Origin of the sequence: Cyanobium sp. Candia 9D4 (genome assembly GCF_024346155.1) — a bacterium.
GTDB classification, from domain to species: Bacteria; Cyanobacteriota; Cyanobacteriia; order PCC-6307; family Cyanobiaceae; genus Cyanobium; species Cyanobium minutissimum.
Window position 1 is genome coordinate 552,547 of sequence record NZ_JAGQCK010000002.1, and the last position, 55,970, is coordinate 608,516.

Below are 55,970 nucleotides of genomic sequence, written 5' to 3' on the forward strand. Positions count from 1 at the left end.
TGCTGCGGCGGCTGCGGGCGACCGCCGGCCCGGCCCTGCCGCTGATCGGAGTGGGGGGCATCGATTCGGCCGAGGCCGCCTGGGAGCGGATCAGCGCGGGAGCCTCCCTGATCCAGATCTACACCGGTTGGATTTATGAAGGCCCCGTACTTGTGCCGTCGATTCTGGAGGGATTGTCGCGGCAGCTGGACGCCCATGGATGCCGGACGCTTTCGGAAGTTGTAGGTTCGGGGATGCCTTGGCGTCCGTGATTCGGTAACTTTCGCAGGCACCGGATCGGAGCCTTGGTTTTTTCTGGCCTGATCGGCTTGAAGGATGATCTGGAAGATCGTCTGAGGCCCATCCGCGCTCAGCTCTTCCCGCGCCAGTTGCTGCTGGAGCTTCAGGACGACTCCCTGAAGGGGCAGGTGCTGAGGGGGTCGGGGCCGGAGGCCGTGAGCATCGATCTGCCCCTGCCGCCCCTCACCTGTCTGGATGGGCAGCCCCTGGAAAAGGAGCCCCTCGGTGATCTGATCGGCGATCTTCTGGTGCGTGACGGCCTGCTCGATGCCGTCGTCCTCGCCTCCCTTCCCGAGGGCGCAGCGCAATGGCGGGTTCTCGACTGGCCGTTCGAGGCCATCCCCGACGATCCCATCGCGGCCCTGCGCACCATTGATCCCCCCCTGAATCTGGCGGTTCCCCTGGCGGAGGCCACGATCGATCTGCGGCCCCTGGCCGGATCCACCCCCCGGCTGCTGATGGCGGTGGCCCCCAGAAAGCTGGTGGACGACTGGATCGATGTCTTCAACCTGGCCGGCGTGCAGCTGGAGCGGCTGGCCCCGGCCCAGTCATGCCGGCTGGCGGCGGTCACCTCCCTGCTGGAGGCGGCTCCCGAGGATGAACTGACCGTGCTGCTGCATCCGCTGCCGGCCGGCGGCCAGCTGCTGCTGCTGCGTGGAACGGAGCCGGTCTTCAACTGGTCCCTGCCCGAGGACGACGGGTCCCTCATCCAGGAGGTGAATCGCTGCGTGACCTTCTACCGTCGCCGGGACCCCTCCATCCGTCGGCTCCGGCTGTTGCTCAGCGCACCTCTCCCCAGCCAGGACCGCCTGCAGGACGCCCTGGGCGTGCGGGCCGAGATCCTCACCCCTGAGCCCTTCGGCTCCCTGGTGCTCCAGGGGCTGGCGATGGCGGAGTCGATCCGATGAGCCCACCGATCCTCGATCTGCTTCGGGAGAGGCGCAAGGAACTCGGCCAGGAGAGCATGGTCTCGGCCCTGCAGGACCGGCGCCCCCTGCTGCTGCGCGGTGCCCTGATCGGGGCGATCGTCCTGGGCGGGTCCGTCCTGGCCACCGCCCTGGTGTTCCTCCGCTTCCAGTACGTCCGGATGCAGACCGCCCAGCTGACCCGGTTCGAGGCCGAGTCCACCCAGATGCAGGCGGAGATGGCGGCCAGCCGGGCCAAGCTCGACCAGCTCGCGGCCACCAACCGCAGCCTGACCGAGGGCCTCACCACCCTGCGCACCTCCTCGGCCCTCCTGGCCGACCTGCAGCTGCGCACCCCCGAAGGCATCCAGATCCAGAGCGCCGAGGCGGAAGGCACGAACCTGGTGCTCAAGGGACAGGCCCTCGATCCCCTGGCCTTCGCCCGCATCAATGCCCTGCAGCTGGAGCTGTCCCGCTCCCCGCTGCTGAACCCCAAGGGAGTGGCGCTCGTCAAGCTGGAGCGGGTTCCGCCCGGCGATGCAACGCCCGGGCAGGCCGGGGCCCCCACCCCCGCGCCCACCCCCGCGACGGTCCGCTTCGAGCTGTCGGGGCCGTTCGCCACCCTGCCCCCCGCCCGACAGCTGAGCGTGATGCGCCAGCTGGGATCGGAGGGCATGGTGCGCCGGCTGCAACTTCTCCAGGCGGAGGGCCTCATCCCATGACCAACCTTCAGCAGGGTTCCAAGCGCCTTCCGGTCGCCAGCCTGCGCCTGATCTGGCTGCTGCTGCCGGCGGGCGTGCTGGGCGGGCTCGGGCTGCTCCTGATCCTGGTGGGCCTGGTGCCCCTCTGGGCCGGCCTGCAGCGCGACAACCAGCGCCTCCAGGAACTGGAGCAACTGCGGGACCAGGTGACGCTGATGCGGGGTCAGCTGGTGACCACCCAGGAGAGCACCGAGGCCGCCATGGCCAGCAAGGCCAAGATCGAGCGGCTGATCACGGGCAACGGCGACCTGTCCACGTTCCTGGCCATGCTCGACCGTGAGGCCGCCGCTTCGGGCGTCGAGCTGACCCTGTTCGAGCCCACCCAGGCCGCAGCTCCTGCCGCCACCACCGCCCCCAATGCCCCCCCTCCGCCCGCCCCTGCGCCGGGAGCGCCAGGCGCTGCACCTGCTGCACAGGGCAAGGCGGCCAATGACCCACTGGCTCTTCAGGGCCTCACCCTGCGCACCCTGCTGGTGTCGGCCAAGGGGTCGTTCCCGTCCCTGCTGTCCTTCCTCAGGCGGCTGGAGGCTCTCAACGTGCTGGTGGTCCAGAGCGATCTCAGCCTCACTCTCCCAGACGATGCCCCCTCCGACGGTGCAGCGGCCAGCCGCGGCGGCGTCCGGCCCGTGGTGATGAAGCTCACCCTGGGCCTCTACAGCCGCACCCCCGCCCAAGCCGCACCTCCGGCGGCGACGGCCACCCCCGCATCCCCTGGGAGTCCCGCTCCTCCAGCGACACCCGCTCCAGCACCTGCCCCTGCACCATCCAGCTGACCATGCCAATCCATCGCGACTCGGCAACTGGCCGTTTCGCACAATCGCCGATACCATTCAGCCGATTCGGAGATCAACAGAACGTGGCAAAACGTCAGTGGCGGCGCGTTCTTTCTGTTTCTCTCGGCGTAGTGATCCTGCAGGGCACGGGCGTGTCCACCGCGGACGCCGCTGTCGCCACGTCCCGGGCAGGGGGTGTCTCCAGCACCCGGCTGTCTGAGATCGCCCAGGCCAGCGGCAGCCTCGACATCAAGCTGCGTCGCCTGCCGGATTCCGTCGAGGTGGTGATCGAGGGCACCGGCCCATCGCCGATGCTTCAGCAGACCACCCAGGGAGCCGTCTGGCTGGGCCGGCTGCAGACCGCCCAGCCGATGACCCTGCGCCGCGGCCCTGTGAGGCTCTCCCTGCCCGAGGCGGGGCTGCAGAGCATCAGCTTCGAGGGTTCGGGCAACGTCTTCGATCTGAAGGTCTCCCCCACCCCGGGATTCCCGGTGGGCCGGCCCGTGGTGAGTGGGGATGGCCGCAGCCTGATCCTCACCTTCAACGCTCCGGCGCAGCCCACCCTCCAGACCCTCACCCCCAACGTCACCACGCCGGGACGGGTCCCCCAGCCCGGCTTCGTTCCGCCCCTGCAGCCCCGCGCGGTGGCCCCGCCGCTGGGGGACATGGCGGTGGGCACCATGACCATCAGCAATCCCAGCTACGTGAGCGTCAGTGGGCCGCCGGTCACCATGACCCTCCGCAACGCCCCTGCCAAGGATGTGCTGATGGCCCTCAGCCAGCTGGGGGGCTACGGCTTCGTCTATGTCGGCGATACCCCTGCGGCGGGCTCCACCCCGGCACCAACGGCCGCGGGCACGTCCCCTGACATGCGGCCCATCTCCATCTCCTTCCGACGGGAGAACTACGGGAGGGCAATCAACTCGGCGCTCCTGGCGGCGGGGCTGCAGGGCAAGCGCGACGGCAACACGATCTTCGCCGGCCCCAACGTTCTGGCCAAGAGCTTCGGAGCCCAGCTCTCCAAGGTGTACCGCCTGAACCAGGTGCCGGCGAACTCGGCCGCTGACTACCTGGCCAACCTCGGTGCCCAGGTCACCAAGACCAACACGATCACCACCGCGGTGTCCGAGGGGGTCGCCGCCACGGCCGCCCCCGCCGGCAGCCCCACGGCCTCCACCACCACGGCCAGCACCACCACCACGGTGGAATCCTTCGGGGCCACGAACGGCCCCCTGATCGGCCTGCGGGCCACCACCGACACCCGGCTGGGCACCATCACCCTGGTGGGCGCCCCGCGGCTTGTGGCCATCGCCGAGCAGTACCTCCGGCAGCTCGATCTGCGCCAGCGACAGGTGGCCCTGTCGGTGAAGATCCTGGATGTGAACCTCCAAAACGACACTGAGCTCTACAACAGCTTCGCCTTCCGCTGGGGCAACAACTTCATCGTCAACGACAACGGCACTCTGGCGGCGAACTTCGGCGGCGTTCTTGGTGGGGCTTCCGTTCAGCGAGGTCTCGATGCGCCGTTGCTTCCCGGACAGCCACTCGCAGGATTTGTCGGACAGACGAACCCTGGCGCGGCCGTTGGGGCCGCAGGTCAGCCGCTTTATCCCAACAACAATTTCTTCGATTTCTTCCAGGCTCGCATCCTCTCCGACAACTCCAAGGTGTTGGCTAGCCCCACCCTGATTCTTCAGGAAGATCCCTCGATCCTCCGAGATGACTCTTCCAGTGCTGGAGGAGCAGCAGGTGGGGGGGAAGGTTCCAGCATTTTCTCTTCGGCATTCGATGATATCGACGCTCCCATCGGTCGCCGGAGGGGTAATGAGGGCGTGGTTCGGGTCGGGATCAACGTTCCAACGGAAGTTTCCACCACCATCACGGGAACGGCGGGAGCCGTCACCTGTTCCATCGATCAGCTGTCCACCGCAGGTCTTGTGCTGGGGGCACGGGTTCAGAAGATCGACGACAATGGCTTCGTCACCTTCTCCCTCTCTCCCAGCATTTCGGCCGTGGAGAGAGAAATCACCGCCGGTGGCTGCCCTCCGATCAGCATCCTCCGTGTACGCCGCCTGGATACGGGTGTCGTCCGCGTCCGCGATGGTCAGACCCTGATCCTCACGGGTGTCATCTCCGATTTCGATCGGGCTCTGGTCTCGAAATGGCCGATTCTGGGGGACATTCCCATCATCGGCCAGTTCTTCCGGGCCTCGTCCAACAACCGCGAAAAGCGGGAGCTGGTGATCATGGTGACGCCGCGCATCATCAATGACACCGAGGGTGGCACCTACGGCTATGGCTACCAGCCCTCCACCCCGGCCTCCCGGGCCTTCCTGGGCGGCGAGCCCCAGCCCCCCATGACCCCCTGATCGGGGACACCCCCTGATTCAGAAGCCCTGATTCAGAACGCCAGGGGCAGCAGGAACTTCATTGCTAGCGGGGCCACGGCCGAAGCGAAGGAGGCGGCTCCGGAGAGCATCTGGCCGCCCATGCCGCTGCCCTGGTTGGCCTTCTTGCCGGGCTTCAGCAGGGCAGTGGCCACCTCGGTGAGTTGCTTGGCCTGGGCCTCCTCGCCGGCCTGGCCGTAGAGGACGGCGGCGTAATTCAGGTCTGCCGCGGCCAGGTCGGTCTTGCCCTGTTCGGTGCGGCTGAGGCCCCGGGCCACCCAGCTGATCGCCGCGTCCGGCTGCAGGCGGATCGCCTCGGAAAACAGCTGCTCCGCCTGGGGATGGCGCCCCTCCAGGGCGGCGGTGACCCCGGCGTTGTGGAGTTCCGGGTAGCTCAGCACCGTGGGCGCCACGCCCCGGGCGTCCTGCCAGTGGCTGCGGGCCAGTCCGCCGGGATCGATCTGGGCGCCGCTGAGGTCGCTCTGGCGCAGGTCGGTGCCCTCCAGATCGGCCCCGCGCAGATCCGCACCCCGCAGGGATGCCCCCTGCAGGCTGGTGAAGCGCAGGTCGGCCCCCTTGAGGTTGGCCCCATCCAGCCGGGCCTGGCCCAGGTTGGCGCGCTGGAGCTTGGCGCCGCGCAGGTCGGCGTCGCGCAGGTCGGCGTGCACCAGGTCGGCGTCCTGCAGCTTGCAGCGCGGGCAGTCGCGCTGGCCCAGCAGCCGCATCAGATCGGCGTCGCTGCCCGCCTGCACAGGACCGGCCAGCAGCAGCACCAGCAGCGCCGGCCCGGCAAGACGGCGGGCGGACCCTTGGCCTGACCCTTGGAGCGTGGTCATGGTCGCCGGTTCAGGGGTGGTCCCGTTGTACCGCTTCCGCCGGGCGGTTGCCGGTCCGCAGGGAACGGCGCAGCACCCGTCCCAGCCGATGGGCCGTTCGTCGTCCCGCCCGGCTGGGGCCGCTGGCGAAGCGTTGCTGCTGGTAGTTGGCCACAAAGGCCTCCAGGGGATCGGCCAGGGACGGCCAGCGCTGGCTCAGGCGCCGGGCGAAGCCGCCCAGGGTTTCCCCCGCCGCCGGTGCCATGCCCTGCCGGGCAAAGGCCCGCAGGGTGCGCTCCAGCTCCAGCCGCAGGGGATCACCACGGTGGCGCCGGCCCAGCCAGCCCAGGCCCCCCAGACCGGCGGCCAGGCTGACGGCCACCGCCAGCAGCACCACCACCCCCAGCAGGTGGCGCTGCTCGCCCAGCAGCCGGGCCACCAGGGCCTGCTGCTGTTCGCCGTCGTACCCCAGCCACCAGCGGGCCCAGGCGATGTCGAGGCCCCACCACTGCTGCTGGATCCAGTCCAGCGGGCCGTCGCCGGCACGCCTGCCGGCGACGGCGGCCGCGGAGCGTGTCAGGGGGTCCCCCGCCGCCCAGGCGGTGGGATCGACGCGCCGCCAGCCCTCCCCGTCCAGCCACACCTCACTCCAGGCGTGGGCGTCGGCCTGGCGCAGGTCCACGTAGCCGGTGCCGCCCACCGGCTGCACCCACTGGCCGCCGCGGTAGCCGCTCACCACCCGCGCCGGCACCCCCGCCGCCCGCATCAGGGTGGTGAAGGCGCTGGCGTAGTGGCCGCAGAAGCCCAGCCGGCTCTCGAACAGGAAGTGGTCGAGGGGGGCTTCTCGCGGCAGGGCCCCGGGCTCGAGGGTGTAGCGGAAGGGCTGGCGGCGGAACCAGCCGCTGGCGGCCTCCAGCCGCTCCCGGTCGCTGCGGAGGCGCCTCCAGCCGGCGGCCAGGGCCTCCAGCCGAGGGTTTTCGCCCAGCGGCAGCAGCAGATCGACGGGGCCGGGGGGGGCGGTGCGCCAGCCGGGCTGGTCCGCCGTCCGGGTCAGGGCGTAGACCCGCCGCTGGCTGCCCGGGGCCCGGTTCAGCAGTTCGCCGCTGCGCTGCAGGTTCAGGTCGGCGGACAGGGGCCGGCCGCTGCCGCTCCAGGGCACCGCCGCCAGGCCGCTGGGCTCGATCAGCCAGAGCTGGATCCCCTCCCCTGGCGCGGCGGGGGGCGGCGCGGGGTTGGGCTGGCCGGCCGCCGGCCTGGGGAACGGGGGGGCGGCGCTGCGCCAGCTGCGGCCGTCGAAGCGCTCATGCACCAGCACCCGCCAGTAGCGCTGCTCCAGGGGCGGGGGCTCGCCGCCGAGGGGGAAGGCGACGCGGGCGGCGGCCTGGCGGCTGACGGCGAGCCTGGCGATCGAGCCCGGCTCCATGCTGTCGCTGAGGCCGGTCATCGCCCCCATGCCCTGGCCCGCACCGAAGGTGGTGAAGGGCATCAGGCGGGGCAGCAGCAGGAACAGCACCAGGGCGATGGGCAGGGCCGCCAGCAGCACCTGCAGGCTGCGGCGCAGCAGCGCCTTCCAGTCGGGACCGGCCCCCAGTTCCAGGGCCAGCAGCCCGGCCAGGGCCATCAGGATGGCCAGGCCCTGCAGCAGGCTCGGGGCCAGTTCGGGGCGCAGGGCCGCCAGCAGGCCGGCGCAGACCAGCTGCAGCAGGGCCACCACCCGCCGTTCCTCGAGGCTGCGGGCCTCGCGCAGCTTCAGGGCCGTCAGCACGGCCAGGCCGAAGGCCAGCAGGCTCAGGGACAGGGCCGGCGACAGGCCCAGCAGACCCAGGGCCAGCAACCCCATGCTGAGCCACTGGAGGGGGGCGGCGGCGCGGCTCATCGGCAGCAGGCCAGGGCCGTCAGGCACTGGTCCCGGTGGACCACCCCCCGGCCGGGCGCGACGGTCTGGCCGTTCAGCTCCAGGCCGTAGCTGAGGCCCCGGCCGTGCCAGCTCCAGATGCGCTCACTGAGGTGTTCGAGGGCTGTCTCCAGGGGCACGCCGGGTTCCGGGGACAGCAGGGGGGCCGCTTCGGGGCGGTCCAGGAAGCGCTTGGCGTACTCGCCCCGCCCCTGGGCCAGCAGCTTCCAGGCCAGCCGGCTGGGGCTGTCCTGGGGGCGATGGGGGGCCAGGTCGCGCCAGTCGTCGGTGCCGTCCTGGCGGCTGGCCAGGGCCGGCTCGCCGTCCACCGGTGCCGTGCCGGCGGCCAGCAGCCGCACCGGTCCGGCCCGGCGGGCCGGGTAGATCAGCTGGGTCGTCGGCGGATGCCAGCGCGACCAGCAGCAGAACAGCCCCAGGGGCGCCGTCGTCTGGATCCGCAGCAGCCCGGGCTGCTGCCAGCCTCGGCCCGGCGGTGTCCAGGCCACGGTCAGTTCATGCTCCCCCGCCGCCAGGGAGAGGGCCGGACCCGGGGCCCCGCCCGTCAGCCGCAGGCGCACCCCCTCGCTGCGGCCCGGGCAGCGCAACCGGATCGGATAGGGGACCGGTTCGCCGGCGAAGCCCGGAGCCGGCGCGCCGCAGGCCAGCTCCACCCCCTGCAGGTTGAAGTGGGTGAGGTGCAGGGTGAGCAGGAACAGGCTGAGCATCAGGAAGCTGAGCAGCAGCGTGCCGTTGCTCTGCATCTGGACCCCCACCACCTGCAGCAGCACCGTGCCCGCCAGCCACAGCCAGCCGAAGCGTGTCGGCAGGATGTAGAGGTTGCGCATCCGCAGGCGCACCCGCTCCCCCTGCTGGGGCCTACCGAAGTCCATCGACGCCTTCCTGCAGCCGCTGGCTGAGCTCCCCCTCGCCGCCACCGCGCTGGCCGCCGTCCATGCGGTGCTCGCAGACGGCCGCCAGCACCGCCTGGACGTCGTCCGGAATCACATGGTCGCGGCCCTCCAGCAGCGACCAGGCGCGGGCGGCGGCCACCAGGGCCAGGCCGGCCCGGGGTGAGAGGGGATGGGCCTGGGGCGGCTGGCGGCGGCTGCGCTCCAGCAGGTCGAGCACGTAGTCGAGCAGGGCGGGGCTGCAGTGCTGCCGGTCGCAGCGGTCCTGCAGCGCCAGCAGGTCCACCGGGCCGAAGGCGCCGCTGAGCCCGTCGGGCCGCAGGCCCTCCCCCAGCAGCAGGGCCCGCTCCGCCTGCCGGGGGGGGTAGCCGAGGCTGAGGCGCATCAGGAACCGGTCGAGCTGGGATTCCGGCAGGGCCGAGGTGCCCCCCTGGTCGAGGCCGTTCTGGGTGGCGATCACCAGAAAGGGACGGGGCAGGGGATGGCTGGTGCCGTCCACGCTCACCCGACCGGCGGCCATCGCCTCCAGCAGGGCGCTCTGGGTGCGGGGGCTGGCCCGGTTGATCTCGTCGGCAAGCAGCACCTGGCTGAACAGGGGACCGGGCTGGAAGCGGAAGCTGGCGGCGGCGGGGTCGAACACGTTCAGGCCCGTGAGATCCGCCGGCAGCAGGTCACTGGTGAAGCTCACCCGCTTGAAGCCGAGCCCGAAGCTGCGGGCCAGGGCTTCGGCCAGGGTGGTCTTGCCCATGCCGGGCAGATCCTCGATCAGCAGGTGGCCGCGGGCCAGCAGGCAGGCCAGGGCCAGCCGCACCTGATGCTCCTTGCCCAGCAGCACCTCGCCGATCGCGCTGATGACCGGCTGGAGGGGGGAAGAGGGCACGGGGGACTGCGGTGCACCGGTGGCCCACCCATTGCAGCAGCCCGGCCATGCTTCCGTGTTACAACCGCCTTAATGTTCTCTGGAGCCGGTGCCAGCCCTCCACCCGGCGATGGGGACGCCTGAACCGCCGGATCCCCATGGCGGCAACCTGCAGGCGGCCGCCCGGCGGCTCGGCTGCCGCCCGGAGCAGTTGCTCGATGCCAGCGCCTCCCTGGTGCCCTTCGGGCCGCCGCCCCGGCTGCGGCGCCTCCTGATCCGGTCCCTCGGCAGCGATCTGCGGGACTACCCCGACCGGGACTACGCCGCCCTGTGCGAGGCCATCGCCGCCTGGCACGGCCTGGATCCTGCCCGGGTCCTGCCCGGCAATGGGGCCGCTGAGCTGTTCACCTGGGCGGCCCGGGACGCGGCGGCCGGCGGCCTGAGTCTGCTGCCGTCGCCGGGGTTCGCCGACTACCGCCGCGCCCTGGGCTGCTGGGGCGGTGCCTGGCGTTCCCTGCCGCTGCCGCTCGACTGGTCCGGGGCCGGGCCGGGCCCCTGGCCCCTGGCTGAGGCCGCCGTCGAGGCTGTCGGGTCCGGCGCCGCCGTGCTCTGGCTCACCAATCCCCACAACCCCACCGGCCAGCTCTGGAGCCGGCGCTCGCTGGAGCCCCTCCTGGAGCGGTTCGCCCTGGTGGTGGTGGACGAGGCGTTCCTGCCGCTGGTGCCCGGCGGGGAGGAGCAGTCGCTGGTGCCGCTGCTGGCGGACCACCCCCGGCTGGTGGTGATCCGCAGCCTCACCAAGCTCTTTTCGATCGCCGGGCTGCGGCTCGGCTACGCCCTGGGCGACCCGGGGCGGCTGGCCCGCTGGGCCGGCTGGCGTGATCCCTGGCCCGTCAACGGACTGGCGGCGGCGGCGGGCCGGTTCCTGCTGGCCGATCAGGCTGGCCTGCGGCGCTGGCAGGGGCGGGTGCAGCGCTGGGTGGCCGCCGAAGGGGCCTGGCTGGCGGCCCGCCTGGCGGCGCTGCCGGGCCTGGAGCCCCTGCCCTCGGCTGCCAACTACCTGCTGGTGCGCAGCCGCCCGCCGGCCGCGTCGCTGCAGCCGCTGCGGCTGGCGCTGGAGCGCCGCCACCGGATCCTGGTGCGCGACTGCCGCTCCTTCGAAGGCCTGGGGGAGGACTGGCTGCGGATCGCCGTCCAGGACAGGGCCGGCAACCGGCGCCTGCTGGCCGCCCTGGAGCGGATCAGGCGCGGCCGATGAGCTGCTCCAGCACCTGCACCAGCCGGCGGTCGGCGTCCCGCACCGCCAGGGTCCCCATGCCGTCGCCCATCGCCACCAGGGGGTCGGCGGCGGCGGTGCTGCCCCGCAGGCGGGGCCCCAGCAGCCGCCAGACGGCCCGCTCCAGGGCGGGCTGCCCGGGGTCGTGCTGCCAGACGATCACCGCGGCACCCACGGCGGCGGCGGCGGCGGCGTTGGCGTCCTGATGGCGGTCGGCGGCCTGCGGGAAGGGCACCAGGATCGCCGGGGTGCCGCAGACCGCCAGCTCGCTGAGGCTGCCGGCACCGGCGCGGCTGATGGCCAGGTCGCAGTGCTGCAGCAGGCCCGGCAGCTCATCACTGAAGGCCCGCTCGACCACCCCGTCGAGGTGCAGCTGGCCGGCGTCCGGATCCTGGCTGCCGGTGAGGTGGACGATGCGGCAGCCGCTGGCCGCCAGCAGCGGCAGCAGGGGCCGCACCATGCGGTTGAGGCGCAGGGCCCCCTGGCTGCCCCCCATCACCAGCAGCAGGGGGCCGGCGCCCCGGGGCACCCACCCCGGCAGGGCCGCGGGGGTGAGGAACGCGCGCCGCACCGGGGTGCCGCACACCAGCGGGCGGCAGCGGGGCAGCCGCTCGACCGCCTGGGGCAGGCCCACCGCCACGCGCGTGCACAGGGGCCCCAGCAGCCGCGTCACCCGGCCCGGGACGGCGTTGCTCTCGTGCAGCACCACCGGCACCCCGCACCAGCGGGCGGCGAGGATCGCCGGTGCGGCGATGTACCCGCCACTGCTGAACACCGCGCTCACCCCTTCCCGCCGGATCAGGCGCCGCACCGGCAGCACGGCCAGCAGCAGCTGGAGCAGGTTCCAGAGCCTGCGCAGGCCTTTCCCCTGCAGCCCCCCGGCCCGCACCGTGTGCAGGGGGTAGCGGCTGGGCACGAGCTCGGTCTCCAGCCGGTCCGGCACCCCCAGCCAGTGCACCTGCCAGTCGTCCGGCAGGGCCTCGGCCACCGCCAGGGCCGGGAACAGGTGGCCACCCGTGCCGCTGGCGGCGATCAGCAGGGTCGGCATGGGCGGGTGGGACGAGCGCGCCTAACTTAAAAGCCGACTCCGGTGCGCCCACCGCCGCCCCGGATCCCTCCCTCTCCATGGCTCCATCCCGCCCGCTGCCCGCCCCCCTGCCCCCGGTCCGGACGCCGCAGCGGCTCGCTGCCTGCCTGGTGGGCCTGGCGGTGGCGGCCGGCGCCGGTGGCCCCGCGGTGGCGGCACCCCCGTCGGCGGCCCAGCTGCAGGCCCTCGAGAGCGCCCTGAACAGCAGTTCCGACACGGCCCTGGCGGGCCTGCTGCAGGCCGGCCCCGGCCTGGATCCGGCCCAGCTGGAGAACCGTCGCCGCCTGCTGCGCCAGCAGTTCCCCGATGCCCGCTGGCAGCTGAGCTCCGGCAGCCAGCTGCGGGACGGCCAGCCCACGGTCACCCTGCGGGTGGAGGGCACCCGGCGCCAGGGCGGCACCACCTACCGGCTGGAGGCGGAACAGCTGCTTGCCCTGCAGAGCGACGGCACCCGCATCAACGGCCAGACGGTGCTGCGGGAGAAGTCCCTGCTGCGCACCGGCGAGAAGCCCCTGCCCGTGAGTCTGCTGATCCCTGATGCGGTGCTGACCGGCCAGCGCTACGACGTCGACGTGATCTTCGACGAACCGCTCGACGGAGCCCTCGCCGCTGGTGGCATCACCGCCATCACCCCCCAGCAGCAGGCGGCGATGGCCAGCCCCAGCCTGGAACTGGGGGCGCTGGGTGGCGGTGGCCTGTTCAAGATCGTCCAGGCCCCCCTGTCCCCCGGTTCCCAGACCTGGGCGGTGCTGCTGGTCCATCCCGACGGCATCGTCAGCGCCACCAAGCGGGTGCGGGTCGTCGCCGATCGCAAGTCGCTCGAGCCCTGAGCCATGGCTCGACCGCATCGGATCTGGGTGGTGGATGACGATCCGGAGCTGCGCCAGCTCCTGTCCACCTACCTCGGGGAGCAGGGCTACGAGGTCCGCTGCATGGGGGACGGCGCCCAGCTGATGGCCCGGCTTGAGGGCCAGCGTCCCGACCTGCTGGTGCTCGACCTGATGCTCCCCGGCGACGATGGCCTCAGCCTGCTGCGGCGGCTGCGGGACGGGGCCGACGACCTGCCGGTGCTGATGCTCACGGCCCGGGCCGATGCGGTGGATCGCATCATCGGCCTGGAGCAGGGGGCCGACGACTACCTGGCCAAGCCCTTCCTGCCCCGGGAGCTGACCGCCCGCATCGAGGCCGTGCTGCGCCGTCGCGGCACCCTGCCCGGCGGATTGCCCCAGCCCGACGGGGAGCGGATCGCCTTCGGCGACCTGGAGGTGGACCTGGCGGCCCGCACCCTGGAGCGCCACGGGGAGGCGCTCACCATCACCGGCGGTGAATTCGCCCTGCTGGCGGCGTTCGTGCAGCACCCCCACCGCCCCCTGTCCCGGGAGCGGCTGATCGAACTGGCCCGGGGCCCGGGCAGCGACACCGACAGCCGCAGCATGGACGTGCAGGTGTCACGGCTGCGGCGGCTGATCGAGCCGGAGCCGGCCCGGCCCCGCTACGTGCAGACGGTCTGGGGCTACGGCTACGTGTTCGTCCCCGATGGCAAGCCCCGTCAGTCCTGAGCGGGGCCGTCGGCCGTCGTTCCGGCGCACCCTGGGATACCTGCTGGCGGGCACCGGTGCCGCCGCCTTCTGCCTGCTGCTGCTGCAGCTGCTGCTGGGTCGCCGGCTGGCCCAGCAGCAGCTGGTCCAGACCGGCTCGGAGGTGGCCGCGAACGTGGTGCTGGGGGAGGTGGCCCTGGAACGCTTCAGCCCCGAGGTGCTCGGCCAGATCAGCGGCATGCAGCTGGTGGTGGGCCAGCGGCCGGAGCCGGCGGCCAGGGACGGCCGTGGGGGGGACCGGCGGCTGCGTTGGCAGACCCTGCGCCTGCAGGAGGTGCTCTGCCGCCGCCTGGGGCGCTGCCCGGCGGTGCTGCCGGCCTCGTCGCCGCGGCGGGGGGTGTGGGTGGAGATGGCGTCCCCCCTGGAGCGGGCGTGGCTGTTCGTCGCCCTGCCCTCCCCCCGCGGCTGGCCGCCCGACCCCCTGCTGCTGACCCTCTCGATCGGCCTGGGGGCCCTCGGGGCGCTGCTGCTCTTCCTCACCCTGGAGATCCAGCGGCCCCTGACCCGCCTGCAGGAGGCCCTGGCCGACGTGGGTCTCGAGGCCCTGCCCGGCGCCCTGCCGGACCAGGGGGCCCCGGCGGTGCGCCAGCTGATGGCCCGCTTCAACGCCATGCTGCTGCGGCTGGAGGAGGCCGGCCGGGAGCGCACGACGATGCTGGCCGGCATCGCCCACGACCTGCGCAGCCCCCTCACCCGGCTGCGGCTGCGCCTCACTCTCGCCGCCGAGGGGCCGATGGCGCCGCAGGAGCTGGAGCGGGCCCAGGCCGACATCCGCTCGATCGAGCGGATCACACGCCAGTTCATGATTTTCGCCGGCGCCGAAGCCGACGAGACGCCGGTGCTGGTGCCCCTCGATGCCCTGGTGGCCGAGGCGGCGGCGGCGGTGGGCGAGGTGCCCCTGGAGCTGGATCTGGAACCGCTGGTGCGGCGGGTCCGTCCCATCGCCGTGGCGCGGGCGGTGGGCAACCTGCTTGACAACGCCCTCACCTACGGCCGGCCGCCCCTGCGGCTGGTGCTGCGGCCCCTGGGTCCGGCGGACGGGGAGGGGCGGCCCCAGGGGGAGGGCGGAGCGGTGGAGAGCGGCTTCGAGATCCAGGTCTGGGACTGCGGCGAGGGCATCGACCCGCAGCAGTGGCGCAAGGCCATGACCCCCTTCCAGCGGCTCGACCGGGCCCGCGGCGGGGAGGGGCACTGCGGTCTGGGCCTGGCCATCGCCGCCAAGGTGGCCCGGGACCACGGCGGGGACCTGCGTCGGCTGGAGGCCACCGCCGCGCTCGAACCGCCGCCGGGACGCTTCGCCGTGGCGCTGCGCGCCTGGCCCCTGGCCGGGGGGTGAGCGACCTTCAGTTGCATCCGGTCATACCTGGCCGGTGGCCAGTCTGATCGCCGTCACACTTGCCGGTCACCATGAATGTGTTCAGTTCATCTCCTCCCATGCCCTCCTCCCTGCTCCAGCCCCTTCGCGTCGCCGTCCTGGCGATGGTCCTGGGCACCACCGGTGTCGCCATGGCCCAGAGCGGCCCCACCCCGGCCGGCCGTCCCACGCCCGCCCAGATGCAGAAGATCTTCCCCGAGCAGAAGCGCCTCGCCCTCAGCGACCAGCAGGCCCGCATCGCCATCCTTCAGCGCGGTGAGCGCTGCCTGTCCGCCGCCGGCAGCAGTGAGGCCCTGCGCACCTGCATGAAGGAGCAGCGCAGTGCCAGCCAGCGCCAGCGGGAGCAGCACCGGGCCGCCATGAAGGCGCTGTTCGAACGCAACGGCATCCCCCTGCCCCAGTGGGGCAAGGGGGAGCGCAAAGGGGGCTGGGGGGAGGGGCGCCGTCCAGGCCCCGGCAGCATCTGAGCTGTCTTCAGGGCCGGTCCGGACCGGCCCTGAAGGCAGGGCCTCAGGCTTCGTCGAGGGCGGCCACGCCGGGGAGCACCCGGCCCTCCAGCAGCTCCAGGCTGGCGCCGCCACCGGTGGAGATGTGGCTCATCTTCTCGGCCACGCCCACCTTCTCCACCGCGGCCACGGAGTCACCACCGCCGATGATCGTGCAGCAGCCCTTGGCGCTCAGGTCGGCCAGGGTGTGGGCGATGGCATTGGTGCCGGCGGCGAAGGCGTCGAACTCGAACACGCCCATGGGGCCGTTCCAGATCACGGTCTGGCAGTCGGCCAGGGCCGCCTGGAAGGTCTTGACCGAATCGGGGCCGATGTCGAGGCCCATCCAGCCGTCGGGGATGGCGTCGATCGCGGTGGTCTGGCTGTTGGCGTCGGGGGCGAAGTTGTCGGCCAGCACCACGTCGGTGGGCAGCAGCAGCTGGACGCCCTTGGCGGCCGCCTTGGCTTCGAGTTCCTTGGCCAGCTCCAGCTTGTCCTCCTCCACCAGGGACTTGCCCACCGCCAGGCCACGCGCCTTGTAGAAGGTGAAGATCATGCCGCCGCCGATCAGCACCTTGTCGCACTTGTCGATCAGCGACTCGAGTACGCCGATCTTGCTGCTCACCTTGGAGCCGCCCACGATCGCCGCCAGGGGACGCTTGGGCTCATCGATCGCGCCCTGCAGGTACTGGAGCTCCTTCTCCATCAGGAAACCGGCCACGCTGGGGCTCAGGTACTTCGTCACGCCCTCGGTGGAGGCGTGGGCCCGGTGGGCGGCGCCGAAGGCGTCATTGACATAGACGTCGGCCAGGGCGGCCAGCTTCTCGGCGAAGGCGGGGTCGTTCTTCTCCTCCTCGGCGAAGAAGCGCACGTTCTCCAGCAGCACCACGTCGCCATCGGCCATGGCGGCCACCTTGGCCTCGGCGTCGGGGCCGATGCAGCTGTCGGTCTTGGTCACGGGCTTGCCCAGCAGTTCGCTCAGGCGGGCCGCCACCGGGGTGAGCCGCATGGACTCGTTCACCTGACCCTTGGGCCGGCCGAAGTGGGCGGCCAGCAGCACCCGGGCGCCATGGTCGATCAGGTGGCGCACGGTGGGCAGGGCGGCCCGGATGCGGGTGTCGTCCGTGATCGCCCCGGCATCGTCCAGGGGCACGTTGAAGTCGACCCGAACCAGCACCCGCTTGCCGCGGAGATCGTCGGCGCTGAGGCTGGAGAGGGATCGCTTCGCCATGATTACGGATAAGGAAAGGCGGGGGGAGATTAGCCTCCGGCGTCTCCCGCTCCGCCGCCGCCGCGATTCGGTTCTTCCCACCCCCGCTCCCTGGCCCCCGCAACGGTCGGCGCTAGGACAAGAGGGCCGGGCCTTCCGCCATGTTCGACACCGTCCTGTTCCCCATCGACCAGAGCCGCCAGACGATGGAAACGGCGGCCGTCGCCCTGCAGCTCGCCCAGCGCCACGGCAGCCGTGTCGTGCTGCTGTCGGTGGTGGAGGCCGAGGAGGGGGTGATGCACGATCCCGCCGCCGTGGCTCAGCTGCTGGAGCAGGCCCGCGCCAGCTTCACCCAGGCCGGTGTGGCCTGCGAGGTGCTGGAGCGGGAGGGAAAGCCGGCCTTCGTGATCGGCGACGTGGCCGATGAGATCAATGCCGATGTGATCGTCATGGGCACCCGGGGCATCACCCTCGAGGGCGATCACCAGAGCACCGCCGCCCGGGTGCTGCAGCTGGCGCCCTGCCCGGTGCTGGTGGTGCCCTGATGCCGGACGTCGGCGACACGGTCCGCCTCAGCACCGCTGCCCCACCGATCCAGTGGTACCCGGGCCACATCGCCAAGGCGGAGAAGGCCCTCAGCGCCAACCTGGAGAAGGTGGACCTGGTGATCGAGGTGCGCGATGCCCGCATCCCCCTGGCCACCGGCCACCCGCGGCTGCAGCGCTGGATCCGGGGCAAGCAGCACCTGCTGGTCATCAACCGCCGTGACATGGTCAGCCCCGCGGCCCGTCTGGCCTGGGATGGCTGGTTCCGCCAGCGGGGGGAGGTGCCCTGGTGGTGTGACGCCAAGGTGGGCACCGGCGTCAAGCAGCTGCAGTCGGCGGCGATCCGGGCCGGCGAGGCGCTCAACGCCCGCCGTGCCGGCCGGGGCATGAAGCCGCGCCCCGTGCGGGCCCTGATGCTCGGCTTCCCCAATGTGGGCAAGTCGGCGCTGATCAACCGGCTGGTGCGCCAGAAGGTGGTGGAGAGCGCCCGCCGCGCCGGGGTCACCCGCAGCCTGCGCTGGGTGCGGCTGGGTCAGGACCTCGACCTGCTCGACGCCCCCGGCGTGCTGCCCCCCCGCCTCGATGACCAGCTGGCCGGGCTGCGGCTGGCCCTCTGCGACGACATCGGCCAGGCCTCCTACGACGGCGAGGCGGTGGCCCAGGCCTTCCTGCGCCTGCTGGCCCAGCTGGAGCCGGTGGCGGCGGCCGGCGTGGCGCCGGGACTGCTGGAGCGCCGCTACGGGGTGGCGGTGCCGCCGTTGCCCGGAGCGGATCCCGAGCGACCGATCCCCGATGCCGAAGCCTGGCTCGCGGCGGCGGCGGCCCGCCACACCAGCGGTGACACCCCCCGCATGGCCCAGCGGCTGCTGGATGATTTCCGCCGCTCCCTGCTGGGGCCGATCGCCCTGGAACTGCCGCCCCCGGGGCCGCCCCCCGAGCGGCCTGCCCAGGAGCCGCCCTCCAGCTGATGGGCGCCTTCGGGGAAGGCGAAGGGGAGCTGCTGAGGCTCCATTACCCGAAGCCGCTGCCGATGCGGCTGGATCGCTGGCTGGTGTCCCAGCGGCCCGAGCAGAGCCGGGCCCGGATCCAGAAGTTCATCGATGCGGGCTACGTGCGGGTCAACGGGGTCACGGGCCGGGCCAAGACGCCCCTGCGCACCGACGACACGGTGGAGCTGTGGATGCCGCCGCCGGAGCCCCTGCCCTACCTGGTCCCCCAGCCGATGGCGCTGGATGTGCTGTTCGAGGACGAGCATCTGATCGTGATCAACAAGCCCGCCGGACTCACGGTCCACCCGGCCCCCGGCAACAAGGACGGCACCCTGGTGAACGGCCTGCTGCACCACTGCCCCGACCTGCCGGGCATCGGCGGCGAGATGCGGCCGGGCATCGTGCACCGCCTCGACAAGGACACCACCGGCTGCATCGTGGTCGCCAAGAGCCAGGAGGCGCTGGTGAAGCTGCAGGTGCAGATCCAGAAGCGCATCGCCTCGCGGGAGTACCTGGCGGTGGTGCACGGCCGGCCGGCGGCCGAGAGCGGCACGATCGTGGCGGCCATCGGCCGCCATCCGGTGGACCGCAAGAAGTACGCCGTGGTGACCGACACCACCGGACGCCATGCCTGCACCCACTGGCGCCTGATCGAGCCCCTGGGCGACTACGCCCTGCTGCGCTTCAAGCTCGACACGGGGCGCACCCACCAGATCCGGGTGCACTGCGCCCACACGGGCCACCCGATCGTGGGGGATGCCACCTACGGCCGCTGCCGCAAGCTGCCGGTGGCGCTTGCCGGCCAGGCCCTGCACGCGGTGCGGCTTGCCCTCGACCACCCGATCAGCGGCGAGCGGCTGGTGTGCGAGGCGCCCCTGCCGGAGGTGTTCGAGACGCTGCTGCGGGCCCTGCGGCGACGGTCGTCCTGAGGGCGTTGCTGCGGCAGACTTGAAACCCTGGATCCCGGTCCCATGGCCCCGCCGCCGCGACGGCTGTTCGTCGACCAGTTCTTCGTCGGCTGGGTGTATGGCCCCTGGGTGGTGGCCGGCCTGCTGGTGATCCTGGCCTTGCGGCTCCTGCTGGCGGAGGATTTCAACCTCCACAGCCACGCCTGGGGGCTGTTCGGCAACGCGGCGATCTGCTTCTCGATCGGCTGCGTCTGCCAGCTCTCCTGGGCCATGGCGCGCGTCGGCGCCGTGCGCCAGCTGGAGCAGCATCTGCGCCGGGAGCTGGGCCTGCGCTGATGGCGATGACCCGCTCCCAGCTCGGCCTGGTTGTCACCCTGCCCTGGCTGGCCGCCGGGGTGGTGCTGCTGGCGATGACGCGCCTTCAGGGCGAGACCCGCGAGGCGCAGCTGGGCCTGTTCGGCAGTGCGGCGATCTGTTTCTCGATCGGCTGTCTGGCCCGCACCAGCCTGGGTCTGCACGATCTGATGCAGGCCCGCACCGCCACCGCCACGTCACCCGCCACCCCGACGCCACCCCTCCCGCCAGCCGCCGCGCCATCGGCCCCGTCCCTGGGTCCGCCCCCCGGGACACGCCGGCCGTGATCCGGCGTCAGCTCCGACACTGCCTGGCCCCGGCCCCGGCCCTGGGCCTGGCGCTGGCGGCGCTGCTGGCCCAGGCCTGGGGCCAGGAGCTGATCGCCGCCCCCCGGCCCCGGCGCCTGCCGCCCCCCTCGCCGGCGCTGCTGCGCAGCCTCCAGGGGTTCCAGGAGGACCTCGAACGGCTCGACCGCACCCTGCTGCCCGCCGCGCCCGAGGCCGGCGAAGCCGGGGAGCCGGATGGTTCCATGCCCGGCCCGCCCGATCCGGCCCTGCTGGCCCCACTGCTGCCAGCCCCGGCGGCGAACGCCCTGCCCGAGGTGCCCGAGGCGGTGCGGATCGCGCGGCGCCAGCGGCTCAGCCTGGCCGAGGCCCTGGCGGTGGCGGTGCGCAACGATCCCGATCTGGCCGCCGCCGGGCTCGGCGTGCGCGAGCAGCAGGACCTGGCCGGTTCGGCCCGGGGGCGCCGCTGGCCAGAGCTGGGCCTGAACCTGGCGGGTGGTTTCAGTCAGCAGCGTTCCTACAACCAGGTCTGGACCGACAACGCCGGCATCTATCCGTCGGGCTCCCCGTTTCTGGTCCGCAACCAGGGCTGGAATGTGGTGCAGTCCAATGTTGGTGCGGCCGCCGCCCGGGTGGAGCTGGCCTGGGAGCTGCTCAGCCCCTATCGCGCCGCCGCCATCGCCGAGGCCGACGACAGCCTCAGGGCCTCCCGCCAGCGCTACGCCGACCGGTTGCGCCAGCTGCAGCTGGATGTGAGCATCGCCTACTACGGCCTGCAGCTTGCCGACCAGCTGCTGCGGATCCGCCGGGCCGTCGTCGAGAGCGACACGGTGGTGCGCGACCAGGTGGCGGCCCTCCAGCAGGCGGGCCTGGTGCCGCGGCTGGACCGGCTCCGGGCCGAGGCCGCCCTGCAGCAGAGCCGCTACCGCTTCGAGCAGGCGGAGGCCCTGCAGCTGAGTCGCCAGCGCCAGCTCAGCAACCTGATCAACGTGCCCTTCGACGTCAGCCTGCGGGCCAGCGATGCGGTGCGGCTGCAGCCCCCCTGGCCCCTCGATCTGGAGCAGACGATCGTGCGCGGCTGGCAGGACAACCCCCAGCTGCGGGCCCTGCAGGCCGCCCGCGACGCCCTGCTGCGCCAGGCCGACCGCCGCGCCGCCGAGCTGCTGCCCAGCCTGCGGCTGGTGGCCACCGGCGGCTACGGCCAGGGGCTGATCACCCAGCCCGTGATCCGGCTGGAGGGCTGCTGCAGCTCCGCCCTCATCCCCCAGCTGCTCAACCAGCGCTCCGACTGGGCGGCGGGCCTGCAGCTGCACTGGCGCTTCTTCGACGGCGGCGTCACCGCCGGCGCCGTGGCCGCCAGCCGCAGCGCCGCCGCCCGCACCGACCAGCAGCTGGCCCGGGAGCGCAACGCCATCCGCCAGCGCCTCGAGGCCGCCTTCTACGACCATCGGGCCGCCCTGCGCCAGATCGTGGCGGCCCGCGCCTCCTACAGCGCCTCCCGCGAGGCCTTCCGCGACGTGCGGGCCCGCTACCAGCTGGGGCTGGCCGACTACAGCGATGTGGCCGACACCGTCGCCACCCTCACCGGGGCGATGGAGGGGGTGGCCGAATCCACCACCCTGGCCAATGTCAGCTACGCCCAGCTGCTGCGCGAACTGCTCCCGGTGCCGGACCGGCCCGATCAGCCGGTGGCGCTGCCGCTGGTGCTGGGCGGTTCCTGAGCGTCGCTCTGGCGTTGCTGCAGCCGCTGCCAGCGGCGCTGGCGCCAGGCGAACGAGCGCCACAGCAGCACCACCAGCAGGGCGGCGAACCAGAACCACACCTCCGGGGCATTGGCGTGCAGCAGCACCACCAGCAGGGCCGCCTCCACCACCAGCCAGGGAAGTTCGCGGGTCATGGCAGGGCGTCCCGCTGGCGCAGGGGCGGCTGGTCCTGGCGCTCCTGCTGGCGCAGGGTGCGGTAGCTGCCGGTGAGGTCGCGCAGCAGCGGCAGCAGGTAGCTGACCGGCGGGCGCCATTCCACGTAGCCGTGGGCCTTGAGCGTCAGCCCCTCGCGGATCGGAAAGACGCTGCTGCCGCGGCTGAGGGTCCAGCGATAGCCGTCGACGCCGGAGCCGCCACCCCCGGGCAGCAGGGCGATCTCGGTGCGCATCACCGGCCCGTTGCGCACCAGGGCCTCCGCCAGCTGGGGGTTGCCCAGGGTGGTGTTGACGTCCTCGCGGGTGGCGGGCAGCAGGTTGATGCGGCGGACGCGGCCGCGGATGCCGCCGAAGCGGCCCCGCTCGTTCCAGTCCGGTACCACCTCCATGGCCAGGCCGGGTTGCAGGCGGCGGGCATCGGCCGGGGCGAAGTAGGCCACCGCCTGCAGGGCCTGGCCGCCGCCGTCGGCGTTGCCGCGGTCGGCCCGGGGACTCCCCAGGGTGCCGAGGCGCTGCCCGGGCTTCACCGTCTGGCCCCGCACCACCTGCAGATCCAGAAGCCGCCCGTCCCGGGTGGCGGTGAGGGTGCCGTCGTAGGTCAGGCGGGTCTGGGTGACCCGGACGGCGCGGCGGGCGTCCTCGATGGCGAAGCGCCGCCGTTGGGCTTCGGTGTCGATGGCGAGCCGGACCTTCTCCCAGGCGTCGATGGCCTCCCGCTGCCGGATGCCCAGCTCGGCGACGCTGTTGTCGAGCTGGATGGCCCGGTCCTCACTGGCCACCACCTCCGCGGCCAGGGGGGCCACCACCTCGCGGCGGGCCAGATGGCGGAAATCGGCCACCTTCTGGTCATAGACGCGACGCAGGGCGTCCAGGCGCTCGCGGTTGCCCTCCAGCTTGGCCAGGGCGGTGTCCCGCAGCCGCCGGGCCGAGGCCAGCCGCGCCCGGTCGCGCCGGTCGAGATCGGCGTTGATGCGGATCAGCTCGGCCAGGTCCTTCTCCTGGCGGCGCAACTGTTGCTCCAGGGTGGGCAGGTAGAGGCGCACCAGGGTCTGGCCCCGGCGCACCCGCTGGCCCTCCTGTACCGGCAGGCTGAGGATCTGACCTTCAGCCCGGGAATCGATCACGGTGGCGCCGCCGGGCACGATCACCACCCCCCGGCCGACCACTTCGGTGGGCACCGGCCAGAACAGGAACCACCCGGCCGTCAGGGCCCAGGCGGTGCCCAGGGCCACCAGCACCCGCCGCTCCGACGTTTCCTCCGGCGTGTCCATCGCCACCCTCAGCCCCGCAGCCGTTCCACCAGGTGGGTGCCCACCCGCAGGGCATTGGCGATGGCGGTGAGGGAGGGGTTCACGGCGCCGATCGTCGGCATGAAGCTGGTGTCGACGACGTAGAGGTTGTCGAGCTCGTGGGCCTTGCAGTCGAGGTCGAGCACCGAGGTGGCCGGATCGCTGCCGAAGCGGCAGGTGCCGGCCTGGTGGCCCACGGCGGCGATGCCCATGCTGTTGGCGATGTAGAACTGGCGCTCCACCAGGTGCTTGCGCAGGTAGAGGCGATCCAGCAGCCCCTCGAGGCGGCTCACCAGGCGCGCCGAGGCGGTGAGGTTGTTGGGGGTGTAGCTCAGCTGGATCTGGCCGCTGCCGGTCACGGTCACGCGGTTGTTCGGATCGGGGAGATCCTCGCTGGAGATCCAGAAGTCGAGCGCATGTTCGGCGATCTTGTCCATGCTCCAGCCGGGCATCATGAACGTTTCCAGGGGCGCGTAGCCCTTCATGATCGTGCCGTTGGTCTTGCCCGTCATCTGGATGTTGCCCATGGGGTAGTCGAAGTCGGCATCCCCGAGATACCAGTCGTTGATCGACACCGTTTTCTGGAAGATGGTGCGGTTCGGCTCATGGGCCAGGGCCACCATCGCCTTGCTGTTGTGGAACATGTAGTGGCGCCCCACCTGGTCGGAGCCGTTGGCCAGGCCCCGGGGGTGGCGGTCGTTGGCCGACAGCAGCAGCAGCCGGGCGCTGTTGGCGGCGCCGCAGCTCACCACCACCACATCACCGCTCACCGTGAGCGGCTCGCCATCCCGCTCCAGCTCCACCCCGGTCACCGTGCGACCGGTGGCATCGGTGCACAGCCGTTTCACCTGGGCCCGCGTCAGCAGGGACACGTTCGGCTGCGCCAGGGCCGGCCGCATGCCCAGCACCTCCGCGTCCGACTTGGCGTGTACCAGGCACGGGAAGCCATCGCAGCAGTTGCACTTGCGGCAACGGCTGAAGGCCATGTGGGCCTCATCGAGCTGGACGCCGCTGGGGGCGTGGAAGGGGTGGAGCCCGGCGGCGCGCAGGTCGTCGACCAGCTGCTGCATGCGCGGCTCGTGGGCCACCGGCGGATGGGGGTAGGGGCCACTGCAGGGCGGCTCGGTGGGATCCTCACCGCGCTGGCCGTGCACGTGGTACATCTCCTCGGCTTTCTGGTACCAGGGCTCGAAGTCGGCGTAGCGCAGGGGCCAGGCCGGCGAGGTGCCATCGAAGTGGGCCAGCTCCTCGAAGTCCTGCTGGCGCAGGCGGAAATGGGCGGCGCCGTACATCTTGGTGGCCCCGCCGACGAAGTAATGGCTGCCGGGCTGGAAGGGTTTGCCGTGCTTGTCGAGCCAGGGATCCTTCGACACGTAGCGGTTCTGCTGGAACACCGCTTCGGCGTCCCAGTTCTGGGGCTCCTGGGGCAGCCAGTCGCCCCGCTCCAGCACCAGCACCTTCAGGCCCGTGGGGGCCAGGTGGCGGGCCAGGGTGCCGCCGCCGGCGCCGCTGCCGATGATCACCACGTCGAAGTGGGCGCCGTGGCTCACCTGCAGCTGCTCGGCCTGGGGCAGGGGCGAGGTGTACGGGCTCGGACCGGCGACCGGTGCGCTGGAGGACGGGGTGCGCATGGTGGGGGATCAGCCTTCGGGATAGCGGTGGAGCTGGTTGAGCATCTTGCAGACCATGGCGCTCCATCCGGTCTGGTGGGAGGCACCCACTCCGCTGCCATTGTCGCCGTGGAAGTATTCGTTGAACAGGATCAGATCGCGCCAGTGGGGATCGGTCTGGAACAGCTCCACATCTCCCAGGAAGGGACGACGGCCACGGCCGTCGCGGCGGAACAGACCCACCAGCCGCTTCTCCAGCTCCAGGGAGGCCTCCCAGAGGGTGATCCAGTGCCCTGAACGGGTGGGGAACTCCACCTTGAAGCTGTCGTCGTAGAAATGGGCGAACTTCTGCAGCGATTCGATCAGGAGGAAGTTCATCGGCATCCACACCGGCCCGCGCCAGTTGGAATTGCCCCCGAACATCGCCACCGGGCTGTCGGCCGGGCTGTAGGCGAGGGTCTGGCTCTCGCTGCCTTCGGTGTAGGTGTAGGGGTGCTGTTCGTACACCTTGGAAAGGGAACGGATGCCATGGGGGGAGAGGAACTCCTCCTCATCGAAGAGCCGCTCGCAGATGCGCTGCAGCCGCTCCCTGGGCACCAGGGTGAACAGCACCCGTTCGTTGTTCCAGATCGCCAGGTTTTCCACCACCCAGGAGGGCGTGGTGCGCTCGTGGGTGAACCAGGCCAGGGCGTTGGTGACATCGAGCATCGGCAACCGTGCCACCGTGTCAATGTCGAAGCTCTGCACCGCCAGCAGGGGAACCAGGCCCGAGATGGAGCGGGTGCGCAGGTAGTCGACGCTGCCGTCGGGACGCTTGATGACGTCGTAGTAGAAGCCGTCCTCCTCATCCCAGTTGAGGTAATTGCGGCCGGCGGGATTGTTGAGGGCGATCGCCAGCTGCACGAAATCCACCACGAACCGCTCGCAGATGTCGGCGTACTCCGGCTCCTCGCGGCTCAGCTCCACGGCGATCTGCAGCAGGTTGAGGCTGAGCGAGGCCATCCAGGCCGTGCCGTCGCACTGCTCGATGATGCTGCCGTCGGCGAGGGGGAAGCGCCGATCGAACACGGCGATGTTGTCGAGCCCCAGGAATCCCCCCTCGAACACGTTGTCGCCGGAGCGGTCATTGCGGTTGGCCCACCAGCCGTACTCCAGGATCAGCTTGCGCAGGGCGGCGCGCAGGAAGGCCAGATCGGCGGCATCGCTGTTCTTGCGATCGATCTGATAGATGCGCATCGCCGCCCAGGCCCCGATCGGGGGATTGGGGTCCGAAAGGGCCCACTCATAGGCGGGGGTCTGGGCGTTGGGGGCGGTGTACTGGGGCTTGCGCAGCAGCATGCACTGCTCCTTGGCCGTCGCCGGATCGAAGACGGCGAAGGCCACGGCGTGGAACATCAGATCCCACTGGCAGAAGTAGGGGTACTCCCAGCAGTCCGGCATCGAGATCACGTCGTGGGCGTGCAGCCGCTGCCAGTAGGCGTTCGGGCCGCGGCGGCGCTCCGGCGGCGGCGGCGTGCCGGTGGGGTCGCCTTCGAGCCAGCGCATCACGCTCCAGCCGTAGTACTTCTTGCACCACAGCAGTCCGGCGGTGCCCGCCAGGTGGATGCGGCGGTCGTCCTCGGACAGCCCCGGCACCCGATGGTCGAAGTACTCCAGCCATTCCCGCTCCCGTTCGCTGAAGATCGCCTCGAACGTCTCCCCGAGCTCGGCCGGGCCCGGCGCGGGGCCGTCGAGCCGATGCAGGCGCAGCTCCACCAGCCACTCCTCGCCGGCGGCCAGGGTGCGCTGCAGCACACGCCCCGCCTTGCTGCCCACCAGGGCCGGGTTCACCGCGCCGGTCTCCCCGTCGACCACATGGCGATGGAAGCCGTCCTTCTGGAAGGGTGTGGCGTTGGGCTGGCCCCAGAGTCGCTCGCTGTTGGTCTCGTTGTCGGTGAAGATCCAGGTGCCGGGTTCCCGGCAGTCGAGCTGGTACACCCCCAGGTGGGGGAGCGCCTCGGTGACGATCGAAGGACCGCCGGCGTCACCGAGGGGGCGGATCCGGCGCTCGACCTCATCGGGATAGCCCCAGCGCCAGGTGTTGCGCAGCCACAGGCTGGGCAGCAGGGTGAGCGGGGCGGGATCGGGGCCGCGGTTGGTGGCGCGGATGCGGATCAGCAGGTCTTCCGGGCCGGCCTTGGCGTACTCGATGAGGACATCGAAGTAGCGGCTCTCGTCGAAGAGGCCCGTGTCGACCAGTTCGTACTCGGGCTGGTCGCGGCCGCGCCGGCCGTTCTCCGCCAGCAGATCGGCGTAGGGGAACTCCCGCTGCGGGTACTTGTACAGGCCCCGCATGAAGCTGTGGGTGGGGGTGTTGGCGAGATGGAAGAAGTAGTCCTTGAGGTCCTCGCCGTGGTTGCCTTCGGGATTGCCGAGGCCGAAGGGCCGTTCCTTGAGGATCGGATCCACACCGTTCCAGAGGGCCAGCGAGAAGCACAGGCGGCACTGGTCGTCGCAGAGGCCCAGCAGGCCGTCCTCGCCCCAGCGGTAGACGCGGGAACGGGCGTGGTCGTGGGGGAAGGAGCGCCAGGCGTCCCCGTCGGCGGAGTAGTCCTCGCGCACGGTGCCCCACTGGCGCTCGCTGAGGTAGCTGCCCCACAGGCTCCAGGGGGCGAGGCCGTGGTCGCGCTCGGCCATGCGCCGGGTCTCCGACGGGGTGATGGCGTCGATCGCGGCGGGGCTGGGGACGCTGGCCGTCACAGGCAGGCCTTCAGGGCGGCGCCGATGCGCAGGGCATTGGCGATCACGGTGAGCCCCACCCCCACCGACGGACAGGAGGGCAGCACGCTGGCATCGACGATCCAGAGGTTGGCCAGCTCGTGGCTGCGGCCGTCGAGGTTCACCACCGAGGTGGCCGGATCCGAGCCCATGCGGCAGGTGCCGCAGGCGCCGCCGATCACCGGCAGGGGGGCTTCGCCGCGGGGATGGGTGGGGGCGGCCTTGGCCACCAGGGTCAGGGGGTCGGCCTCCACGGCCTTGAGGCAGTCGATCCAGCGGTAGACGAGCCGGTCGTGGGCCTCCCGGTTGTTGGCCGTGTAATGCACCTGCAGGTTCTGACCCCGCAGGGCGACCCGGTTGTGGGGATCGGGCCGCACGGCGCTCATCGCCCACCAGGTGATCGAGCGGGCGGCCAGCTGCTCGAGGCCGAAGTCCGGCAGCAGGCGGGTCACCAGGGAGAGCACCGGCGGTGACTCGGCGAACAGGGCGTCCTGGAGCACCCCGCCGCCGCTCTGGATCGAACCGAGCGGGAAGTCGACGTTCTTGTCACCCCAGTAGAAGTCGGTGATGCCATGGCCGCGGGCGTAGCGGCCCGAGGTGGGGGCGGCCGCCAGCTGCAGGATCGAGGTGAGCTGGGGCTTCATCAGGTTGCGGCCCACCTGGTCGGAGCCGTTGGCCAGGCCGCGGGGGTGGTGGTCGGTGGCGGAACGCAGCAGGATCTCCGGTGTGCCGATGGCCCCGGCGGCCAGCACCACCTGGTGGCTGCGGAACAGCCAGCGCTGGTGGTCGATCTCCACCTCGACGCCCCGCACCTCCTGGCCCGAGGGGTTGACGTGCAGCTGCAGCACCCGGGCGTTCTCCCTCACCGTCACGGTGCTGGAGCCGCGCGCCGGATCCACGCCGAACAGCTCGGCATCCCCGGTGGGATCGACCGCCGACTCGGACCAGCTCAGGGGCAGGTCGTAGGGATGGAGCCCCTGGCGCTCGAAGGCGGCGCGCAGTTCCACCAGGAACGGCTCCACCGGCCGCGGCTCGGCCGGATAGGGACCCTCCCGCCCGGGGGCGGTGGGGTCGGCACCGGCCACGCCATGGACCCGATAGAGGGCTTCGGCCCGCTCGTACCAGGGGGCCAGGTCGGCATAGCGCAGCTGCCAGTCCGGGGACGGACCCTCCTGGAGCGCCACGCCGGTGAACTCCGGCTCCCGCATGCGCTCGAGCACGCCCCCCCAGATCTTGGTGTTGCCGCCGATGGCATGCACCATCTGGGGGGAGAACGGGTCACCGTCGGTGCCGAACCACTTCTCGTCGGGGTGGTAGCGCGGCTTGCGGAACAGCCCCACCTCGGCGACGTTCTGATCCGCCTGGGGCATCACCCCACCACGCTCCAGCAGCAGCACCGTGTGACCCCCGTCGGCGAGGGCGGCGGCCAGGGTGCCACCACCGGCGCCACTGCCGATCAGGATCACGTCGTAGTGGGTGTCGTCGATGATCATGGTTCAGGCTCTCCAGACGTAGAGCAGCACGAACAGGATGATCCAGATCACATCCACGAAGTGCCAGAACAGGGACGTGGCGATGACGCCTTCTTCGCCCCGGTCGTAATTGCCGGGGACGAAGGATTTGGCCAGCATCAGGCCCATCAGCAGGATGCCGGTGAGCACATGCAGGCCATGGAAGCCGGTGAGCAGATAGAAGGTGCCGCCGAAGGTGCCGGAGGTGAAGCCGAAGCTGAGCCCGCGCCACTCCACCGCCTGGCCGTAGAGGAAATAGGCCCCCATGGCCATGGTTAGCAGCCAGAAGCCCCGGAACAGCCAGATCTTCCCCTTGCCCTTGAAATGCTCGGCCACCACCATCGTGAAGGAGCTGCTGACCAGTACCACCGTGTTGATCAGCGGCAGGCGCCATTCCAGGCCCTCCACACCGGCGGGCAGCCAGTCGATGGCGGAGAGCCGCAGCAGGGCGTAGCCGCTGAAGAACGCCAGGAAGATGACGCTCTCCGAGCACAGGAAGATGATGAAGCCGGTGAGGTTGTGGTTGGCGTGCTGGCCTGCGCCGTGGCCGTGGGTCTCGGCGTGGGGCGCTGCCGTGTCGCCGGAGGTGACGGGGGTGCTGCTCATCGGTTGGCGTCCTGAAGGGTGAGGGTGCGCTCGATCTCGGTCTGGTGCTCCACCAGCGGTTCGCCGGTCCCGTAGCCGTAGGGGCGGCTGATCACGGTGGGCACGTGCTCACCGAAGTTGTCCTCCGCCGGCGGTGAGGGCAGCAGCCACTCCAGGCCGATGGCGTTCCAGGGGTTGTGCGGCGCCCTGGGGCCCCGGGCCCAGGAGCTGATCATGTTGAGCAGGAAGGGGATGATCGACACCCCCAGCAGGAAGGCCCCCAGGCTGGCCAGCACGTTCCAGAAGGCGAACTCCGGGTCGTAGGAGGAGACCCGCCGGGGCATGCCCATCAGGCCGAGCGGGTGCATGGGCAGGAAGTTGAGGTTGGCGCCGATGAAGGTGAGCACGAAATGCAGCTTGCCGAGGCCCTCGTAGGGCATGCGGCCGGTGAACTTGGGGAACCAGTGGTAGATGGCGGCGAACACACCCATCACGGCGGCGCCATAGATCACGTAGTGGAAGTGACCCACCACGAAGTAGGTGTTGCTGACGTGAATGTCGATCGGCACGGTGGCCAGCATGATGCCGGTGATGCCGGCGAACACGAAGTTGAACAGGCCGCCCAGGCAGAACAGCATCGGGGTGGTGAGCCGGATCTTGCCTCGCCACAGCGTTCCCAGCCAGGCGAACACCTTCACACCGGTGGGCACGGCGATCAGCATCGTGGTGACCATGAACAGGTTGCGCATCCACTGGGTGACGCCGCTGGGGAACATGTGGTGCACCCAGACGATCAGCCCCAGGCCGACGATGATGAAGGAGGCCAGGCACACATAGACGTAGCCGAACAGGGGTTTGCGGGAATAGACAGGGAACAGCTCCGAGAAGATGCCGAACACCGGCAGGATGATCACGTACACCGCCGGGTGGGAATAGAACCAGAAGAAGTGCTGATACAGCACCGGGTCGCCGCCCCCTTCCGGCCGGTAGAACGAGGTGCCGACGCTCAGATCCATCAGCAGCATCACGGCGCCGCCGGTGAGGGCGGGCAGGCCGATCAGCTGCAGGGTCTGGGCGGCGAGGGCCGTCCAGCAGAACACCGGCATGCGGAAGAAGCCCATGCCCGGCGCCCGCATCCGCAGGATCGTGGTGACGAAGTTCACCGCCCCCATGATCGAGGAGACGCCGGAGAGGGCCACGGCCAGCACCCAGAGGAACTCGCCGTTGATCAGGTGGCCGAGGGGGTTCTGGAGACTCACCGGCGGATAGGACCACCAGCCGGAGGTGGCGGGACCGCTGGGCACGAAGAAGCTGGCGATCAGCAGGATGCCGAACACCGGCACCAGCCAGAAGGCGGCGGTGTTGAGCCGCGGGAAAGCCATGTCGGGGGCGCCGATCATGGTGGGAATCAACAGGTTGTTGAGCCCGTTGAGCACCGGAAAGATGAACAGGAACAGCATGATCGTTCCGTGCATCGTGTAGAGGCCGTTGTACACGGTGCGATCCACCAGGTCGGCCTCGGGCGTGATCAGCTCCCCCCGCATGATCATGGCCAGCAGGCCACCCACGAGGAAGAAGAAGAAGGCCACCACGATGTACTGGATGCCGATCACCTTGGCATCGGTGCTGAAGCCGAAGTAACGCCGCCAGGAGGCGGGCGGTTCGGGGGAGAGGGCGGTGCTGGTCATGGCCTCAGGCGTCGTGGGGAAGGGAACGGGAACCGGGGGTGTTCACCTGGGGCGGCGGGGCCGGCACCACCGTGGGCCAGCCGCTGCGGGGCTGGCCCTGGCGTGCGGCGTACTCGTCGGCGGCGACGCTGAGGCCGGCCTGCAGGGGGGCCGCGGCGGCCTGCTTCAGCCAGGCGGTGTGGTCGTCGGCCGTCTCGACCACCACATCGGCCTGGTTGGCGGCGAACCAGGTGCCGCTGAACTGGGAATCCCGCAGGCGGTAGCGCCCGATGCGGGTGGGGGTGAGGCTGAAATCGATCGCCCGGCCCGGGATCACGTCCTGCTTGAGCCGGAAGGCCGGGATGAAGAAGCCGTGCAGCACGTCCTCCGAGACCAGCCGGAAGGTGACCGGCCGATCCAGCTGCAGGTGCAGCTCGGTGCTGGAGACGTTCTCGGCGGGGTAGCGGAACTCCCAGGACCATTGCCGGGCGATCACCTCCACCTCCTCCGCCGGTCCCTGGCCTTTCGGGGCGCCCATCGCCATGGGCAGGGGTTCGCTCAGATGGACGTGCTCCATCGGGCCCAGCACCCCGAGCTCGGTGTTGACCCGGATGGCATACCAGGCGATGGCCATCACCAGCACCAGCGGGATGGCGGTCCAGATCACCTCGAGGCGGGTGTTGCCCTCGATCGGCTCGGCATCGCTCTCGTCGTACTTCTCGGCCCGGTGCACGAGCATCACCCAGGCCATCACCGAGATCACCCCCAGGAACACGAAGGTGCCGACGCCGGTCTCGAAGCTGAACAGACCGTCCACCAGCGGGGCGGCATTGGAGGCCTGCACCGGCAGCCAGCGCAGGGACTGCCCCGCCACCCAGAGGCTGATCAGCAGCAGCAGGCCGACCCAGAGGGCCAGGGCGATGAGGGCGATGGGGCCGGGGCGACGCGGGGGGGCGGAGGTCATGGGAAGGGGGCCCTCAAGGAAGGGCGTCGCGGAGGTCGGCGCCGTTGGCCAGGAGCTGGTCGGCGGTGATGTGGACGCCGAACTCGGCCGCCAGTTCGGCCCCGAGGGTGCCGTGCAGGCCGATCACCAGGAACAGGGCCAGGCCCACCAGCAGGTAGAGCCACTGCACCTGCCGGCCCATGTCCCGGCGCCAGAGGAAGCGCTGATAGCCGCGCCAGACGGTCATGGCGATGATCGCCAGCAGGATCGCCACCCCGCCGACGCCGTGCCAGAGCATGGTTTCCATGCTCTGGAGGCCGATGCTGCTGGTGACGCCCGGCAGGGGCACCGCCAGCAGCATCTCGAAGAAGCCCGCCGCCACGGTGAAGAAGCTGACGATGGCGCAGGCCAGCAGGTTGTACCAGCCCACGTCGTGGAAGCCGGCCCGGGTGATCGGCAGGGCCAGGAAGCGGAACACCCGCTTCTCGATCGGGTAGAGGGCGCCGACGATGTCGAAGGCGATGGCGATCACGAACAGGCCGATCGTGAAGTGGACCAGATTCGGATGGATCGGCAGGCTGTAGGGCAGGTCGTTGGGCCCCAGCCAGTCGCCCAGCTGCTGGATCGGCGCCTCGGCCGGGAGCACGGAGAGGGCCATCAGATCAGCCCGGCCCGTCCGGCGGCCACCACCGGCACGGTGTGGAGGCCGTACACCCAGATCAGCTGGTTGCCCAGGGTGACCTGCACCACCACCAGGGCGGCCAGCACCCCGCCGGCGGCCAGGAAGGGCAGCGGCAGGGTCTCAGGGTCGCGGTTGCGCAGAACGTAACGCCAGCCGGTGAGCACCGAGAGGATGCCGGCCAACGACCATCCCAGGGTGCTGTGCAGGTTGAGGATCGCCCGGGAGGCGCCATAGGGATCGGCCAGCCCCGCCTCCACCTGGCCGAAGATGATCGCCACGAAGATCGCCCCGGTGGCGAACAGCAGATTCCAGAAGCTGACTTCAAACAGATTCGGCCGTCGCAGCACGACACCGATCAGATCGAAGACCACGCTGATCACCGCCATGGCGATGACGAAGTGGACCACGATCGGATGGAGGGTGTCCATCCAGGGCAGGTTGTGGTCATTGAGGGCTGGCAGCAGTTGCTGCATGGGCACCGGCCACGCTGTGCCCCTTCACCATGGCCAGGCTCCGGCGGCTGGCCTGGGTCTGTGAGCTTTTATTGCAGGATTGTGGCGATATGCCGACGTGGCCGGGAGCTCGCCGTTTCCGGGATCCTCCCTAGCTTTCAGGCATCCCGCGGACCGCATCGATGGCGAAGGAACGCTTCTTCCTCGAGCTGGAGCCCAGCGAGGCCGTGATGAAGGGCTGGCCCCATGTGGTGATCGTGGGTGGTGGTTTCGCCGGGCTGAAGGCGGCCCACCGGCTGGCCGGCCAGCCGGTGCGGGTGACGCTGGTGGACAAGCGCAACTTCAATCTTTTCCAGCCCCTGCTGTATCAGGTGGCCTCCGGTCTGGTGTCGGAGGCGGATGTGGCGACGCCCCTGCGGTTGCTGCTGGCCAGGGCGGCCAACGTGCAGGTGCTGCTCGGTGAGGTGGTCGATCTCGATGCCGCCGCCCGGGAGGTGGTCTTCAACGATCGCCGCCTGCGCTACGACAGCCTGATCCTGGCCACCGGCTCCGGCAGCAGCTATTTCGGCCATGAGGAGTGGCGGGAACTGGCGCCACCGATGAAGATCCTCGAGCACGCCGATGAGATCCGGCGCCGGGTGCTCACGGCCCTGGAGGAGGCTGAGCAGACCCCGGATCCGGAACGCTGCCGTTTTCTGCAGTCGGTGGTGGTGGTCGGCGGCGGCCCCTCCGGCTGCGAGCTGGCCGGATCGATCAACGAGCTGCTGCGCCACGCGGCACGGCGCGACTTCCGCCAGCTGGATCCGGGCCTCTGCCGCGTGGTGCTCGTCGACCCCGGCGACCGGGTGCTGCGGGCCATGGATCCATCGCTGTCCCAGGCGGCCGGCGACTATCTCGTCTCCCGCGGTGTGGAGCTGGTGCTGGGGGGGCGGGTGCAGAGCATCGAGGCCGGACGCCTCACGGTGGCCTTCAAGTCGCCGGCACCGGGAACCCCCGGCGAGCGGGTGCTGGAGGCGGCCACCATCTGCTGGAGTGCGGGGGTGCGCGCCTCCCATCTCGGCAAGCTGCTGGCGGAGCGCACCGGCTGTGCGGTCGACCGCGGTGGGCGGGTGGTCGTGGAGCCGGACTTCTCGATCGCCGGCCATCCGGAGATCCGGGTGGTGGGCGATCTCTGCTCCTATTCCCACACGGTCGATGGCAAGCCCCTGCCGGGCATGGCCGGCCCGGCGGTGCAGATGGGGGGCTGGGTCGCCCTCGACCTGCTGGCCCAGCTGGGGGGCCGGCGCCAGGCCCCCTTCCGCTGGTTCGACTTCGGCAGCATGGCGGTGATCGGCCCCCTCTGCGCCGTCGCCGACCTGCGGGGCCTCAGGTTCACCGGTCCCCTCGGCTGGCTGCTGTGGGGCCTGGCCCACCTGGCCTTCATGCCCGCCAACGAGAACCGCCTCACCCTGCTGACAAAGTGGCTGTGGATGATCGCCACCCAGCAGCGGGCCAGCCTGCTGATCACCGGCCGGCCCGACCAGCACCTGGGGGTGGAGGTGGGGCTGGAGCGGGCCGAACGGGCGGGGGACCCCGCTGCGCCCCCGGCGGTGACACCCGCGGCGGCCTCCACGGAGCAGCCGGCGGCGGCCTGAAGGCTCAGAGGCCGGGGCTGCTGTGCATCAGGCCCCCATCGGCGAAGATCGTGGTGGCGGTGATGTAGCTGGCGGCGTCGCTGGCCAGGAAGCCCACCACCTTGGCGATCTCCTCCGGCTGGGCCATGCGGCCCATCGGGATGGCGGCGTTGAGCTTGGCCAGCAGCTCGGGATTGTTCATGGTGGAGTCGTTGATCGGTGTGGCCACGGCGCCGGGCCCCACATTGACGATGGTGATGCCGTGGGGCGCCAGTTCCAGGGCCGCGGTGCGGGTGAGCATGCGCACACCCCCCTTGGCGCAGCAGTAGGGGGTGTTGTCGGGCATCGGCCAGTCCTCGTGCACCGAGGAGATGTTGATGATGCGGCCGCCGCCGCCCTGGGCGATCATCTGCTTGGCGGCGAACTGGGTGGCGAAGAACACACCGCGCAGGTTGACGTCCAGCACCTTGTCGAAATTGTCCGGGGTGGTGGTGAGGATCGAGGTGCGGGTTTCGATGCCAGCGTTGTTGATCATCACATCGAGCCGACCATATTTCTGCACGGTGGTGTCCACCAGGCGCTGCAGGTCATCGAGCTTGCCCACATCGGCCTGAACCCCGAAGCTGCAGCCGCCGTAGGCGCCGATTTCACGCTCCAGTTCCTCGGTGGCTTCGGGATGGGAGCGGTAATCGATCACCACCTTGGCGCCGAGTTCGGCCAGATATTCCACGATCGATTTGCCGATGCCGCTGTTGCCGCCGGTGACGATGGCGACCTTGCCCTGCAGCAGGGTGGACAGGGCCTTGCCGGCCAGGGGGTTGGAGCTCGTCATCGGGTACGGCCAGGAAAGGAATGGGGAGGGATGTCCACGGTTTCATCCTAGGGACGCCCACAGGAGCGACACTTGATTGGGAACGTTGCGGCGACGGACAACGCACCACCGGGATGCGGTGACCGTGGCATCACACCGGATGGCCCCTACGCTGAGGCCCAAGCGAGTGGAACCAGCCCGATGGACGGCGAAGCGTTGCAGGAGCCGGACAGCAACGGGACCCGCAATGGGCCGGTGAAACCTTCGGTGGCCAGGGGGGCGGCCCTGCTAGTGGCGGCCTTCCTGGCCAATACCTTGCAGAGCGCGTTTGCGCGGGCGGTGGGCAGTGCCATGGATGCGCTGATGTTCACCTGGCTGACATTTGTGCTGGCGCTGCTGCTGCTGATTCCCTTGCTGGTGATGCGTGGGGGGCGCGATCTTCCCACGCGGGTGTTTCCCCTTCACCTTCTTCGTGGCGGCATGGGCATGGCAGGGTTTCTGTTGTTCATGTCGGCGGCCAAGCTGGTGAATCTTGTCAACGCCAATGTGCTGCTGAACACGACGCCCATGTTCATCCCGTTGCTGGCCTGGCTGGTGCTCAGGCAGCGCATACCCCCCAGCCTGTGGAAGGCCCTCGCGGTGGGATTTGCCGGGATGGTGATTGTCGTTCAGCCCAACGCCAGTCTCCTTGACAAGCCCGGTGATCTTCTGGGGTTGGCGGCCGGATTCGTCTGCGCCATCGAATTTCTGGCGGTGAAGGCCCTGGGCAGGAGTGAATCTGCCCTGACGCAGCTGGTCTATTTCCTGGCCATCGGCGGCCTGGTCTCCAGCCTGATGATGGTGGGACAGTTCCACGCCATCAGCCCCGATCAGTTCCTGTGGGTGCTGGCCTCGGCCCTCTGTCTGCTCAGCTTCCAGTTTCTGCTGATCCGCGCCTACAGCTATGCCGATCCCAGTGCGATCGGAGCCTTTCAGTATTCCTCCGTGGTCTTCGCCGGCCTGATCGGCTGGATCTGGTTCGGCCAGATCCCCAATGCCGGCGTGATCGTGGGAACGGTGCTGATCTGCGTCGGCGGGGTGCTCAGCCTGGTGGGGCAGAACCCTGTGGCCGCCCCCCAGCCATGACCCTTCCCCACATCGACAGCATCGGCTTCACCACGGCCGATGCCGAGGCCAGCGCCGCCTTCTTCGAGACCTGCCTGGGCTTCCAGCGTCTGGGGGAGGCCGTGGTGCTGGAGGGCGGCCCCTACGCCCGGTTGGTGGGCCTGCCGGACGCCCGCCTCCGGGTGCTGCGGCTGGCGATCGGGGCGGAGGTGCTGGAGCTCACCGAGGTGCTCACACCGGGTCCGGGCGTCCGTCCGGGGCGGCCGATCCCGGCCGGTTCCCGCAGCAACGACCGCTGGTTCCAGCACGCCTGCCTTGTGGTCAATCGCCTGGAGGCGGCCCTGGCGGCGCTGCAGCCGGCCTTCGCTGCCGGCCGGATCACGGCGATCTCCTCCGCGCCCCAGCGCCTGCCGGACTGGAATGCGGCCGCCGCCGGCATCCTTGCCTTCAAGTTCCGCGACCCGGACGGCCATCCCCTGGAGCTGCTGCAGTTCCCGCCGGACAAGGGGGAGGCCCGCTGGCATGGGGCGTCCCCCGGCCCGGTGCTCGGCATCGACCACAGCGCCATCGGCATCGCCGACACGGCCGCCAGCGGCCGGTTCTACCGCGAGCTCCTGGGTCTGGCCGCCGGCGGCGACGGCGTCAACAGCGGCCCGGAGCAGGACGGCCTCGACGGTCTGGCGGGCACCCGGGTGCGTATCACCGGCCACCGCTGCCCCAGCGGCGCCGGTGTCGAGTGCCTCGACTACCGCGAACCCACCGGTGGCCGGCCCATGCCCGCCGACCAGGGCCTCCAGGACCTGGCCCACTGGCAGCTGCGCCTGCGGATGGCCGACCTGGAGGCCATCGCCGACCGGGCCGGGGCCCTGGGGGGGCGGGTGATGTCGCCGGGGATCGTCGCGCTGGGGGATCAGGCGGAATGGCTCGGGGCTAGCCGGGCCCTGCAGCTGGCGGATCCGGATGGCCATCGCCTGCAGCTGCTGCAGAACTGAGGCCCACCACCAGCACCACGATCGAGCGGGGGCCCAGGGTGTAAGTGTCCGCCTCCAGGGCCGGCGCGCTGATCCAGGGCACGATGTCCTCCGGGCTGGGCCGGGAGGTGTCGATCCAGCGGCGCCAGTTCGGCTGGTCGCCCTCGGCGCCGGGCAGCCGGAAGCGCAGCGGCTCCCACCAGGCGTTGACCATGGCGTGCCAGCGGAACCGGTGGTCGACGCTGGTGATCGTGGCGGCGAAGGCGTGGGAGCTCTCGCTCCAGTCGGGCTGATCGGGTTCGACCCCATGCCAGCGCACGTGGTGGCGCCGCACCAGTTCGCCGAGGCTGAGGTTGCGGGCGTTGACCACCACATCGCGGCGCTGGCGGTAGGCGAGCAGCTCCCGCACGAAGCGATGCAGGTCGGCGTTGCGCTCCAGCAGCGACCAGTCCAGCCAGCTGATCGGGTTGTCCTGGGCGTAGGCGTTGTTGTTGCCCTGCTGGCTGCGGCCGAGCTCATCGCCCATGGCCAGCATCGGCGTGCCCACCGCCAGCAGCAGCATGGTCAGCAGGTTGCGGCTCTGGCGGGCGCGCAGGGCCAGGACCTCGACGTCGGTGGTGGGCCCTTCGACGCCGCCGTTCCAGCTGGCGTTGTCGTCGCTGCCGTCGCGGTTGCCCTCGCCGTTGGCCTCGTTGTGCTTGCCGTTGTAGCTGACCAGATCGGCCAGGGTGAAGCCGTCGTGGCAGGTGATGAAGTTGACGCTGGCCTCCGCCTCCCGCTGCTTGTGGCCGTAGATGTCGGGGCTGCCCATCAGCCGCTGGCCGACGCTGGCCGCCAGGCCCCTGTCCCCCTTGATGAAGCGGCGCACGTCATCGCGGAAGCGGCCGTTCCACTCCTGCCAGTTGTCGCCTACGAAGCTGCCCACCTGATAGAGGCCGCCGGCATCCCAGGCCTCGGCGATCAGCTTGGTGCCCGCCAGCACCGGATCGGTGTCGATGTCCCAGAGGACCGGCGAGAGGGGGGTGGGTCGGCCGGTCTGGTCCCGGTCCAGCACCGAGGCCAGATCGAAACGGAAGCCATCGACATGCAGATGCTGCACCCAGTGGCGCAGGCTCTCGCGGATCAGGCGCCGCACCACCGGGTGGTTGGCGTTGAACGTGTTGCCGCAGCCGGTGACGTCGATATAGGTGCCGTCTTCGTTCTGCAGGTAGTAGTCGCCGTCCGCCAGCCCGCGGAAGCAGAAGGCCGGCCCCTCGGCGTCCCCTTCGGCGGTGTGGTTAAACACCACATCGAGGATCACCTCGATGCCGGCGCGGTGCAGCGCCTTGACCAGGTCGCGGAACTCGTCGATCACCGCCAGGGGGTCGGCGCTGCAGGCGTAGCCCGGGTGGGGGGCGAAGAAGGAGACCGGCTGGTAACCCCAGTAGTTGCGCAGGCCGGCGGGGGCCGCCAGGGGATCGAAGGCGAACACCGGCAGCAGTTCCACCGCCGTGATGCCCAGGTCCTGGAGGTAGGGGATCCGGCTGATCAGGCCCCGGTAGGTGCCCGCCTGCTCCGGCGGCAGGCCGGCGCTGGGGTGGGCGGTGAAGCCGCGCACGTGCAGCTCGTAGATCACCGTCTCGCGGGAGGGCCGGTGCAGGGGCCGATCCCCTTCCCAGTCGTAGGCGAGCGGGTCGGCCACCACGCTCTTCATGGCGGTGCCCCAGTCGCCGGCGCTGCTGCGGCCGGGGGCGCGGCCGTAGCCCGACGGCATCGCCAGGGCCAGCCCGTGGGGATCGAGCAGCAGGTTGGCCGGATTGAAACGCAGCCCCAGCTGGGGCTGCTGGGGCCCTTCGACACGCCAGCCGTAGGGCTGCCCCGGCCCGATCCCCTCCAGCCGGCAGTGCCAGTAGTCGCCGGTGTGGTGCCGGTCGGGGTCGAGGGCGACACGCCGGCACGGCACGGCATCGTCGAGCCGCGCGAACAGGCACAGCTCCACCGCCGTGGCCCGCCGGGCATAGAGGCTGAAGTTGACTCCCCCATCGCTGAGCGAGGCGCCCAGGGGGGCACTGCTGCCCGGGGACGGCGGGGCCGCCGTGCATGAGGTCATGGCGTCGGCTGGGGTGGAGGGGACAGGGGGCCCGCCCACCGCATGATGGCCAGGACCCCCGGTTTCGCCCGGCCCCGCCGCGGCGCCGTCCGCCGACCCTGCTTACGTTGAGCCGGCACGCCGTCCCGCCGTTCCGCCCGCCGATGGATCTCGAGATCGTCACCCTGCTCGTGCCCACCGGCCCGTCCCTGGCGGCCGGGGCCGGGCTGCTGGTGCTGCGGCTGTTCGTGGGGGTGGCCTTCATCCGCCACGGCTGGCCGAAGCTGCGCAACCTCCGCACCTGGTCCACGGCGATGAAGACGCCGGAGTGGCTCTGCTTCCTCTCGGCGGCCTCGATGTGGGGCGCGGGCATCGCCCTGATTCCCGGTCTGCTCACCCCCCTGGCGGCCCTGGCGATCCTGGTGTCGATGGCCTACGCCATGGTGCTGGAGCTGGTTTCCGGGTCCCCCTTCATCGCACCGGATCCCTATCAGATTCCCGAGGGGGACTACGCCGGACCGATGGGCGTCGGTGAGCCGCCCAGCTGGGAGAAGGCGGCCATGTACGTGGTGATGTGCCTGGTGCTGATCACCTCCGGCGGCGGCCTGCTGTCCCTCGACAACCTGCTGATCGCCGACCTGCTGGGCGCCCTTCTCTGAAGGGCCGCCCGGGGCCGCCGACCGGATCAGTCGCGCTCCGGCGATGCCGCGGAGGGTTGGTCCTCCCGCTCACCGCCCCAGTACTTGAAGGCCAGCAGGGCCAGGGTCACCACGGCCATGCCGGCGCCGGGGAAGAAGATGTCGGCGCCGGCGACGGAGTGGGCGGGGTCGTCGGGGTCGAAGCTGTTGAGCAGCTCGAGAAAGGAGATCGCCATCGCCAGGATGATGAAGTTGGCGAACATGCCCTTCACTTCGTGGAAGTTCCGGAAGCTGAGGGTCTTCGGCAGCTTCAGCTCGCTGATGAACAGGGAGAACATGCCGATCGCCAGGGCCAGGCAGCCCGTTCCCACCAGCAGCAGGTCGATCCCCTCGAGAATGTCCATCTCGAAGCGGTTGAGATCCACCAGGTCGGTGATGCTCACCAGGGCCAGTCGCAGCTGCTCCAGGATCAGCCGGCTGCCGCGCAGAAACAGGGCCAGGCAGCTGGCCAGCAGCGCCAGGATCGGCACCAGGGTGAGGTAGCGGGCGCGCAGGAGCAGGCGGTGCAGCATGGGGGTGCGGCGTGGATGGGATTTCAGGGCAGGGGGGGCAGGCGCGGACAGGCCTCCACCAGGGTGCGGGTGATCGCCGCCTGGGGGTGGGCCAGCAGCTCGGCACCGGCCCCCTGCTCGACGACGCGACCGCCGTCGAGCACGAGGACCCGATGGCAGAAGCCGCCGGCCACCGAGAGGTCGTGGGTGATGAACAGCATGCCCAGGCCGAGCTGGCCCTGCAGGCGTCGCAGCAGGGCCAGCACGTCGGCCTGGACCTCGGCGTCGAGCATGCTGACGCTCTCGTCGCAGAGCAGCACCTGGGGGCCCAGGATCAGGGCGCGGGCGATCGCCACCCGCTGCTGCTGGCCGCCCGAGAGCTGGCGGGGCAGGCGGTCTTCGAAGGATTCGGGCGGATCGAGCCCCACCAGGGCCAGCTGCTCCCTGGCGCGCCGGCGGGCCTCCGGGCGGCGCGCCAGTCCATGGATCAGCAGGGGGTCGGCCACCGCTTCCCCCACGGTCATCTGGGGGTTGAGGCAGGCCAGGGGATCCTGAAAGACCATCTGCAGGCGGCGCCGGGCCCGCCGCAGCGACCGCCCCCCCAGGCGCCGCAGGTCGACCCCCTGGAGCCGCACCGCCCCGCCCCGAACCGGCGCCAGCCCCATCAGGGCGCGGCAGAGGCTGCTCTTGCCACAGCCCGACGCCCCCACCACGCCGATGGTTTCCCCTTCGTGCAGGGTCAGGCTCACCCCGTCGACCGCCTTGATCCAGCGCGGCTGCCAGGGCAGGGAGGGCAGGGGGTGCCAGCTGCGCAGTTCCTCCACCTCCAGCAGCACCGGCGCGGCGGCGGGGGCCTCGCTGCGCCCGCCCTCCCGCTCCCGGGCGGCGCCCACCAGCCGTCGGGCCAGGGGCGAGGCCGGGGCGGTGAGCAGCTGGAGGCTCGGGGCCTCCTCCACCAGCCGCCCCTGATCGAGCACGGCGATGCGGTCGCACCAGCGGCCGGCCATGGCCAGGTCGTGGCTGATCAGCAGCAGGGCGCTGCCGGTTTCGGTGCAGAGCTCGCTCAGCTGGGCCATCACCTGGCCGGCCACGGCCACATCCAGGCTGGTGGTGGGTTCGTCGGCGATCACCAGGGGCGGGTGCAGGGCCAGGGCCAGGGCGATGGCCAAGCGCTGGCGCATGCCGCCGCTGAATTCGTGGGGGAAGCTGCCGTAGCGCTCCGGGGCGATCCCCACCCGGGCCAGCAGCTCCCGGGCCCGCTCGCGGCCCCCACCGCGGTGGGCGGCCAGGGTGTCCCGCAGGTGCTCGCCGATGGTGAGCAGGGGATTGAGCCGGGTCATCGGGTCCTGGAACACCAGGCCCACCGCCTCGCCCCGCAGCCGGCGCAGGGCGGCGCGCCGCAGGCGGCGGGGGTCCTGTCCCGCCAGCAGCAGCTCGCCGTCGCAGACGCTGCCCGGCGGCAGCAGCTGCAACACGGCCCGGGCCACGGTGCTCTTGCCACAGCCCGAGGGACCCACCAGGGCCAGCCGTTCGCCGGGGCTGAGGGTCAGATCAAGCCCATCGAGGGTGGGCCGTTCACTGCGGGGGTAACGCACCTGCAGACCACCGATCCGCAGCACCGGGGCCGCGGGCAGGGACGGGGCGGGCAGGGCCATGGACGACACCGGCGGCGCCCAGTCTGGATGGCCGAATGCGCAAATCCCCTGGTTCGTGACGATTGCCCCATACCATGGGTGCACCCTGAAGGGTGTGATGCTGAGGGTGGCGCCGGATCCAGGTTCCTCTCCGCTGGCTTACGCCTCGGCCGCAACTTCCGCTGCTCCGGAAGGGCCGCGGGAAATGGCGCAGGAGCCGCCCTCTGGCCTGGAGGCTCCGGCACCCCAGGCTGCCCCCGAGCGTGACTACGGCGTCCCCCTGCCGGCCTGGCTGCGCCAGAGCCTCCAGCAACGGCAGCCCGCCGATGCGGAGGCGCGCCCGGTCGATCCGGAGGCCCTGGTGGCCACGGCCTTCGACTTCGCCTACCAGCTCCACGACGGCCAGTTCCGGGCCAGCGGCGAGCCCTACATCGTCCATCCGATCGCCGTTGCCGGTCTGCTGCGCGACATCGGCGCCAGCGCGGCGGTGATCGCCGCCGGCTTCCTCCACGACGTGGTGGAAGACACCCAGGTCACCCCCGAGGAGATCGAAGCGCGTTTCGGCGAGGAGGTACGCGCCCTGGTGGAGGGGGTCACCAAGCTGGGCGGCATCCATTTCACCAACCGCACCGAGGCCCAGGCGGAGAACCTGCGGCGCATGTTCCTGGCCATGGCCAGTGACATCCGGGTGGTGCTGGTCAAGCTGGCCGACCGGCTGCACAACATGCGCACCCTCGGCGCCCTCAAGCCTGAGAAGCAGCAGCGCATCGCCCGGGAGACCCGCGACATCTACGCCCCCCTGGCCAACCGCCTGGGCATCGGTCGCTTCAAGTGGGAGCTGGAGGACCTGGCCTTCAAGGTGCTGGAGCCCGAGTCCTACCGCGACGTGCAGCAGCAGGTCGCCACCAAGCGCAGCGAACGGGAGGAGCGGCTCGGGGCCACGGTGCAGCTGCTGCGCGACCGGCTGGTGGCGGCGGGCCTGCAGGACTGCGAGGTGAGCGGCCGACCGAAGCACCTCTACGGCATCTGGAGCAAGATGCAGCGCCAGCAGAAGGCCTTCCACGAGATCTACGACGTGGCGGCCCTGCGGATCCTGTGCCCGAGCGTGGAGAGCTGCTACCGGGCCCTGGCCGTGGTGCACGACATCTTCCGGCCGATCCCCGGCCGCTTCAAGGACTACATCGGCCTGCCCAAGCCCAACGGCTACCAGTCGCTGCACACGGCGGTGATCGGCCGCCACCGGCCGATCGAGGTCCAGATCCGCACCACGGAGATGCACCAGGTGGCGGAGTACGGCATCGCCGCCCACTGGAAGTACAAGGAGGGGGGCTCGCCGGCCGCCGGCGACACCGAGCGCTTCAACTGGCTGCGGCAGCTGGTCGACTGGCAGAAGGACGACGGCGGCGAGGACAGCAGCGACTTCCTGGCCTCGATCAAGGAGGACCTCTTCGATGAGGAGGTGTTCGTGTTCACTCCCAAGGGGGATGTGGTGGGGCTGCGCAAGGGCTCCACCGCCGTCGACTTCGCCTTCCGCATCCACTCGGAGGTGGGCAACCACTGCCAGGGCGTACGCATCAACGACCGCCTCTGTCCCCTGGCCACACCGCTGCAGAACGGCGATTTCGTGCAGGTGATCACCGCCAAGAACGCCCACCCGAGCCTCGACTGGCTCAACTTCGTGGCCACCCCCACGGCCCGCAATCGCATCCGGGGCTGGTACAAACGCAGCCACCGCGACGACAACATCCAGCGGGGCACCGAGATGCTCGAGCGGGAGCTGGGCCGCGACGGCTTCGACGCCCTGCTCAACGGCGAGGCGATCGCCCGGGTGGCCAAGCGCTGCAACCTGGTGGGCACCGAGGATCTGCTGGCCGCCCTGGGCTTCGGCGGCGTCACCCTGCAGCAGGTGCTGAACCGCCTGCGGGAGGAGGTGCGCCTCAGCACCGCCGCCGCCGCCCCGGTCCCCACCAACGAGGAGGTGGCCGCCGGGGTGGCCGCGGCCCAGCCGCGCCAGGCCCCCCACGGGCACCCCTCGAACAGCCCGATCCTGGGGCTGGAAGGGCTGGAATACCGCCTGGGGGGCTGCTGCAGCCCCCTGCCTGGGGAAGCGATCGTGGGCACCGTGGCCCTGGGCAACCACGGCATCACCATTCACCGCCAGGACTGCGCCAACGTGCCCCAGGTGCCGGTGGAGCGGCGGTTGCCGGTGCGCTGGAACCCGCTCGGCGAGGCCCAGCAACGGCGCTACCCGGTGCGGCTGCGCATCGAGGTGCTTGACCGGGTGGGGGTGCTCAAGGACATCCTGATGCGCCTTTCCGACCACCGCATCAACGTCAGCGATGCCCGGGTGCGCACGAGCGCCGGCAAGCCGGCCCGCATCGATCTGCGGGTCGAGCTGCTCAGCGCCGCCCAGCTGGGCACCACCATGGACCAGATCCGCTCCATGGCCGACGTGCTCGACCTCTGCCGCACCGGCATCGGCTGAACCTGCCGGCGGACCGGTCCCGTCAGGCGGCGGCCCGGCGGGCCCCCAGCAGCACCTGTTTCATGCTGCCGTTGGCCTGGAAGGACAGCACCAGCAGATAGGCCGCCAGAAACAGTATCCCGCCTACCGCGGCCAGCAGGCCCAGGCCGAGTCCCTTGGCGGAGAAGTCATGTCTCCACGCCACCCAGAGGCCCGTGAGCAGCAGCATGGCGAGGAAATCCAGATCGAACTGCCCGGGCCAGCCCATCCCCCGGAAGTCCGACAGGAAGACACTCACCAGGTCGATGCCATGGTGCGCCACCACCACCGCTGTGTAGCCGGCCACGGCGAGCCACAGCAGCACGAGAGCGGCACGAAAGGCGGCCATGGTGGGAGGTTCCTGAGGTGACGGTCCAATCTGGGACGGCGCGCCGGAGGGCGCTGCTTCCGCGATCACATACCGGGGCGAGCGGGGCGCCGGGCCCGACCGTCACTTCATGATCAGCACGTCCACCCCGGGCGTCCGGCTGCGCACCTGAACCCCCACATCGTGCTCGCTGCGGTGGAACTGGAGGTTGATCTCCTCGTCGCCCAGCCGCAGGCCGTTGATGTCCAGCAGGTTCAGGCCCCTCGGCAGGCAGGGATTGTGGAGGCGCACCTGCACCCGGCTGCTGCCGTGCTCCCGCTCGATCGCCATGCCGGTGATCGCCTCCAGCAGGCCGAACACACTGGCGCTGGCCCAGGCCTGGGGGCTGCAGGCCACCGGATAGAAGGTGGGGCCCTCTTCCTCCCGGCGCGGGAAGCCGCAGAACAGCTCCGGCAACTGGAACATCGGCACCGCACTGGCGGTCTCGAACAGACCGGTCAGGATCTGCAGGGTTTCGGACCGGTGGCCGTACCGGGCCAGCCCCATGCCGATCAGGGCGTTGTCATGGGGCCAGACGGAACCGTTGTGGTAACTCATCGGGTTGTAGCGCCGCTCCCGCTCATCCAGGGTGCGGATGCCCCAGCCGTTGAAACTGGTGGGGGCCAGCAGCTGCCGCGCCACCGCCGCTGCCGCCTCCGAGGTGGCGATGCCTGTCCACAGGCATTGACCGGCATTGGAGGCCCGCACCTGGCAGGCCTGGCCTTCGCCATCAATGGCGAGGGCATAGGAATCGATCGAGGGCGTCCAGAAGGCCCGATGGAACCGGTGACGCAGTTCGGCGGCCTCCTCCAGCAGCGTCTCGGCATCCGAGGGCCGTCCGAGGCGGTGATAGACCGTGGCGAGTGATCGGCGGGCGCCATAGGCGTAGGCCTGCACCTCGCACAGGGCGATCGAACCCTCGGCCAGGCGGCCATCGGCGTGATGGATGGCATCGTCGGAATCCTTCCAGCCCTGATTGCGCAGGCCGTTCTCCGCCACCCGCAGGTAGCGGAGGAAGCCATCGAAGCTGCCGGCTTCGGCCCTGTGGATCCAGGCCATGGCCGCCTCCAGCTCGGGCAGCAGGCCGGCGACGAAGTCCCGGTCATCGCTGCGGCAGAGATAATCGCCCGCCAGCATCAGAAACAGCGGCGTGGAGTCGACGGCGCCGTAGTACCTGGAAAACGGAACTTCGCCGAGCGCCGCCATCTCGCCAAGCCGTGATTCGTGCAGGATCTTGCCCGGCTCCTCGTCGTGGGACGGATTGTCGGAAACCGCCTGGCTGCAGGCCAGGTAGCCCAGCACCCCACGGGCCAGCCGCGGCTCCACCATCAGCATCTGGCGCGCCGTGATCAGGCCGTCCCGGCCGAAAGGACAGCTGAACCAGGGCACCCCGGCGTAGGGGTAGAGCCCATCCTCCACCTGGCTGGCCAGCAGATGCACATCGGAGAAGGAGCGCATCAGCCAGCTGTTGAAGGCCGGGTTGTCACTGACCACCGATGCGGCGCTGCTCCGGGCCTCCCGGAAGCGCTGGATCGTGGCGGCCATGGCGGAGTTGAAGTGATCTTCCGCGCCCAACGGCTCAGCATCGGGATGGAAATCCAGCACCAGGAAGATCCGTCGCGTCTGCCGGGGCTCCAGGCTCACCTGCAGCCCGATGTGCTCCTCGCCCACCTCCCCGACCGGATCGCTCAGGCGCAGGACCGTGACCCGGTCTTCCCCATCCAGGCCCCGGTAGATCATTTCCAGGGTGCCTCCCAGGCCCCGACGGACCGTTCGGCCCCGCTCCGAGCGGGTGTACCCCCTCACCTCGAAGATGTCGCAGAAGTCCGCATCGAGCCGCAGGGTCAGCGGCATCGTGACGGGCAGGTCTCCGTAACTGGTGAAGCAGAACTGCTGCAGGCAGGCGGTGGCGGTCAGGACGGTGCTGCGCTCCAGGTGGATGGTCATCGACGCCGAGCCACCGGTACCACCGTCGTTGTTGCTGAGATGGCTCACGAGCACCCCCACCGCCCCACGCTCGGTGGAGCTCAGGACCAGGGGCGGTCGTCCCCACAGCAACAGCTGCAGCCGGCTGACGTGGCGTGTGCCGCGGTGGAAGATGCCGACATCGTGCTGGCCGTCCGGGCAGATCTCGCCACGGGAATCCAGGATCGCGAAGGTTTCCTCGTTCTTGAGGACGAAGGGATGCAGCGGATCAGGCATGCACCGGTGTGCGGTGGGCGGGGCTGTGGCAGCGGCGTGCCTGGATCTGGTGCCGGTAGAGGTGCTCGTAGTCCTCGGCCTGGCGACTGACGGAGAAGCACACTTCGAAGTGGCTGCGGACCCGCGAGCGATCGAGCTGTTCGAGCCGTCCGACCGTGGCAATGGCTTCCTCGATCGAAGTCACCAGGAAGCCGTTGACCCCCTCACGGATGACTTCCGGGGTGGAGCCGTTGCGCCAGGCGATCACCGGGGTGCCGCAGGCATTGGCTTCGATCATCACCAGGCCGAAGGGTTCGGGCCAGTCGATTGGAAACAGCAGGGCGAGGGCATGGCCGAGTAGCTCCTGCTTGCCGGCATCATCCACTTCACCGATGAATTCCACCAGGGGATTGTTCAGTAACAGCGGCTCGATGTGATCGTGGAAGTAGGGAGTATCCACTGGATCAATCTTGGCGGCCACCTTCAGGGGCAGGCCTACGGCCGTGGCGATGGCGATGGCGCGATCCAGCCGTTTTTCCGGTGAGATGCGGCCGATGAAGGCCAGGTAGGGCCTGGGTGTGGGCTGGTAGCGATAGAGGTCGTTGGGGAGTCCGTGGTAAACGTTGCCGAGCCAGTTGGCGCTGGGCACGGGCTGACGCTGGGTTTCGGAGATCGAGACCAGGGGCACCCGATGGAAATGGGTGTACAGCAGCTTCTGCTCGGGCGCATGCAGGGGGCCGTGAAGGGTGTTCAGATGGGGAATGCCCAGCAGGTTGGAGAGGGGAAAATGGGAATGGCCGTTGTGGAAATGGAGGATGTCGAAGTCATCCAGTTTCTCGAGCACGCGATCGAGCTGAATCGCGTTGTGAACGCTGGCGTCAGACACCTGTCCGCTTTGCCGCAGGGCCAGGGGGACACAGGCGCAGAGCTTGGCGCTGGTCAGAGAATCGCCGCTTGCAAATAAAACCACATCATGCCCCCGTCGCACCAGTTCTTCGGTGAGATAGTGAACAACCCGTTCTGTTCCCCCATAGCCAACCGGTGGAACTCTCTCGTGGAGCGTTGAAATCTGCGCGATTCTCATCACTTCACCTTCCTCTTCGGGTCTGCTTCTCCCCTTAACCCTATGCAGAAAACCCAGGCCGGATGGTGACACTGCAGATCTGCTGCAGTCCGGCAGGTTGTTGTTCAGGTGCCGGCGATGGGCTGCAGCGAGAGGCTGGAAAGAAGCACGACCGCCGCCCAGAGATCGGAGACCATGGCGATTGTTTTCTTATAGCGGGGATGGAGAATCTGATGCCGACCCGGTCTAGTCGGCGCGCTCCTGCTTGAGGATCCTGCCCGTCGCCGCGTCGATGCTGATCGTGCGTCGGCCGCTCGAGCCGGCCATGTCGACGTCCCAGACGGTGCGGCCGTTCTCGGTGTCCAGATCGATCGCGATCACCCGGCCCCCGGAGACGGCGGCCGTGGCGGTTGCGATGGCCTGCTGGACCGTCACCACCGGTCCGGGCCCGAGGGCTTCCCGCGGCAGCGACTCCCGTTCCTGCCTCAGTACCGCTCCGGTGGTGGCGTTGATGGAAAGATCGAGCCCGGTGTTGTCGGGCCTGCGGACGAGCACCTCCCATACCGCCCGGCCCTCCTTGCCCCCCGGATCGACGTCGACGACGGTTCCGCCGGGGACCCGCTGCAGGGCGATGGCGGCCGCTCGGGCGGCCGTGATCCGGGCGGTGGTGCCGGCCTCGGCGGCCAGATCCAGGCCCAGAGTCAGACCCAGCCCCGCCGCCAGTAGAAGCGCGCTGGCCGAAGCGGTGCTCGAAGGATCGGTTTTCGTCATGGCGCTTCTGATACATCCATCAAGAGACAGCAACTTCATTGCTTGTGGTCATCAAGTCGAATGCTCTCAGTTAGGTACATATATCCATTGATTATAGTCTGATGGTTTAGCTGTGCCATAGGCACAGAGACCCCCTGCTTTTGTTGCCTCTAGCTATGTGGAAACAAGAATTTTTACATCTTTGCTGGAATTCGCCAAGTTGTCGCATCTGCATCGACTCGGCTGGTTTCGTGGATGAACTGGAGCGCTTATTTGCCTATTAAAACAAGTCGCCATACATCTCAAGCACCCATGAAGAATCCATTGACATGATTGCGGAAATTGCAGTGTTATCTTTTGGCTAAGCTCCCCGATGCATTACTATTGATTATAGTCAAAAACCTGACTACAGTCTTCCTCGCCTGCCCAGGGACTATGACTGCCTAGGCAGGCAAATAAGATTCATTACGCCTATGTTCTAGCCGGATAGGCGGCTGTAGTCTGATTTTGTTTGCATTCGGCAAGTAGAAAGTGACTGGGATGGAGGCTGATAGCATCTTCCGTTTCGTAGCAGTGCGTCCGCCAAAGATCAAGCTACCTCAGCTTGATCCACCTTCCCGGACCGATCCCAAGGCGGACGAAATAGTTGAGCAACGAATGTTGGAGGCGCGTGCCAACACTGCTGATGAAGCTTCTGCGAGGCAAGAGGCCGCGCGGAAGTTACGCGAGGAGGACTCGCTCATCGTATCGGCTTCCGGCCGCGCGCTGCTGATGCTGACGGCCGAAGCCGAAACCATCTACAGGGAGCTTCCACGCTGCAGCTGGCAAGGACCGTTCAGCATTCGTATGCGCCAGCTTCTGGCCCGTCTGCCCGACAGGCACGGGAAGCCCAGCGACGATTGGAGCGAACAGCTTGACGAATTGAGCCGGCGCGCTTGGCTCACGCATTACTCGGGGCTGCTCGACCCAAACAGCGAGCCTTGGTTCGAAGCCTCTCGGTTTTGGTTGCGCATCCTTAACCTGCAAAAGCACTTTGAGGATCTGCCCGACGATTCGCCGCCGCCTGCCCTCGCCGGCATTGGGCTGCCAGCGCCAATAGGGTTGTGGCGCATGCCGAGGGCATCTGCGCGCGAAGTCGATCCCCCTCGCGAGGTTGTAGGAGGCGATGAGCTCGCACGAGCCGCCGCGGTCGCCCGCGGGAGGGAACTCGAGACCCTACTGACAAACCTACGCCATCTCCTCCAGCGGCGGCGGGCCGACCTCGTAGCGAAGTCGCGCCCAGCCGCTGAGGCGCCTGAGGATTCCACTGGGTGCCTAGTTGAAACTCCACTGCCTAAGGGCCCACTGCCAGCAGATCCACCGGTGCACGAGTTGAGCGAGGGCGATTACGCGTTACTCACCTCCATCGGCATTGCGCCGGCTACAACATCGCTGCTACGGTGCATTGATGGTGTGCTTGTCCACATCGCCCACTTGGCGGCAGATCTTCTACGCGTTGATTCGCACCTCAAGCGTGAAGGCCGTATATACGTGCGCGACGAGACCGTCATTGCTGAGGAGCCACGCTGATGGCTGCTCTTCCACCAGTTCGCATACTTGGCGTCGGTGATTTGAAAGTGGTCAAGCAGCGCCTGGCTCGCTACGAGGCCGGCGAGATCGCGCACGTAGAGAACGTCATGTCAGGCGAGCGGCGGTCGCGCTTCCATCGGCGCTTCCGGCGGATCGAGGAAATCAACGTCAACGAGCAAGAGCGCATCGAAGAGAGCAAGCGCGATCTGGAATCGACCGAACGCTTCGAACTGCAGAGCGAAACGCAGAAGACAGTGCGCTCGGAGTCTAAGTTCGAGGCCGGCCTCAATGTGTCGGGGGGATTCGGCCCAGTCAAGGTCAGCGCCTTTGCCAATTTCTCTCTGAACTCCTCCAATGAGGAGTCGGCGCTCAACGCCATCAACTATGCCAAGGAAGTGGTCGACAAGTCCGTGTCCCGTCTGCAGGAACGTGTGTACAGCTACCGCTCCACGAAGTCGGTTGAGGAGATGGAGGAGAAGAACAAGCACGCCTTTACAAACGATGGAGCCGATCATGTTGTCGGCACTTACCACTGGGTCGACAAGTACTACCGCGCCAAGGTTGTCAACTACGGCAAGAGGCTCTTCTTCGAGTTCATGGTGCCAGAACCATCGGTGTTCTTCCGCTACGCGCAGCAGGCCAGTGCCGCACTAAAGGGCGTGCCTGTGAAACCCGCGGAGCCCAAACGGCCGTCCGCCGCATTTCCCTATGGCCCGACCACGGAGCCGCTCTCCCCGAGCGACATCTCACGCGAGAACTACCTGGCCCTGGTCAAACAGCACGGCGCGCAAGGCATGGAGCCACCGCCACCGGAAGCGGTTCACGTCGATAAGGGAATCACACGTGAATTTAATCCGGCTGGTCGGGCTTGGTCGATCACGGAGGATTTCGCCGTACCGGAGGGCTACACTGCGACGGCGTTGTATGGGCTGGATTCCCGCCTGCTTGGCGGCGGCCCTGCCACCTTCGAGATCATGGCGGGTGGCGGATTCTTCCGGTTGCCAGCCAAACTGCTTGAAGGTCAGCGCGGCGCTGTGGCGATCACCATCAGCGGTTCAGGCTGGTCGACACTCAACCTGTCGACGCAGATGTACTGCGAGCTGGCTCCCGAGTACTACCAGCAGTGGCAGCTCAAGACCTACGCCGCGATCATGGCCTCGTACAACAAGGCGCTGCTCGACTATGAGGAACAGCTGGCCGCCGCCGAGATACAGGCCGGTGTACGCATCGCCGGTCGCAACCCGGCTATCAACCGCGAGATCGAGCGACGCGAGCTCAAGCGCGGATGCTTAAGGCTATGGGCCGATACAGACGTCGCGCTGCCCGACGCCATGGTCTCGCCGCCCGGTAATCCACCGCGCGATCCTGCCGATATGCACCGCGTCAACGCGATCAACAACTCGCGCATTATAAGTTTTTTCGAGAAGTGTTTTGACTGGCAGAACATGACCTACGAGTTCTTCCCGTACTACTGGGGACGCCGTAGCACATGGGCGCCGAGCTTCTCCTACGAAGATCCGGACCCGCTGTTCGAAGCCTTTCTGCGCGCGGGCGCCGCCCGCGTCGTTGTTCCGGTCGATCCGGTATACAATCGATCAGTCATCTATTATCAGCTTGGAGGGCCGATTGGCTCGAGCAACCTTCCGGATCTGTCGCAGAGTCTAGATCCAGATGCAATATTGGCGAACAGCTACTTGCTCGACCTTGAGAGCACTGAGGACGTTCTTCTGCCCGGTGGTGAGATCGATATTGATAAGAACGACTCCGAGACATGGATGATCAAGGTACCCACAACGCTCGTGTGGCTCAGCAACCCGCAGTCGCCACTGCCCAATTTCGAGCCATAGCATGCCTAACTACCGTGACTATCAAGAGGGCAGCGAGGGACTACGGATCGAGGTCGAAGGCAACGATTCTGCCTCGAGCGACTACGCGGAAGCCTTGACGGCCGTGATTGGCGGCCTAGCGCGGCAGGTGGCTGCGGGCTTCGAGGCGCTGCCCGAGGCGCAGCGCCCTCAGCAGCTCGAATTCGGCTTCACGCTGCGGGCGTTGTCCGCGGGGGGCTTTGCGATCGCGCAGGGTGCGGATACAGCCAACTTCCGTATCACGCTGACCTTCGGTTTGGAGAGTAGTGGTGGCTTGATGACGGGCTTGGTGCCAACACCGCGCTAACCGGCGAAGCATGAGCGAGCTGTGCGCTGACTTTGTCTGGGTCGACGGCAAGCGCGCGCTTCGCTTGCGGTACGCGCACATTGCGCGCGACCCGCGCCACAACGACGTGCTGCTGATCGAGCAGACCGCGACATCGAGCGACGAACGCTTCCCAGCTGCCTACCAGTTCACTCGCGAGACCAGGGACAGGCCTTACTCCATCCTGCGCATCGTCGTACCGCCCGGCGTGTCGGTGCGATACAAGTTTCCGGCCGAATACATGCCGATGATCGACCAGCTGCCGCTGATGTTCATCTACCGGGTGCAGGATACAGCTGCGCTGCCCCCGATGGGAGTGGACATCGTCGAGCGACAGATGCTCGCGCCATTCGCTCTGAATGACCCCGGGGGCTCACTGTTCGGCGCTCCGCTGCCGCCAACCCCAACCTACTTTCAGGTCGTGCCGCGGCCGAACGGCGTCACGATCCGTCATCCGCTGTCGGAGAAGGAGATGCGCGTGACCGTGCCGCCGGACGAGCCTGCCGCCGGCGGCAGCAGCGACGGACTTGAGCGCTTCGCGTACGACTTCTATGCGCCACCTGTCCTGCCGCGCAACGAAGTCCCGTTCGCGCGCGTCGTGGCGACGTCGGGTGTTGATGTCAAGTTCGCGGCCATCCCGCGGCCGGTCGGTCCAAGCCCGATGCTGATCTCGCCGCTTGCGCTCATTGATGTTTTCCGGGTCTACAAGGTGCCGACCTTCGGCGGCGTTCCGGTGCAGGGTACGCCGCTCGAGCCCGAGGAACGATTCCGCATCACGAGCTTCGAGCGCGTGTATACGCAGGAAGAGACGCTCTCGATGGCGGGGTTCGACATCGCGGTGGGTTTTGTTCCTGTGCTCGGCGATCTCGTCGACATCGCCGAGCTGGTCTACGGCGTAGTAACCGGCAGCGATCGGTGGGGCCGGCCGCTGTCGACGACCGATCTGATGGTCATGGGTGTAGGTGCACTGCTTCCGTTCGTTGGCGCGCCGCTCCTGCGCCGTGGAAAGCAGCTGGTGCAGAGCTTCGGCCGCCAGGCCGATCTCGCCGACGATGCCCTTGCGGCGCTCAAGGGCGTCCACATCGATGGACGCGACGCGGAGAAGATCGTCGAACAGACTGCGCTCGTTACGCGCGGCCTCCCGGTCGACATCGACGTGGTGCGCGGCGTGCTCGACAAGATCGCAAAGGTCGAGCCCAAGCCGCTCGCGCTAGACGACCTGCTGAACGGCGGGCAATCTGGGTTCACTCATGCGGAGCTGCAGGAGCTCTATCTCGACTACGTGCGGCGCAACAAACAGAGCGCGAGCTCGCCGCGCAACTGGGCCCTGAACGTGACGAAGGGCAGGTCGCGCGAAGTGCTCGAGAGGGTCCTCGGCGCGGACTACGTCAAACTCGCTGGCGGCCGTGGCAGTGTTCGGCCGAAGAACCTGATCGACATCCCTCGGCCCGAGGGTTTCACCGATGAGCTGGTCGACGGGGCGCTCGAACGACTCGCCGATGATCCGAAGCTGTTCGAGCGGCTCGGCAACCTGATCGATGAGCTCACGCGCGGCGACGACGTGGCGCGCGCAATCGCGCGCACGCGCATCAATTCGGGCCACTTCCGCATCCTAAAGGGCAACATCGCCGAGATATTCTCTCGCAGCAAGCAGATCGCGGCCCTCGAGAAGATCGCAGCCCAGGAGACATTGGCGGACGCAGTGCTGATCTCCGGGGTGCGTATGCGGCTGCCAAAGGCTCCCGCTGCTCAGGTGCGCATCAACCTGCTCAACACCACAGTGGCGAAAGAGACACCGCCGGCGCTGCTATTCAGCGACAACATCATCGCCGTGATCCGCGGCGACAAGCTCAAAGTGCTCGTGGTCTTTGAAGTTAAATCGGGTTTCCAGGGCGGAGCCGAGGCCACCGAGCAGGTGTTCAAGTGGATCGAGCGAAATGTCGAGGCGGGAGCAGAGCTCGTGCTTGAGAAGGGCGCACAGCTCACTAGCGCCGGCGGCAAGGTAGTGGCGCTGGATAGCATGTTGAGCTTCACCTACAAACCGGGCAAACAGGGCGTTCCGGAGGTGCTCGGACTGCAGAACGCTCAGCGAACGCTGATTACAGCCGCAGGCGTCTCGCATCTTGGCGTCGATTCCAGTCTTCAGATTGCGAAGCCGGTCATTCGCGAGGTGCTTGACGAGTTTTCCTCAGCGCACTTGGACTATCTGGTCGGGCAGGTGGTGCAGCGCTTTCGGTGATCATGGGCAACTTACGATCTGTTCGCGGAGACGGTACCAAAGGGCCAAGCTTCATCTGCCGATGCTGAGTCGATGAAAGTCAGTGTCATTGTCCCTGGCTTGAAAAGGCTATATGCATATCAACTTCTATGGGATTCAGTTCAATGTTAGCCATCTGGCGACGCAATCTGGAGCCTGCCTCATTCGAGCCTTGAATAACTACAGTCATCGCTGGCGATGAGATGCTGTCAATCACATATGGATCATTGTCGGATAGCCACACGGCGATGATGCATTATATGTGCAATGGATGTAGGCTGCTGCGCTATATCCGCGAGGGTGAGAGAAGCCGAATTGACGCGGAAGGCGTGAGTACATTACTGACCAGTCTGACAAGCGAAGGGCGAGGCAGCTGCAGGCAAGCGGTCGTGAGATGCGACACTTCGAACAAGCCCCACGAGTGGACAGGCCGCCACCTATACCCTGCTGGCGGTGTGCACGCCTTGCCTGCTACTCAGGGGCAGCGATCTGTCGTGACTTCGGAGCTGTCCGCAGCGGCGTCAAGGTAAGGCCAGCCGGCCGTGTTGTGTTGCTGGCCGAGCCCGCTCCTTAGGGTCGCCCCTGTCACCGCCC

At 69.3% G+C, this 55,970-nt stretch carries 49 protein-coding genes (1 of these 49 running past the window's edge); 25 read left to right on the top strand and 24 right to left on the bottom strand.

Annotated elements, in window-relative coordinates:
• The 5 genes from KBZ08_RS07250 to KBZ08_RS07270 all read left to right on the top strand — a co-directional run.
• Positions 1–251, top strand: the 3' end of a protein-coding gene (locus KBZ08_RS07250; protein WP_254972223.1) for a quinone-dependent dihydroorotate dehydrogenase. 937 nt of this gene lie to the left of the window's left edge; 251 of the gene's 1,188 nt are visible here — the last part of the coding sequence; the start codon falls outside the window, past its left edge; it ends in the stop codon at positions 249–251.
• A gap of 57 nt (positions 252–308) precedes the next feature.
• Complete coding sequence (locus tag KBZ08_RS07255) at positions 309–1,187, top strand: hypothetical protein (protein WP_254972224.1); 879 nt, start codon at positions 309–311, stop codon at positions 1,185–1,187.
• Positions 1,184–1,906, top strand: a complete 723-nt coding sequence (locus KBZ08_RS07260) for a PilN domain-containing protein (protein ID WP_254972225.1) — start codon at positions 1,184–1,186, stop codon at positions 1,904–1,906. Before KBZ08_RS07255 ends, KBZ08_RS07260 begins: the two co-directional genes overlap by 4 nt.
• Positions 1,903–2,718: a hypothetical protein gene (locus tag KBZ08_RS07265; protein WP_106219424.1), complete on the top strand. Its 816-nt coding sequence runs from the start codon at positions 1,903–1,905 to the stop codon at positions 2,716–2,718. The genes KBZ08_RS07260 and KBZ08_RS07265 overlap by 4 nt, the downstream gene beginning before the upstream one ends.
• A gap of 152 nt (positions 2,719–2,870) precedes the next feature.
• Complete coding sequence (locus KBZ08_RS07270; RefSeq protein WP_219903795.1) at positions 2,871–5,087, top strand: type II secretion system protein GspD; 2,217 nt, start codon at positions 2,871–2,873, stop codon at positions 5,085–5,087.
• Between the two features lie 32 nt (positions 5,088–5,119).
• On the opposite strand, the gene KBZ08_RS07275 is transcribed toward KBZ08_RS07270, so the two are convergent.
• The 4 genes from KBZ08_RS07275 to KBZ08_RS07290 are packed head-to-tail and all read right to left on the bottom strand — an operon-like array spanning position 5,120 to position 9,602.
• Positions 5,120–5,941: a pentapeptide repeat-containing protein gene (locus KBZ08_RS07275; protein ID WP_254972226.1), complete on the bottom strand. Its 822-nt coding sequence runs from the start codon at positions 5,939–5,941 to the stop codon at positions 5,120–5,122.
• Positions 5,942–5,951: 10 nt separating this feature from the next.
• Positions 5,952–7,796, bottom strand: coding sequence for a DUF3488 and transglutaminase-like domain-containing protein (locus KBZ08_RS07280; protein ID WP_254972227.1), 1,845 nt, complete (start codon positions 7,794–7,796; stop codon positions 5,952–5,954).
• A complete protein-coding gene (locus KBZ08_RS07285; RefSeq protein WP_254972228.1) occupies positions 7,793–8,704 on the bottom strand; it encodes a hypothetical protein in 912 nt (303 codons plus the stop codon). The genes KBZ08_RS07280 and KBZ08_RS07285 overlap by 4 nt, the downstream gene beginning before the upstream one ends.
• Positions 8,691–9,602, bottom strand: a complete 912-nt coding sequence (locus KBZ08_RS07290; RefSeq protein WP_254972229.1) for a MoxR family ATPase — start codon at positions 9,600–9,602, stop codon at positions 8,691–8,693. The genes KBZ08_RS07285 and KBZ08_RS07290 overlap by 14 nt, the downstream gene beginning before the upstream one ends.
• A 109-nt stretch (positions 9,603–9,711) precedes the next feature.
• On the opposite strand from KBZ08_RS07290, the gene KBZ08_RS07295 reads away from it, so the two are divergent.
• Positions 9,712–10,839, top strand: a complete 1,128-nt coding sequence (locus tag KBZ08_RS07295; protein ID WP_254972230.1) for a histidinol-phosphate transaminase — start codon at positions 9,712–9,714, stop codon at positions 10,837–10,839.
• On the opposite strand, the gene KBZ08_RS07300 is transcribed toward KBZ08_RS07295, so the two are convergent.
• Positions 10,823–11,905 (bottom strand): glycosyltransferase, encoded by a 1,083-nt coding sequence (locus KBZ08_RS07300; RefSeq protein WP_254972231.1) that lies wholly within the window; start codon positions 11,903–11,905, stop codon positions 10,823–10,825. The two genes, KBZ08_RS07295 and KBZ08_RS07300, sit on opposite strands and share 17 nt — an antisense overlap.
• 77 nt (positions 11,906–11,982) lie before the next feature.
• Between KBZ08_RS07300 and KBZ08_RS07305 the strand changes: the two genes are divergently transcribed.
• The 4 genes from KBZ08_RS07305 (at position 11,983) to KBZ08_RS07320 (ending at position 15,384) form a co-directional block, all read left to right on the top strand.
• A complete protein-coding gene (locus tag KBZ08_RS07305) occupies positions 11,983–12,774 on the top strand; it encodes a hypothetical protein (RefSeq protein ID WP_181279948.1) in 792 nt (263 codons plus the stop codon).
• A 3-nt stretch (positions 12,775–12,777) separates the two neighbouring features.
• A complete protein-coding gene (locus KBZ08_RS07310; protein ID WP_106219415.1) occupies positions 12,778–13,503 on the top strand; it encodes a response regulator in 726 nt (241 codons plus the stop codon).
• Positions 13,481–14,878, top strand: coding sequence for an ATP-binding protein (locus KBZ08_RS07315; protein WP_254972232.1), 1,398 nt, complete (start codon positions 13,481–13,483; stop codon positions 14,876–14,878). The genes KBZ08_RS07310 and KBZ08_RS07315 overlap by 23 nt, the downstream gene beginning before the upstream one ends.
• Before the next feature lie 98 nt (positions 14,879–14,976).
• Positions 14,977–15,384 (top strand): hypothetical protein, encoded by a 408-nt coding sequence (locus KBZ08_RS07320; RefSeq protein ID WP_254972233.1) that lies wholly within the window; start codon positions 14,977–14,979, stop codon positions 15,382–15,384.
• A gap of 43 nt (positions 15,385–15,427) precedes the next feature.
• Here the strand turns inward: KBZ08_RS07320 and KBZ08_RS07325 are convergent, their stop codons facing one another.
• A complete protein-coding gene (locus tag KBZ08_RS07325; protein WP_106219412.1) occupies positions 15,428–16,633 on the bottom strand; it encodes a phosphoglycerate kinase in 1,206 nt (401 codons plus the stop codon).
• Positions 16,634–16,773: 140 nt separating this feature from the next.
• On the opposite strand from KBZ08_RS07325, the gene KBZ08_RS07330 reads away from it, so the two are divergent.
• From KBZ08_RS07330 to KBZ08_RS07355, 6 genes are read left to right on the top strand one after another with little or no spacing between them, the layout of a single operon-like run.
• Positions 16,774–17,157 (top strand): universal stress protein, encoded by a 384-nt coding sequence (locus tag KBZ08_RS07330; RefSeq protein WP_106219411.1) that lies wholly within the window; start codon positions 16,774–16,776, stop codon positions 17,155–17,157.
• The gene (gene ylqF, locus KBZ08_RS07335; protein WP_254972234.1) at positions 17,157–18,125 is read left to right on the top strand and encodes a ribosome biogenesis GTPase YlqF; all 969 of its coding nucleotides are present in this window, start codon (positions 17,157–17,159) and stop codon (positions 18,123–18,125) included. Before KBZ08_RS07330 ends, ylqF begins: the two co-directional genes overlap by 1 nt.
• The gene (locus KBZ08_RS07340) at positions 18,125–19,075 is read left to right on the top strand and encodes an RluA family pseudouridine synthase (protein ID WP_254972235.1); all 951 of its coding nucleotides are present in this window, start codon (positions 18,125–18,127) and stop codon (positions 19,073–19,075) included. The genes ylqF and KBZ08_RS07340 overlap by 1 nt, the downstream gene beginning before the upstream one ends.
• A 42-nt stretch (positions 19,076–19,117) precedes the next feature.
• Entirely contained in the window at positions 19,118–19,390 is a 273-nt protein-coding gene (locus KBZ08_RS07345; protein ID WP_254972236.1) for a hypothetical protein, read from the top strand.
• A gap of 5 nt (positions 19,391–19,395) precedes the next feature.
• Positions 19,396–19,695: a hypothetical protein gene (locus KBZ08_RS07350; protein ID WP_254972237.1), complete on the top strand. Its 300-nt coding sequence runs from the start codon at positions 19,396–19,398 to the stop codon at positions 19,693–19,695.
• Positions 19,692–21,413, top strand: a complete 1,722-nt coding sequence (locus KBZ08_RS07355) for a TolC family protein (protein WP_254972238.1) — start codon at positions 19,692–19,694, stop codon at positions 21,411–21,413. The genes KBZ08_RS07350 and KBZ08_RS07355 overlap by 4 nt, the downstream gene beginning before the upstream one ends.
• Here the strand turns inward: KBZ08_RS07355 and KBZ08_RS07360 are convergent.
• Genes KBZ08_RS07360 through KBZ08_RS07405 form a run of 10 tightly spaced genes read right to left on the bottom strand, consistent with a single transcriptional unit; the run spans position 21,374 to position 33,127 of the window.
• Positions 21,374–21,589: a hypothetical protein gene (locus tag KBZ08_RS07360; RefSeq protein WP_106219406.1), complete on the bottom strand. Its 216-nt coding sequence runs from the start codon at positions 21,587–21,589 to the stop codon at positions 21,374–21,376. The genes KBZ08_RS07355 and KBZ08_RS07360 overlap by 40 nt on opposite strands.
• The gene (locus KBZ08_RS07365) at positions 21,586–22,881 is read right to left on the bottom strand and encodes an NHLP bacteriocin system secretion protein (protein ID WP_106219405.1); all 1,296 of its coding nucleotides are present in this window, start codon (positions 22,879–22,881) and stop codon (positions 21,586–21,588) included. Before KBZ08_RS07365 ends, KBZ08_RS07360 begins: the two co-directional genes overlap by 4 nt.
• Positions 22,882–22,889: 8 nt before the next feature.
• Positions 22,890–24,530 (bottom strand): GMC family oxidoreductase, encoded by a 1,641-nt coding sequence (locus tag KBZ08_RS07370; protein ID WP_254972239.1) that lies wholly within the window; start codon positions 24,528–24,530, stop codon positions 22,890–22,892.
• 9 nt (positions 24,531–24,539) lie between these two features.
• Positions 24,540–27,248 carry an MGH1-like glycoside hydrolase domain-containing protein gene (locus KBZ08_RS07375; protein ID WP_396122382.1) on the bottom strand — a complete coding sequence of 903 codons (2,709 nt, stop codon included), beginning with the start codon at positions 27,246–27,248 and terminating at the stop codon, positions 24,540–24,542.
• Complete coding sequence (locus tag KBZ08_RS07380; protein WP_254972240.1) at positions 27,245–28,759, bottom strand: GMC oxidoreductase; 1,515 nt, start codon at positions 28,757–28,759, stop codon at positions 27,245–27,247. Before KBZ08_RS07380 ends, KBZ08_RS07375 begins: the two co-directional genes overlap by 4 nt.
• A gap of 3 nt (positions 28,760–28,762) precedes the next feature.
• Positions 28,763–29,383, bottom strand: coding sequence for a heme-copper oxidase subunit III (locus KBZ08_RS07385; RefSeq protein WP_254972241.1), 621 nt, complete (start codon positions 29,381–29,383; stop codon positions 28,763–28,765).
• A complete protein-coding gene (locus tag KBZ08_RS07390; RefSeq protein WP_254972242.1) occupies positions 29,380–31,050 on the bottom strand; it encodes a cbb3-type cytochrome c oxidase subunit I in 1,671 nt (556 codons plus the stop codon). The genes KBZ08_RS07385 and KBZ08_RS07390 overlap by 4 nt, the downstream gene beginning before the upstream one ends.
• Positions 31,051–31,054: 4 nt before the next feature.
• Positions 31,055–31,993, bottom strand: a complete 939-nt coding sequence (locus tag KBZ08_RS07395) for a cytochrome c oxidase subunit II (RefSeq protein ID WP_254972243.1) — start codon at positions 31,991–31,993, stop codon at positions 31,055–31,057.
• A 13-nt stretch (positions 31,994–32,006) separates the two neighbouring features.
• On the bottom strand, positions 32,007–32,630 hold the full coding sequence (locus tag KBZ08_RS07400; RefSeq protein WP_106219399.1) for a DUF2231 domain-containing protein: 624 nt from the start codon (positions 32,628–32,630) through the stop codon (positions 32,007–32,009).
• Complete coding sequence (locus tag KBZ08_RS07405; protein ID WP_015110318.1) at positions 32,630–33,127, bottom strand: DUF2231 domain-containing protein; 498 nt, start codon at positions 33,125–33,127, stop codon at positions 32,630–32,632. The genes KBZ08_RS07400 and KBZ08_RS07405 overlap by 1 nt, the downstream gene beginning before the upstream one ends.
• A 161-nt stretch (positions 33,128–33,288) precedes the next feature.
• On the opposite strand from KBZ08_RS07405, the gene KBZ08_RS07410 reads away from it, so the two are divergent.
• Positions 33,289–34,740, top strand: a complete 1,452-nt coding sequence (locus tag KBZ08_RS07410; RefSeq protein WP_254972244.1) for an NAD(P)/FAD-dependent oxidoreductase — start codon at positions 33,289–33,291, stop codon at positions 34,738–34,740.
• Between the two features lie 4 nt (positions 34,741–34,744).
• Here the strand turns inward: KBZ08_RS07410 and KBZ08_RS07415 are convergent, their stop codons facing one another.
• Entirely contained in the window at positions 34,745–35,551 is an 807-nt protein-coding gene (locus tag KBZ08_RS07415; protein ID WP_106219397.1) for an SDR family NAD(P)-dependent oxidoreductase, read from the bottom strand.
• Positions 35,552–35,731: 180 nt separating this feature from the next.
• Between KBZ08_RS07415 and KBZ08_RS07420 the strand changes: the two genes are divergently transcribed.
• On the top strand, positions 35,732–36,655 hold the full coding sequence (locus KBZ08_RS07420; RefSeq protein ID WP_254972245.1) for a DMT family transporter: 924 nt from the start codon (positions 35,732–35,734) through the stop codon (positions 36,653–36,655).
• Entirely contained in the window at positions 36,652–37,626 is a 975-nt protein-coding gene (locus KBZ08_RS07425; protein ID WP_254972246.1) for a VOC family protein, read from the top strand. Before KBZ08_RS07420 ends, KBZ08_RS07425 begins: the two co-directional genes overlap by 4 nt.
• On the opposite strand, the gene glgX is transcribed toward KBZ08_RS07425, so the two are convergent.
• Positions 37,565–39,694: a glycogen debranching protein GlgX gene (gene glgX / locus KBZ08_RS07430; RefSeq protein ID WP_106219394.1), complete on the bottom strand. Its 2,130-nt coding sequence runs from the start codon at positions 39,692–39,694 to the stop codon at positions 37,565–37,567. The genes KBZ08_RS07425 and glgX overlap by 62 nt on opposite strands.
• A gap of 143 nt (positions 39,695–39,837) precedes the next feature.
• On the opposite strand from glgX, the gene KBZ08_RS07435 reads away from it, so the two are divergent.
• The gene (locus tag KBZ08_RS07435) at positions 39,838–40,332 is read left to right on the top strand and encodes a DoxX family protein (RefSeq protein ID WP_106219393.1); all 495 of its coding nucleotides are present in this window, start codon (positions 39,838–39,840) and stop codon (positions 40,330–40,332) included.
• 26 nt (positions 40,333–40,358) lie between these two features.
• Here the strand turns inward: KBZ08_RS07435 and KBZ08_RS07440 are convergent, their stop codons facing one another.
• Both KBZ08_RS07440 and KBZ08_RS07445 read right to left on the bottom strand, forming a co-directional pair.
• Entirely contained in the window at positions 40,359–40,883 is a 525-nt protein-coding gene (locus tag KBZ08_RS07440) for a YqhA family protein (protein WP_106219392.1), read from the bottom strand.
• A gap of 23 nt (positions 40,884–40,906) precedes the next feature.
• On the bottom strand, positions 40,907–42,517 hold the full coding sequence (locus KBZ08_RS07445; RefSeq protein WP_254972247.1) for an ABC transporter ATP-binding protein: 1,611 nt from the start codon (positions 42,515–42,517) through the stop codon (positions 40,907–40,909).
• Positions 42,518–42,701: 184 nt separating this feature from the next.
• Here KBZ08_RS07445 and KBZ08_RS07450 point away from each other — a divergent pair, with 184 nt between their 5' ends.
• Complete coding sequence (locus KBZ08_RS07450; protein WP_254972248.1) at positions 42,702–44,981, top strand: bifunctional (p)ppGpp synthetase/guanosine-3',5'-bis(diphosphate) 3'-pyrophosphohydrolase; 2,280 nt, start codon at positions 42,702–42,704, stop codon at positions 44,979–44,981.
• A 22-nt stretch (positions 44,982–45,003) separates the two neighbouring features.
• Here KBZ08_RS07450 and KBZ08_RS07455 read toward each other — a convergent pair whose 3' ends face one another.
• The 4 genes from KBZ08_RS07455 to KBZ08_RS07470 form a co-directional block, all read right to left on the bottom strand.
• Positions 45,004–45,348 carry a hypothetical protein gene (locus tag KBZ08_RS07455; protein WP_254972249.1) on the bottom strand — a complete coding sequence of 115 codons (345 nt, stop codon included), beginning with the start codon at positions 45,346–45,348 and terminating at the stop codon, positions 45,004–45,006.
• Positions 45,349–45,450: 102 nt separating this feature from the next.
• The gene (locus KBZ08_RS07460) at positions 45,451–47,568 is read right to left on the bottom strand and encodes a glycogen debranching N-terminal domain-containing protein (RefSeq protein WP_254972250.1); all 2,118 of its coding nucleotides are present in this window, start codon (positions 47,566–47,568) and stop codon (positions 45,451–45,453) included.
• The gene (locus KBZ08_RS07465; RefSeq protein WP_254972251.1) at positions 47,561–48,703 is read right to left on the bottom strand and encodes a glycosyltransferase family 4 protein; all 1,143 of its coding nucleotides are present in this window, start codon (positions 48,701–48,703) and stop codon (positions 47,561–47,563) included. The genes KBZ08_RS07460 and KBZ08_RS07465 overlap by 8 nt, the downstream gene beginning before the upstream one ends.
• Positions 48,704–48,856: 153 nt before the next feature.
• A complete protein-coding gene (locus KBZ08_RS07470) occupies positions 48,857–49,381 on the bottom strand; it encodes a PepSY domain-containing protein (RefSeq protein ID WP_254972252.1) in 525 nt (174 codons plus the stop codon).
• Between the two features lie 519 nt (positions 49,382–49,900).
• Here KBZ08_RS07470 and KBZ08_RS07475 point away from each other — a divergent pair.
• From KBZ08_RS07475 to KBZ08_RS07490, 4 genes are read left to right on the top strand one after another with little or no spacing between them, the layout of a single operon-like run.
• Positions 49,901–50,929 carry a hypothetical protein gene (locus tag KBZ08_RS07475; RefSeq protein WP_254972253.1) on the top strand — a complete coding sequence of 343 codons (1,029 nt, stop codon included), beginning with the start codon at positions 49,901–49,903 and terminating at the stop codon, positions 50,927–50,929.
• Positions 50,929–52,776 carry a hypothetical protein gene (locus KBZ08_RS07480; RefSeq protein ID WP_254972254.1) on the top strand — a complete coding sequence of 616 codons (1,848 nt, stop codon included), beginning with the start codon at positions 50,929–50,931 and terminating at the stop codon, positions 52,774–52,776. The genes KBZ08_RS07475 and KBZ08_RS07480 overlap by 1 nt, the downstream gene beginning before the upstream one ends.
• 1 nt (position 52,777) lies before the next feature.
• Positions 52,778–53,101, top strand: a complete 324-nt coding sequence (locus tag KBZ08_RS07485; protein ID WP_254972255.1) for a CU044_2847 family protein — start codon at positions 52,778–52,780, stop codon at positions 53,099–53,101.
• A gap of 10 nt (positions 53,102–53,111) precedes the next feature.
• On the top strand, positions 53,112–55,358 hold the full coding sequence (locus tag KBZ08_RS07490) for a hypothetical protein (protein ID WP_254972256.1): 2,247 nt from the start codon (positions 53,112–53,114) through the stop codon (positions 55,356–55,358).
• Positions 55,359–55,970: the final 612 nt, after the last annotated feature.

Excerpts from the sequence above, each read along its gene's own strand:
- KBZ08_RS07410 (WP_254972244.1), top strand. The coding sequence starts at position 33,289 with ATGGCGAAGGAACGCTTCTTCCTCGAGCTGGAGCCCAGCGAGGCCGTG.
- KBZ08_RS07390 (WP_254972242.1), bottom strand. The coding sequence starts at position 31,050 with ATGACCAGCACCGCCCTCTCCCCCGAACCGCCCGCCTCCTGGCGGCGT.
- KBZ08_RS07480 (WP_254972254.1), top strand. The coding sequence starts at position 50,929 with ATGGCTGCTCTTCCACCAGTTCGCATACTTGGCGTCGGTGATTTGAAA.
- KBZ08_RS07420 (WP_254972245.1), top strand. The coding sequence starts at position 35,732 with ATGGACGGCGAAGCGTTGCAGGAGCCGGACAGCAACGGGACCCGCAAT.
- KBZ08_RS07385 (WP_254972241.1), bottom strand. The coding sequence starts at position 29,383 with ATGAGCAGCACCCCCGTCACCTCCGGCGACACGGCAGCGCCCCACGCC.
- KBZ08_RS07425 (WP_254972246.1), top strand. The coding sequence starts at position 36,652 with ATGACCCTTCCCCACATCGACAGCATCGGCTTCACCACGGCCGATGCC.
- KBZ08_RS07435 (WP_106219393.1), top strand. The coding sequence starts at position 39,838 with ATGGATCTCGAGATCGTCACCCTGCTCGTGCCCACCGGCCCGTCCCTG.
- KBZ08_RS07295 (WP_254972230.1), top strand. The coding sequence starts at position 9,712 with ATGGGGACGCCTGAACCGCCGGATCCCCATGGCGGCAACCTGCAGGCG.
- KBZ08_RS07455 (WP_254972249.1), bottom strand. The coding sequence starts at position 45,348 with ATGGCCGCCTTTCGTGCCGCTCTCGTGCTGCTGTGGCTCGCCGTGGCC.
- ylqF (WP_254972234.1), top strand. The coding sequence starts at position 17,157 with ATGCCGGACGTCGGCGACACGGTCCGCCTCAGCACCGCTGCCCCACCG.
- KBZ08_RS07365 (WP_106219405.1), bottom strand. The coding sequence starts at position 22,881 with ATGGACACGCCGGAGGAAACGTCGGAGCGGCGGGTGCTGGTGGCCCTG.
- glgX (WP_106219394.1), bottom strand. The coding sequence starts at position 39,694 with ATGACCTCATGCACGGCGGCCCCGCCGTCCCCGGGCAGCAGTGCCCCC.
- KBZ08_RS07300 (WP_254972231.1), bottom strand. The coding sequence starts at position 11,905 with ATGCCGACCCTGCTGATCGCCGCCAGCGGCACGGGTGGCCACCTGTTC.
- KBZ08_RS07460 (WP_254972250.1), bottom strand. The coding sequence starts at position 47,568 with ATGCCTGATCCGCTGCATCCCTTCGTCCTCAAGAACGAGGAAACCTTC.
- KBZ08_RS07285 (WP_254972228.1), bottom strand. The coding sequence starts at position 8,704 with ATGGACTTCGGTAGGCCCCAGCAGGGGGAGCGGGTGCGCCTGCGGATG.
- KBZ08_RS07470 (WP_254972252.1), bottom strand. The coding sequence starts at position 49,381 with ATGACGAAAACCGATCCTTCGAGCACCGCTTCGGCCAGCGCGCTTCTA.
- KBZ08_RS07305 (WP_181279948.1), top strand. The coding sequence starts at position 11,983 with ATGGCTCCATCCCGCCCGCTGCCCGCCCCCCTGCCCCCGGTCCGGACG.
- KBZ08_RS07345 (WP_254972236.1), top strand. The coding sequence starts at position 19,118 with ATGGCCCCGCCGCCGCGACGGCTGTTCGTCGACCAGTTCTTCGTCGGC.
- KBZ08_RS07440 (WP_106219392.1), bottom strand. The coding sequence starts at position 40,883 with ATGCTGCACCGCCTGCTCCTGCGCGCCCGCTACCTCACCCTGGTGCCG.
- KBZ08_RS07380 (WP_254972240.1), bottom strand. The coding sequence starts at position 28,759 with ATGATCATCGACGACACCCACTACGACGTGATCCTGATCGGCAGTGGC.
- KBZ08_RS07265 (WP_106219424.1), top strand. The coding sequence starts at position 1,903 with ATGACCAACCTTCAGCAGGGTTCCAAGCGCCTTCCGGTCGCCAGCCTG.
- KBZ08_RS07400 (WP_106219399.1), bottom strand. The coding sequence starts at position 32,630 with ATGGCCCTCTCCGTGCTCCCGGCCGAGGCGCCGATCCAGCAGCTGGGC.
- KBZ08_RS07275 (WP_254972226.1), bottom strand. The coding sequence starts at position 5,941 with ATGACCACGCTCCAAGGGTCAGGCCAAGGGTCCGCCCGCCGTCTTGCC.
- KBZ08_RS07360 (WP_106219406.1), bottom strand. The coding sequence starts at position 21,589 with ATGACCCGCGAACTTCCCTGGCTGGTGGTGGAGGCGGCCCTGCTGGTG.
- KBZ08_RS07315 (WP_254972232.1), top strand. The coding sequence starts at position 13,481 with ATGGCAAGCCCCGTCAGTCCTGAGCGGGGCCGTCGGCCGTCGTTCCGG.
- KBZ08_RS07445 (WP_254972247.1), bottom strand. The coding sequence starts at position 42,517 with ATGGCCCTGCCCGCCCCGTCCCTGCCCGCGGCCCCGGTGCTGCGGATC.
- KBZ08_RS07310 (WP_106219415.1), top strand. The coding sequence starts at position 12,778 with ATGGCTCGACCGCATCGGATCTGGGTGGTGGATGACGATCCGGAGCTG.
- KBZ08_RS07475 (WP_254972253.1), top strand. The coding sequence starts at position 49,901 with ATGGAGGCTGATAGCATCTTCCGTTTCGTAGCAGTGCGTCCGCCAAAG.
- KBZ08_RS07260 (WP_254972225.1), top strand. The coding sequence starts at position 1,184 with ATGAGCCCACCGATCCTCGATCTGCTTCGGGAGAGGCGCAAGGAACTC.
- KBZ08_RS07405 (WP_015110318.1), bottom strand. The coding sequence starts at position 33,127 with ATGCAGCAACTGCTGCCAGCCCTCAATGACCACAACCTGCCCTGGATG.
- KBZ08_RS07340 (WP_254972235.1), top strand. The coding sequence starts at position 18,125 with ATGGGCGCCTTCGGGGAAGGCGAAGGGGAGCTGCTGAGGCTCCATTAC.
- KBZ08_RS07370 (WP_254972239.1), bottom strand. The coding sequence starts at position 24,530 with ATGCGCACCCCGTCCTCCAGCGCACCGGTCGCCGGTCCGAGCCCGTAC.
- KBZ08_RS07490 (WP_254972256.1), top strand. The coding sequence starts at position 53,112 with ATGAGCGAGCTGTGCGCTGACTTTGTCTGGGTCGACGGCAAGCGCGCG.
- KBZ08_RS07415 (WP_106219397.1), bottom strand. The coding sequence starts at position 35,551 with ATGACGAGCTCCAACCCCCTGGCCGGCAAGGCCCTGTCCACCCTGCTG.
- KBZ08_RS07450 (WP_254972248.1), top strand. The coding sequence starts at position 42,702 with ATGGCGCAGGAGCCGCCCTCTGGCCTGGAGGCTCCGGCACCCCAGGCT.
- KBZ08_RS07395 (WP_254972243.1), bottom strand. The coding sequence starts at position 31,993 with ATGACCTCCGCCCCCCCGCGTCGCCCCGGCCCCATCGCCCTCATCGCC.
- KBZ08_RS07350 (WP_254972237.1), top strand. The coding sequence starts at position 19,396 with ATGACCCGCTCCCAGCTCGGCCTGGTTGTCACCCTGCCCTGGCTGGCC.
- KBZ08_RS07485 (WP_254972255.1), top strand. The coding sequence starts at position 52,778 with ATGCCTAACTACCGTGACTATCAAGAGGGCAGCGAGGGACTACGGATC.
- KBZ08_RS07280 (WP_254972227.1), bottom strand. The coding sequence starts at position 7,796 with ATGAGCCGCGCCGCCGCCCCCCTCCAGTGGCTCAGCATGGGGTTGCTG.
- KBZ08_RS07330 (WP_106219411.1), top strand. The coding sequence starts at position 16,774 with ATGTTCGACACCGTCCTGTTCCCCATCGACCAGAGCCGCCAGACGATG.
- KBZ08_RS07320 (WP_254972233.1), top strand. The coding sequence starts at position 14,977 with ATGCCCTCCTCCCTGCTCCAGCCCCTTCGCGTCGCCGTCCTGGCGATG.
- KBZ08_RS07325 (WP_106219412.1), bottom strand. The coding sequence starts at position 16,633 with ATGGCGAAGCGATCCCTCTCCAGCCTCAGCGCCGACGATCTCCGCGGC.